Below are 50,947 nucleotides of genomic sequence, written 5' to 3'. Positions count from 1 at the left end.
AACGATTGATTAAATCGAGTAGAAGCCCAGGGCCTCATGGGTTTTCAGGCAAATTAGAAAAACTAATCAAACGATTGATTAAATCGAGCAGAAGCAACCGTCCCATAGCTTTCCGGGCGAATCAGAAAGCCTAATTAAACGATTGATTAAAATCTAATTAATTAGTTATTCCACTTAAAAAATATCGTAAAAAAGGCGTCATCCCAAAAAGTGGATGACGCCTTTTAACCTTTACTTTTGAAGAGCATTTACCACTTCATCAATTGTTTTTTCACTAGCAAGAAGACCGTTAATCGTCCAGTTGCTTGGGTCGTTCATTTCATAAACACGGTCATTTTTTACAGCGTCAAGACCATTCCAGATTGAGCTCTTTGCTAAAAGATCTAATCCAGCTTCCCCTTTTTTACTGACAAGGAAGATGTGATCTGCTTTGATTTCTGGCAATTTTTCAAGAGCAATGGGATCCCACTGCGCAGCCGCCCCACCAAGACCTTCAACGAAGGATGGCTGCTTAATGCCTAAGTCGCTGTAAAGGACGTTAGCACTGAAACGGTTATTTTCCATCAAGTAAAACTTGTCTGCCATAACCCAAAGAATCGCTGCCGATTCATCCCCAATGGCATCATGGACCTTTGCTTTTGCGTCTGCTACCTTAGCATCGTAATCTGCGAGAACCTCTTTGGCCTTATCTTGTTTACTTAAGATCTCACCCATCTGAGATAACTGTTTACGCCAATCAGCACTTATTTCGTCTTTATAGACGTAGGTTGGGGCAATTTTTTTATATTCTTCATATTGTCCTTTTTGAATCGCAGAAGGAGAACTGAAAATGATTAAATCAGGATTGTTGTTAATCACTTGTTCAAGCGGAAGATCCCAGCCAACTTTGGGAACATCCTTTAACTCAGGCTGTAAATAATCCAAAACTGTATCACCGATGGACCATTGCGCAGCTGGCTTAACTCCTAAAGCAACTAAAGAATCCTCTAAATACGGAGCGATGATTCGCTTAGGGTTAGCGGGAATCACCACTTTTCCCTTGGCATCATTTAGTGTAACCTCAGCATTTTTCTTTTCGGTTTTCTTTTTAGTTTGTGAGTTGTCGGTGTTACTGCAAGCACTTACCAAAAATAACATCAGTAATAAAGTAAAAGCTAAATAAAAGCGCTTCTTAAGCATAGTTGAACCTCCTGTGAATATGTTTCTTGATGGTAATGATAATCATTTTCATTTAAAGTGTCAATAAACAAAACCAAATAACTTGCTGATAATTGTGAATAAGTCTTGAAGGATATTTCTGGGAGTTGTTTTTATACTGTAAACATATTGAAAAACAACCGATAAATATCTATACTTAGTGATAATGATTATCATTCTACTTTGAAACGCTATATAAATTCATTATCAATTTAGTAATATACCCAATTTTTCTTTTTTTATCAGAAAGGGTGTTAGTTTTTGAATGGAAATGCAAAGCAGCAAAAAGGCGAATCTTTAACCTTTCATAAAAAAACAGGAAGAACATCTGTAAAGGGAACTTTTGTATTAATCTTAGGATTGATACTAATCCTACTATCAATGGGTTTATCGATTGCTTATGGTGCTGCAGATATAAAAATGGCCACAGTCTGGGAGGCTGTCGCCCATTTTAATCCTAAAGTTACTTCTCATCAAATTATTCAAGAAATACGCATGCCGAGGGCAATTGGTGCGGTTTTAGTGGGAGCCTTCCTCGCGGTTTCAGGTGCGGTCATGCAGGGATTGACGCGTAACCCTCTTGCTTCTCCATCTATCATGGGTGTGACGGATGGGGCTGCGTTTGCCTTAGTGATCACTCTTGCCTTTTTCCCGGCGGCAACTATAATCGGATTAACTTTCTCTTCGTTTGTTGGTGCCGGAATGGGTGTAATCCTTGTTTTTACCATAGGAGCTTTTTCAAAGGGAGGGTTGACTCCGGTAAAACTCGCCCTTGCTGGAGTGGCTGTCGGCTCGATGCTTAGCGCATTCTCTAGCGCGATTGCTCTTCACACACAAGTGGCCAAGGACATGAGCTTCTGGTATGCCGGAGGATTAACAACTGTTTCGTGGGGAGCCATTAAGATTCTGCTCATCACTGGGGGAATCGGGTTGCTGCTCGCCCTCTTTATCTCAAGGTCAATCACCATTCTTAGCTTGGGTGAAGAAGTTTCAAAAGGACTGGGGCAGAATACACTTTTAGTAAAATCACTTGGCTTGATTGTTGTATTAGTTCTAACCGGTGCAGCCGTATCTGTAGCTGGTGCCATTGGCTTTATTGGATTGGTCATTCCGCATATTACACGATTTATTATTGGTTCCGATTATCGGTGGATTATCCCGATTTCTGCTGTACTCGGCGGGCTGTTACTCGTCCTGGCTGATGTCGCGGCAAGAATGGTGAATGCCCCATTTGAGACACCGGTCGGAGCGATTACGGCCATCATAGGTGTTCCCTTTTTCTTATACCTAGCCCGTGGGGAAAGGAGGGGGCTATGATGAATCAAGTGAGAGCTAAACAGAAAAAATTTATTGCCCTAATAAGCCTTTTATTTCTCTTAACGATTATCACATTTATCATAAGTTTAAATCTTGGAGTGGTACGAATTGCCCCGCTAGATGTATTTAAGACCCTAGTAGGGAAGGGAACGACCCGCGATCAACTTGTCCTTATTGATTTTAGGCTGCCGCGAATGATTCTGTCCCTACTGATTGGTGCAGGTTTAGCAGTCTCCGGAGCAATTTTACAAGGTGTTACAAAAAATGATTTAGCTGACCCTGGGATATTAGGAATTAATTCAGGTGCAGGATTCATGGTCATCCTGTTTATTTATTTTTTTCAGGGGTCCATGAATAGCGTGAGCACGCTTGGTATTTTTCTTTTACCTTTATTCGCATTAATTGGTGCGGTACTTGCAGCGATTTTAATTTACTTAATTGCTTGGAAAAAAGGGATTGACCCCGTTCGGTTAATTTTAGTAGGGATTGGCGTGAATTCTGGCTTTGGAGCCGCGATTATTATTTTTCAATTAAAAATGAATCCGCAAGACTTCATGCAGGCGGCAGTCTGGCTTTCGGGTGATATTTGGGGAACCACTTGGAAGTTTGTTGCCATCCTTGCCCCGTTAATCCTGTTGCTTCTCCCTATTGCTTTTTATAAAGCACACATCTTAAATCTTATGAATTTAGGTGACCAAGTTGCAACCGGTCTTGGTATTCGGGTTGAAAAAGAAAGAAGGATCTTGCTGTTAACTGCTGTAGCTCTTGCAGGTTTTAGTGTGGCGGCGGGGGGAGGAATCGCCTTCCTTGGATTAGTTGCTCCGCATATTGCCAAACGATTAATCGGGCCAAAGCATCAGCTGTTTCTGCCAATCACGGCGGTGTTAGGCTCTTTCGTTCTTTTATTGGCAGATACGATTGGCAAAAATTTGCTCGCCCCAACCCAAATACCGGTTGGGATCGTGGTTGCCATATTTAGTGCACCATATTTTATCTTTTTACTAATGAAAGCAAAATAAGGGGGAACGGATTGTGGTTTCACTTTCTACTGAGAATCTTGAGATTGGTTATGGAGACAAGACGATTGTTGAAAATTTGAATTTACAGATCAACAAAGGGGAAATTACCACGATTATTGGTGCCAATGGCTGCGGGAAATCCACTATTTTAAAAACATTAGCGCGTGTCCATGCAGCCAAATCTGGAAGCATTTACTTAGATGGAAAGATGATTCACAAAGTCCCAACAAAGGAAATTGCTAGAAAAATGGCTGTTCTTCCGCAAAGTCCTGAGGCACCAAACGGACTTACGGTTTATGAATTGATTTCCTTTGGACGCTCCCCCCATCAAAGCGGATTTGGCAGACTGACGGATAAAGATCGACAGGTGATTGATTGGTCCTTAGAGGTGACCGGACTTAGTCAATTTGCTGAGTATCCTGTTGATGCTCTTTCTGGTGGACAGCGTCAACGGGCATGGATTGCGATGGCGATTGCACAGGAAACAGATTTATTGCTGCTCGATGAGCCAACAACCTATCTTGATATGGCGCACCAGCTGGAGATTTTACAGCTGCTTGATAAATTGAATAAGGAACAAAGCCGGACGATTGTCATGGTCATTCACGATTTAAACCATGCGGCACGGTTTTCTCATCATATGGTTGCTTTACGGAGCGGTCATATTGTCAAGGAGGGCAGTGCTGAAGAAGTGATGACTCCAGACGTTTTAAAAACAGTTTTTCAAATCGATGCGGAAATAGTCAAAGATCCACGGACAAAAAAGCCGGTATGTCTTTGTTATGATTTATTACAGAAAGAGCAGCGAATAAATCATCGTAAAGTGATGAATTACTAGACGTGCGGATGGGTGGGGAATGAAATGAAACTTTACGATGTAACGATAATCGGCGGAGGTCCAGTTGGCTTATTTACTGCTTTTTATTGTGGGATGAGAGAGATGGAGACAAAAATCATAGAATTTCTCCCGTACTTAGGAGGGAAGGTTTCTTATTTCTATCCTGAAAAAGACATCCGGGATATTGGCGGAATTCCTGCAATTACAGGAGAAAAACTAATTGGGCAATTGGCGGAACAAGCCCAAACCTTTGACCCGACGATTGTTTTAAATCAACAGGTTGTGGGACTGGAACGGTTAAAAGATGGGACGTTTATGTTAACCAGTCATAATGGGGAAAAGCACCATACTCGGACGATTATTTTAGCAACCGGCTTTGGGACCTTAAAAAGTGCCAAGCTAGACGTGGACGGCGCTGAAAAATATGAAGGACGGAATTTAAGGTATGGTGTGGAGAGACTAAGTGACTTTAAGGATAAGCACGTGCTTATTTCCGGTGGCGGCAATTCTGCCGTTGATTGGGCAAACGAACTGCTTCCCATTGCGAAGCATGTGACCGTGGTGCATCGCAGGCACGAGTTTTCTGGAATTGAGAGGAATATCAGCAATTTGCGAAAGTCCACTGCCACGATTATGACCCCTCATGTGTTGGACGCCGTGCATGGGGAAGAAGACCGAATCGAGCGTGTTTCCGTCAAAAACATTGAAACCAACGACACGGATATCATTGAGGTGGACGAAGTCCTGGTTAATCATGGCTTCTGCATTGACCTTGGCCCGATTAAGGAGTGGGGACTAGAATTCGAATTTGGGAACATTAAGGTAGACAGCAAGATGCAAACCAATATCAAGGGAATTTTTGCCGCTGGCGATGTCGCCAACTACCTAAATAAATTGCACCTGATTGCAGGCGGATTCTCAGAAGGCCCAACCGCCGTCAACAGCGCAAAATCCTACATAGAACCAAAAAAAGAACTCAAGCCCATCTACTCCACGACCCATTTTTAGCTAGTACATTGTTAAGAGTTACATTTAGGTGTAACATTTTTTAAGTTACATTTTTGGTGTCAGGTACCATTCGTGGACACTTGTCCCCCATGGGTGGACAACTTGAAACAGGCACTCTCCGAATTTGTGGAGGGTGCCTGTTTTTTCTTAGTTATTTATCTTATCTATGCTGGTTTGGAGGTATTTGTGTCGGGTATAAAAGATGGTTGTCAGGATGATGGATAATCCCCCGAACAGGACGCACATAAGCTGCAGACCGATGAAATCCAGAAGAAACCCTGAAAGAAGCAGGACAATCTGGTAGGTCACCCGGTCCAGCATGTTCCGAAATGAAAAGAAGCGGCCGTGAAATTCCTTTGGTACCTTTGTTTGAAAGATTGTTGCTGCGGTTGGGAAGAAGCAACCGACAGAAAATCCAAACAAGGCAAACGCAATAATTGTTATCACCGGATTGTCTGCTAAGTACAAGAGCACCTGCGACCCGCCAATTAAAAAGGAACAAGCGAACAAAATTAAGTAAGGAGAAATTTTCTCACTAATTAATTTAATCAAAAAAGCACCCAACATAAAGGAGATTCCCTCTGTCGTGTAAATCCAGCCCTTAATAGCTGAGCTATCCTGTAATTCACTAATGTTAATAACTACAAGGTTAAAGCCGCCCAGAAATAGAACCGGGACCAGTGTCATAATCAGTGTCATTAGGACGATTGGCAGACCTTTTATAATGGGAAAAACGTCTTTAAAACTAGTTTTCTCAGCCAGGCTATTTCTGACAAGTTGAAGTTCTTTTGATTCATCGATAGCTAAGAACCAAGTAAGGATGAACAATCCAATATACGCTACTAAGGAACCATAATAAAGCATAGATAAGGGCAAGATTACTATCAAAACTCCTGCAACAGCTGTTCCAATAATTCGTGACAATGTCGATACGTTCATATGAATCCCATTTAATTGAAGTAAATCCTTTTCATTCACAATCAGCGGCAGTGCCGCTTGCAAGGCTGGAAAGTAAAACGTTGCGGAAATCTGCAGCAAGACTAGAAACACGACCATCCACCATATCGAACCAGTCGCAATTGCAATTAGCATAAAGATGACACTGATCGCCCTAACAAAGCCTGCTAACAGCATCACTGTTTTTTTGCTTACTTGGTCGGTAAGCCGGCCAGCATAAGGTCCAACCGCAATCCCGGCAAGCATTCCGGCGGCTAAAAGGAGTGATTTTAAAAAGTCCGAAGGCAGCTTTGCCTGCATGAATTCCAAATTACCGATAATGCCGAGCCACAAACCGAGCCCGGCGATAAATTCCCCTGTTAGTAAGATCCAAACATTCCTATTCCTTAACATAAATCTTGTACCTCAATCCTCTATTCATATCCATTCAAAGATACAATACAATTCTATCTATGGAAAGAAGAAGTGTAAAAAGGGTGTCAGGTACCGCTCGTGGACATTTGTCCACGAGCGGTACCTGACACCCTATATTGACACCCTATAATCCTTTAGATAAGCATCTGCTAATTGATTCGGTAAACCATAAGGCTATAATTGAAAAAATTATATAGTACCAGGGATCCCACCACACTTGGCTGTGCAGTATTCCTGATTTCCTAAGAATGATTGTAACAGCATACATACAAACGGGGGTAATCACATATTTCAACCATTTAGGTAAATAGGGGATTTTTGCTACGATAACATAGAAGAGGGTGGCACATAGGTAAGATACCGCTGCAAAAGCAGTGGTATCCTTGGATGGATTACCCCACCAGCCCAATTGATAATATCTACTTGAAAAAAGCATGATTGGGATCATGTGGAAAGTACCTTGAATTGCGCCGACTACCAAAAACAATACTAAAGAGTGCAGGACTCCTTTTAAGGGTAAAACCATTTTTTTGATTAAAAATTTAGCCGAAAGATAATAAAACGGCAATCCCAGTGATGTATAGCCTATTTTCCACCAATTATGCTTATATATATGAAGTTTGATAAAGACCCACTCAATCACCGCAAAAAGACCAGTAAAGAATGCAATCCAGAGCCACTTCCTGTGAAAAGAAGCAATGTAGGTAGCTGTCACAGGCAGCGCTAAGAAATTAGATGCAATCGCCCCCATATTGCTATCATAGATTCGATCATGCTTGAGAAGTTTCGGATAATATTGATAACTTCCTAAAAAGTTATAAATGATTGCCTCAATCATATACCCCAACCCAACCATGGCTAAGTATAAAAGCAGACTCCTTTTTATCCCTTTTATATAACAGACATATAGCAAAAGAATGACACTTAAAAAGCCCAAACCGAGATAGCATAATGAATTTATATTCATTTATACACACCCCTTCTTAAAAATAGTATCCAAACCTCACTGGAAGTTTATTCATTTCATTTGTGTAACAGGGTGTCAGGTACCGCCCGTGGACATTTGTCCACGGACGGTAGCTGACACCAATCGGAGTTGTTTTTTATTTCCATTTGTTATATACTACATTACAACAGTAATGCACTATGTTAGCTGGGAGGGGGGAAAGTTTGAATTTGAATTTGGATGGGACGAAGCCGATTTATCTGCAGATTTCGGAGTGGCTGGAGCGGGAGATTCTCAATGGGAATTTTGAGAGTGATCAAAAAATATACTCCCAATACCAACTGGCCGAAATCTTTAATATTAATCCAGCCACCGCGGCGAAGGGGCTCAATATATTAGCCGATGAAAATATCCTTTATAAAAAACGCGGACTGGGGATGTTTGTTACCAGCACAGCCAAAGAAAGGATCCTAAGCAAGCGGAAAAACGAAACACTTAAACGATTAGTAGAGGAAATTGTCCTCGAAGCGGATCGGTTAAACGTAAGTAAAGCTGAGCTAATTGAAATGATTAAAGCCACAAGCATTGGGGAGGTAGAGAAATGAGTGTCATCGAGTGCCATGGATTAACCAAAAAATACGAACGAAATAGGGCGTTAAATAACCTGTCATTTAAGATTGAAGAAAATAAAATAACAGGTTTGATTGGCAGAAATGGATCGGGGAAAACTACGCTGTTAAAAATCATTGCCGGCCACCTCAAAGAAACAACTGGAGAGATTAAAGTATTTTCCGAAAAGCCGTTTAATAATCTAACGATTTCTGCCAACCTCATCTTCATTCATGATCAAATGAATCTGCCTACCGCATTAAATCTTCAGGAAATCCTAGCGGCGGCAGCCAAGTTTTATGAAAATTGGGATGCAAAGCTGGCCTATCGTTTGTTTGATTATTTCTCGTTTAATCAATCACAGTATTATCAAGACCTTTCAAAGGGAATGAAAAGTACCTTCAATATTATCCTAGGGTTATCCGCCCGCTGTCCTTTGACACTTTTTGATGAACCGACAACAGGAATGGATGCGGCTGTCAGACATGATTTTTACCGTGCAGTGCTGAAAGACTATATTGCCTATCCGCGCTCATTTATTATTTCAAGCCATCATTTAAATGAGATTGAGGATTTACTAGAAGAAGTCCTGCTAATAAAAGAGGGAAAGGCACATCTTCACCTCCCGGTAGAGGATTTTAAGGAGTGGGCGATTGGAATTCAAGGAAAGTCATCGATCGTGCAGGAATGGACAAAAGATAGAGAGATAATTCACACCAAGAACATTGGTACCGATCAATCCTATGTCGTCGTGAGGAACCAGTTTTCTGATCAAGAAAGGCAGAGGGCTCGTACAGCAGGGCTTAACCTAACTTCGGTTACAGCTAGCGACTTATCTGTTTATCTAACGGGGAAAACCGAAGGGGGAATTGATGATGTCTTTAACCACGGTTAGTCTAACTGCGACTTTGAAAAAACAATATTCCTATAAACTGAGGGCTTACAACCAGGTATTTTGGAACCTAGTCTTTCTCCAATTGTTAGCTGTCCTTTTTTCGTTAAATGGAGTGGGCATGATGGGCTCAAGCAGTGAGAGTATTGAAGTGACTATTCATTATTATTCAGCTGATTTTGTTGTTTTTTTCACGATGATCTGGGGACTGATTATCGCGATCATCATTACCACGAAAGCGTATCGAAATGATGATTTCACTTTTGTCACGAATCGACTAAGTCATAATCTATCTAATCTATTGTTCTTGTTAACAGCTTGCCTCATTGGAGGACTGACAGCCATGCTGTCGGCCAATGTAATAAAGGTAATTACCTATTTCTTTGATGGTCAATTAATCGTTGACAGCACAAGCTTAACCAGTGCTCTTGGTGAATTTATCCTAGGAACTTTTACAACAAGCCTCTACATTTTCCTTTGTTGTGCTTTGGGCTATATAGTCGGGACGTTAGTCCAGATTCATAAGGTATTTGTTGTTTTAGTACCTGTACTATTTTTCGGTGGCTTGTTTCTCCTCGGTGTTAGTGGAAACGAAACAATCGTGACAAACTTTTTTGGTTTTATTTTTAAAGAATCGTCCATCTTGTTATTTATGATCAAAGTAATGGTTACTAGCGGTCTGCTCTTTGCGAGTGCCTTCTTATTGTCAAACCGAATGGAGGTTAAACAATAACCATGACCATTTTGAGTCTATTACCCATTCTTATTATCCTAATCATTGTCATCATTGCTGCCAAAAGCATGAAGAAGACTGCCAACAATCAGGTGAGATCGATGTCCGTCAAATGGGTCCGCAGAATTTTTGGCGCTTATATATCGCTTCTACTTATCTGTACATTAGTAGTGCCGTTTATTAACGGAAATGGTTGGGATGATTTGAAAAAAGCTCCTGTCAAGGATCTAGAAAAAGAAGGTATCGCTTTAGTCAATGCAGCTGCCGCAGGAAAAATCGATTCCATCGATAGGAAATTTATTGAGAAGAAATGGGACTTCGATTTTCGTGAGCAAAAACTAACGGTGGGAAGTAAGAATAACGAGTTCATAAGCACACAGATCTTTGTGGAGAGAAAGAAGACCAATGATCAAAAAATTGAGGCTGTTTCATATAAAACGAGATCAAGTGTAAATGACTTGGATGTTACTCAATTGACAAACCCGATTCGACTAAAATTAGCGGCTAACACCTTAACAATAAATAATCCAAAGAAAGCTGTTCTTGAATTTAACACGTTTAATCATGTCTTCTCAGTCAGCCAATTTACTGGTGAGCCTACATTATTTGCCCATCATTCGAGTTTTTCCAAGGGGCAAAGTATCCTCTACCTGCGAATACCAAAAGACCTTAAGTTGATTAACAAACCTGATGTAAATATTCAATTTGTCGAGTAAAGATGGTAGCCGAAATGGCTATCTTTTTTTTGGAAACTAATCAAACGCTTAATTAAATTGACCAAAGTGTTAAACAAGGTTTTTTTAGCAGGGTCTAATGTGGATAGGGCTTATTTGTGTTAGACGCATGGAATACCAGACTACCAAAATAAATAATTAAATACTGGTATAGTATAATGTAAATATTGAAATTTCTAATCGTACAAGTCACCTTCTGGGGGGAATATGATGACAGCCGGGGAACTATGCCGAACAATAATCGTAGATGATGAAATGTTAATTAGACAAGGGATTAAGCATTATATCAACTGGGAGCAGGAGGGTTTTATGATTGTCGGTGAAGCAGCAAATGGTCAAGAAGCCCTTGATTTAATAGAATCTGCAAAACCGCATATCATTATTACAGATATTGTGATGCCAATCATGGATGGGGAAGAATTAACGAGGATTGTGAAGGAGAAATACCCACATATAGAAGTCATCATCTTAAGCAGTTTTGGTGAATTCGATTATGTGCGCTCTACCTTCCAAAACGGCGTTGTTGATTATATATTAAAACCGAAACTTAATGCCGAAGTGTTACTAAAAGCGTTAAAAACTGCTGCTGGCAGGATTCCTTTATTTCAAACCTTAATTAATAGGACAGACACTGTGGTCCCTATCGAGCAGATGGTGAATAAGTTAATTTCGGGATATGAGGTAACTTATGATGCTGAATCATTAAAAGAGATATTCCCATATAGCCACTATTGTTTATTGGGGATAGATTTAAAATATTCACAATCCCAGAACATCAGGGAAGTGGATGCATATATAAAGACAAAAATGGATGATGCTTGTAAAGGTCATCTTAGTCAGATGGTTTACGAATCCTTCATCATTGAGCCGGGTATCATCGTGTATCTAGTAAATATAATGAAAAGCAGTCTGCCTGAAATCCTTCAATTGGGCAGTCAACTGGCAACGTCTATCCCAGGGATTAGTCTTGCTTTGTCGGAGGAATTTACTGAGTTTTCCCAGCTGGGCAGCCTTTACAAGGAAAGTCTCTTAAAATTGTTTAATTATCGATTTTATTTTCCTGAAAAACAGTTCTTAACGAAACAAACGCTCCCATATGTGCCGCCCAAATGTGAAAACTTTAATTTGGACCGGTTTACGGAGGAACTTAAACGGAAACATTTTGATTTGGCTTTTCAATATTTACAAGATCATGTCAAAGCATTATCCGCCTGCTACACGACTGATATTTATGAATTTAAAGCTTTCTTTGGCAACATTATTTTTAACATTACCATTCTTCTAAGCAATATGAGATATGACGTAACGGGTTTGGAAAATGCTAAGTATTCCTATTTTAGGTCCATTGATGAAGCAACTTCGGCAATCGCGACTGTTGAACTAATGAACCGCTTTATAGAAGAAACGAAAAATTGCATATTTACCGTGCAAAGTAAGCCTGAAGATATAAATATGAAAAAGCTGACTGAATATATTGCTGAACACTTTGCAGAGCCGTTGACCCTTACAGGGGTGGCCAAGCATTTTCATTTCAATCCTTCGTACCTCTCAAGCTATTTTTCCTCCCATAATAAGGAAGGATTTATTGAATATTTAAATAAAATTCGGATCGAAGAAGCATCGAAGCTGCTAATTGAAGGTACAGAGTCTATCTCTGAAATAAGCGGGATGGTTGGTTATTCAGACCACAGTTATTTTTGTAAGGTTTTTAAGAAAATAAAGGGATTGTCTCCAAGCCAATACAAAAGAAAGCAAAAATTAAGATAAGAGATGGTGAATTATGAGATTTATTCCCGAACGATTTAGACATAATGGTTTATTTATCGTTATGTCTCTTATTACGGTGATGATGATTATTACAGTGTCTATCACGATTACATGGACAACAATTCGGATGTCAGAGCAGTTTTTTATTAAAAAATTTAGCATTACGAACTACAAAGTCATGAGTCAGATAAAGGAAAGTTTTGAATCCTTTAACTATTCAGTTGTCATTACATCAAACAACCTCCTTCAAAGCAATACGATTAAAAAAATTTTAACAAAGGAAAAATACAGCAATAAAGAGAAGCTTAGCGCCTATTTTGCAATGGGACAACAGTTAAAGCGAATTGAAACCAATTTAGATGCATACGAGGAAAGCATTGTAGTTATGGGCAGAAACGGATTCAGCTTTGCAACCAATCGTACTTACTGGCCAATAACCGATGAAGAGTTAAGGACGAGCAGACTTACCAGCAATACGTTTAAGGTTCCTAAGAGACTGATATACCAATTGGACAAGCGGACGGATGGAACGAATCGCCAGTTCATCGTTGCATCAAAGGTTCTTATGGAACGAATCAACGGAACGGTTTATGGATCGATGTATTTTGCGTTTGATGAAAGTGAATTTAGAAAGTTTTTCACAAGCTATACAGGGCCTGGTAATAATGTGTTTGTCGTTGACAAGCAGGGAGTCATTGTTTCTAGCAACCAGTCAAAGCTCATTGGGCACAAACCAAAGGGTCTTCTTAGCTATGCTAAAAAAATTGAAAAGAGTTCTAACCCCTATATCATTGATAACTTTATGGGGAAAGACCAGATTATCTCGATGGAATACCTCCCATCCTTTGATATGTATCTATTTAATATCATCGATAAGCAAAAAGCAGTAGGAGACCTAATTGATAAGAAAGATATTGTGCTCATCTCGATGGGGATTGTCCTTGCAGCGCTTATCATTGTCCTGCTCGCGACAAGGAGATTGACCAATTCGTTATCAAGCTTGGTTAAGCAGATAGAAGATGCGTCAAAACATGAATTTCACCAATATGTTTCTGCAACAGGTACCTACGAAACGATGAAAATCGGCAATGCCTTTAATTCTATGCTTGATGAACTGCACCAGTATGTAAAGCAGCTTGTTGAATCCCAAAAACAACAGCGCAATGCGGAATTAGCTGCCCTGCAGCAGCAAATCAACCCGCATTTTTTGTACAATACGCTGACCTCAATTAAATTCATGGTGCAGCAGGGGGGGAAAGAAGAAACGGAAGCAACGATTAATGCGTTGATATCCTTGCTGCAAAATACAATTGGCAATGTTAGTGAGACAAATACAATTGCCCAAGAAGTTGATAATTTAAAGAACTATGTCCTTATTAATCAGAAACGCTATGGTGATCGGATTAAAGTAAACTATTTCATTGCACCAGACTGTTTGGAGTATCACGTACCAAAGCTTGTACTACAGCCTTTTATGGAAAATTCATTCTTTCATGGCTTCACTCACAAGGCAGGCGGGTATATTAATGTTCTAGTCTGGAAAGAAGAGCAAACATTGATTTGTGAAGTGGTTGATAACGGTGATGGGATGAGAGTCTCTTCAGAAAGTAAGCTTCCCAGTACTAAGCGCAAACAGCAGATGTTTTCTGGGATTGGTGTGCGGAATGTTCACGAACGGATCCAGTTTATTTATGGAGAAACGTATGGGGTATCAATTTCTAGTGAGTTGGGGGAGGGAACAAAGGTCAGAATTACACTTCCTATCTCAGTCATATAAATATAGTCTTAGAATCCAAAAATAATCCAAAAAGAGGGAATGGAAGCGTGTTCATCTTATAAAAATATTACAATCCCTAAATAATATCGTCCTAACAGGTGCGTCCTTACAGATGATAACATTAAATTGTGAGTTAGATAACGCTTACAAGAATAGAAAGGGGAATATCTATGAAAAAAGTATTAGCACTCTTTTTGGTTAGTATATTGATGCTAACTGCCTGTTCTTCGGGGTCGAAAGATAAAGGCGCTTCCGACAGTGGTAAAGATACAAATGAAGTTACGGTTTGGGCATGGGACCCGAATTTTAACATTAAAGCAATGAACATTGCTAAAGATGTTTATAAAAAAGAAAATGCAGATGTAAATATTAAAGTAGTTGAAAACGCTCAAGATGATATTATCCAAAAGTTAAACACTAGCTTAAGCTCTGGTTCGACAAAAGGTTTACCAAATATCGTCTTAATTGAAGACTACCGAGCACAAAGTTTCTTAAAGGCGTATCCAGATATGTTCTATGAATTAACGGATTCGTTCAAGGCAGATGATTTCGCTCAGTATAAAATTGCCCCAACAAGCCTGGACGGCAAAAACTACGGCCTTCCATTCGATACGGGTGTTACTGGACTATATGTTAGAACCGATTATTTAGAAAAAGCTGGCTACAAAGTTGCAGATTTACAAAACATGGACTGGAATAAGTACATTGAAGTTGGTAAAAAAGTAAAAGAAGCAACTGGTAAAGCAATGCTTACACAAGACCCAAAGGACCTTGGTCTCATTCGCATGATGATTCAAACTAGCGGCGCATGGTATTTAAAGAATGATGGAGTAACTCCTGATATCGCCGGCAACGCTGCTTTAAAAGAAGCATTCCAAGATTATAAAGCAATTTTAGATGCAGATTTAGTAAAACCTGTTTCTGACTGGGGTCAGTTTGTCGCAGGCTTTAACAGCGGTGATGTTGCTACAGTTCCAACTGGAAACTGGATTACTCCATCAATCAAGGCTGAAGCTTCACAAGCAGGCAAATGGGCAGTTCTTCCAATGCCAAAACAAGCTGGTATCTCAGGTTCTGTGAACGCTTCAAACCTAGGCGGCAGCTCTTGGTACGTATTAAATATTCCAGGAAAAGAAAAGGCAGCTGAATTCTTAGGGAAAACATTCGGTTCAAATGCAGATTTTTATCAAACATTGAACAAAGAAATGGGCGCAATCGGTACTTATAAGCCAGCATCTCAAGGGGAAGCATATACAGCTGCGGATGATTTCTTCGGAGGTCAAAAAGTTGTTGCTGACTTTGCGGCTTGGACAGAAAAAATCCCTCAAGTTAACTATGGTATGCACACCTATGCAATTGAGGACATCTTAGCTGTTGGAATGCAGGATTACCTAAAAGGTAAAGACTTAGATAAAGTATTAGAAGATGCACAAAAGCAAGCAGAAGAACAAATAAAATAATCAACTAAGTTAAAAAGTAATTGATTTATCTAAGAAATTATGCCTTAGGAATTCGCCAGCTTCTCTCTCATTTAATGGAGCTATCTGATGTGTCAGGCGAATTTTCTGAGGCAATTTCTTTTCTTGAATTAAACAATGTAAGGAGTTGACTTAAATGATAACAGCGAAAGAGAATCAATCGCAAACCCTCTCAAAAGCAAATTCTGGACGGAAGGTTCGAACGAAGAATAATATCATTGGATGGTCCTTTGTAATCGTCGCCACCGTCATGATCTTTCTGTTTTACTTCTATCCAATGGTTCAGGCACTTATTTTATCTTTTAAATCTGGGGTGGGTGCGAATCTAACCTTTACCGGCATCGACAACTATACGCGGTTATTTAAGGATCCAACTTTCCTTACAACTGTAAAAAATACCGTCATCTATTTGATCATTCAAGTACCAGTGATGATTTTATTAGCATTGTTTTTGTCTGTTTTATTAAATAATAAAACTTTGAAGTTTAAAGGCTTTTTCCGAACTGCCATCTTCTTACCATGTGTAACCTCTCTAGTAGCTTATTCTGTTATCTTCAAATACTTATTTGGTCAAGATGGCATTATTAATCTTATGTTAATGAAAGTTTCACTGATTTCAGAACCGATCCAATGGCTTACCGACCCGTTTTGGGCAAAAATTGCCATTATTGTCGCTATCACTTGGCGTTGGACTGGCTATAACATGATATTCTATTTATCCGCCCTTCAAAACGTTGATGAATCGATCTATGAAGCAGCGAGAATAGATGGTGCTTCGCCCGTTCAACAATTTTTCAAGATAACCATTCCAATGTTGAAGCCGATTATCCTCTTTACATCGATCACCTCAACGATTGGTACGCTACAGTTGTTTGATGAGGTTATGAATATTACCAAGGGTGGACCGGGGAATGCGACAATGACGATTTCTCAATATATCTACAATTTATCGTTCAAATATACACCAGACTTTGGCTATGCGGCCACCGTATCTTACGCGATTGTTATCATGATCGTTATCTTCTCAATCATTCAGTTTAGAGTAGCAGGTGATAAAAATGAATAACCTTAAAAATACGTTCAACTATGCAGTTCTTATCATCGCATCGATTGTTTCTATTTTTCCGTTTCTTTGGATGATTGTAAGCGCAACAAATAAGTCAGTCGATGTAACAAAAGGCAGGATGCTTCCAGGTAGTCATTTTATGCAAAATCTTGAAAAACTGCTCGACCAAGTTGACCTTGTCCCAGCATTAATGAACTCAGCAAAGATCTCGATTCTTACTACCGTGCTTGCTCTCTTGATAGCTTCGTTGGCAGGCTATGGTTTTGAGATTTACAAAAGCAAGTCAAAGGACTTTGTATTCAACCTCTTGCTCGTTTCGATGATGATTCCGTTTGCAGCCCTAATGGTCCCGTTATTTAGAATGTTTGCGACGATTTCTCAATCGTTTCCGGTAATTGGTATTGATACGATTGCGGCTGTTATCCTGCCAACGGTAACCACCGCCTATCTCATCTTTTTCTTTAGACAAAGTACAAAAATGTTTCCGAAGGAAATTATTGAAGCAGGAAGAATTGATGGTCTAACGGAGTGGGGGGTATTCTTCCGAATCTATGTCCCTACGATGAAAACAACGTATGCAGCCGCCGCGATTATTACCTTTATGGCGAGCTGGAACAGTTATCTATGGCCGCTTGTCGTGTTGCAGTCACCTGAAAATCAGACGATTCCATTGTTAATTTCCAATTTAGGCTCAAGCTACTCACCTGACTTTGGAATGATCATGACCGCAATTGTCATTGCCACGCTGCCAGCAGCGCTTATCTTCTTTATTATGCAGAAGCATTTCGTTGCCGGTATGATGGGATCTGTTAAGTAATAGTTTGAAAAAATAGAGTACAGAAAGAGTGAAGAGTAATGACAACAAGTCCAAGCATAAATTGGCTGACGGATGTAAGTGTATTTGCTGTGAATCGACTGCCAGCACATTCAGACCACTTCTATTACGAAACGATTGAAGAGGCAAAATGTGCTGGTCAAATGGCGCTGCGCCATAACTTAAATGGAAATTGGAAATTTACCTATAGTGTCAATCCGGATAACCGTCCGAAGCAATTTTTTCAAACTGATTTTAACTGTTCGGGCTGGGGGGACATCAACGTGCCTGGGCATATCCAGTTGCAGGGCTATGGGAAACCACAGTATGTAAATACGATGTACCCATGGGATGGACATAATGAGATCCGTCCACCTGAAATCCCGACAAACTATAATCCAGTGGGCAGCTATGTGAAGATGTTCACTCTCCCTGAAAATATGGAAAATAGACCAGTCTATATCTCCTTTCAAGGGGTGGAATCAGCCTTTTATGTATGGCTTAATGGGGAATTTGTCGGCTATAGCGAAGACTCCTTTACGCCAGCTGAATTTGATCTTACGCCATTTTTAACCGAAGGTGAAAATAAGTTAGCCGTCGAGGTCTACCAGCGCAGCACCGGTAGTTGGCTCGAGGATCAAGATTTCTGGCGCTTTTCTGGTATTTTCCGCGAGGTGTATCTCTACACGGTACCGGAAATTCATGTGTATGATGTGGCTGTACGTCCAGAGTTGGATTCTACTTTTACAAAAGGTACACTGCAGGCCGACCTGAAGCTCTTACCTGCAGACGCTTCTCCTTCTAAAATAGTTGCTGAATTGTTCAATGCCGATGGTCAAAGCGTGGCAACGCAAAATGGAGAGTTTGTTGACGGAAAGTGGCAGGTGGCTCTAGCGGTTGATGGGCCCAAGCTATGGAGTGCTGAAAATCCTTATTTATATAAGCTTTATATTCACGTATACGACGAGTTAGGGAAATTGGTCGAAGTGATTCCGCAAAAGCTTGGTTTTCGTCGATTTGAAATGGTCGATAAAATCATGAAACTAAACGGTGAGCGGATTGTATTCAAGGGTGTGAATCGCCATGAATTTAATGCGCGGACTGGCCGAGCCATTACGAAGGAAGACATGCTTTGGGACATTAAGACCTTAAAGCAAAATAATATTAACGCTGTCCGTACCTCACATTATCCAAATCAAAGCTATTGGTATGAGCTTTGTGATGAGTACGGAGTATATGTCATCGATGAGATGAACTTAGAAACACATGGTTCTTGGCAAAAGATGGGCGCCTGTGAACCGTCTTGGAATATCCCCGGAAACAAACCGGAGTGGGAAGAAATTGTCATGGACCGCGCCATTTCCATGGTGGAGCGCGATAAAAATCATCCTTCCATCCTAATTTGGTCGTGTGGTAATGAATCATATGCAGGGGAAGTCATCCTAAATGTGTCTAAATACTTTAAAAAGGCAGACCCTAGCCGTCTTGTTCATTATGAGGGTGTGTACTGGAACCGCGATTACAATGAGACCAGTGATATGGAAAGCCGGATGTACGCAAAACCAGCCGATATCGAGCAATATCTATCAGATAATCCAGACAAGCCGTACATTAGCTGTGAATATATGCATGCAATGGGGAATTCCCTCGGCGGTATGTACAAATATACAGATTTAGAGCAAAAGTACCCCATGTATCAGGGTGGATTTATTTGGGACTATATTGATCAATCCCTTTATAAAAAGGATCGTTATGGAAACGAGTTCCTTGCCTACGGAGGCGATTTTGGAGACCGTCCAACGGATTATGGCTTCTGTACCAACGGGATTGTCTACGCCAACCGTGAGCTTTCACCAAAAATGCAGGAAGTGAAATTCTTATACCAAAACTTCAAACTCATCCCTGACCGTACGGGTGTTACGGTGAAGAATGAAAGCCTGTTTTCAAGTACAGCGGACTATGTATTAGAATATTCCCTATCCTTTGAAGGGCAGGAGTTGTACAAAAATACTCTCCAGGCAGTGGTTGAACCGCAAAGTGAAGGACGTTTTGAATTTGACTTGCCTGCGAATATTGCGGGTAAATCCGGTGAGTATTCCATTCAAACATCATTAAAGTTGAAGGAAGATACGCTCTGGGCCGCTGAAGGTTATGAAATTGCATTTGGTCAATATATCTACCAGGATGGTTCGAGGGAAATCGCTGCTGCATCGGGAGAACTGCGGGTTGCACATGGGGATGTCAATATTGGCGTTCACGGCAGAGATTTCACGGTCATGTTTTCAAAGCAGGTAGGAAGTTTGGTTTCTCTGAATTATGCAGGAAATGAGATGATTGCCCTTCCTCCAGCCCCACAATTTTGGAGGGCAACTACTGACAATGACCGTGGTTATGCGCAAAACTACGATTCGGGTCTGTGGTTAGCGGCCAGCTTAGCTAGAAAATGTGTGGATATCCAATTAGAAGAATCGAAAAATCAAGTGGATTTAGCTTTTACGTATAAATTTACCATTCATCAGGATGTGTCGGTTACGACGGTGTACTCTGTTTATCCTAATGGAAGTGTCCGAGTGAATTCTAAATATAAAGGCGCGCACAATCTGCCGCAGATGCCAATCTTTGCTGTGTCCTTCAAGGTTCCAGCAGATTATGACCAGCTGGAGTGGTATGCGAAGGGGCCAGAAGAGAATTACAGTGACCGTAATATGGGAGCAAGACTGGGAATCTTTAAAAATCAAGTGAAGGATAATCTATCTGGGTATGTGATGCCGCAAGAGTCAGGAAACCGTACGGGAGTCCGGCGTGTCAATCTAACGAACAAGATTGGCCAAGGAATTAACATTTCTTCTGTAAATGAACCGTTAGAGTGCAATTTTTCACCTTATACAGCATTTGAGCTTGAAAATGCTCAGCATATTTACGAGTTGCCAAATGTCCATTATACCGTTGTCACTGTGGCAGGAAGGCAAATGGGCGTCGGCGGAGACGACAGCTGGGGAGCACCGGTGCATAATGAACATCTTATCCATGCGGACAAAGAGATGGAATTTGAGTTTATCATTAATCGAATTGAATCATAACAAGTAAACAGATAGAGGAGAGAGCCTGAATAGCCAGGCTCTTTCCTTATAACCAAATAGATAAAATGTAATGCGGAGGAGAAGGTTATGCTTATACACATAAATCAAGAACGCAGGCAGTTTCATTTAACTAATGGCCAGGTCAGTTATATTTTTCATGTGATGAAAAATGGGCACTTAGGCCATCTTTACTACGGGAAGGCATTGCGCCATCGCGAGGATTTTTCCCATTTGCAAACCTATGACGTTCCAACAGGGGCAACGACGCATATTTATGCGGATGACCCAGCCTTTGGTTTGGAGACCTTGCGTCAGGAGTATCCTGCCTATGGAAATTCGGACTTCCGGGAGCCGGCATTCAGTGTAAATAAATTAACGGAAAATCATATTCCTGATTTCAGCTATCAATCCTACCAGCTGCTAGAGGGAAAGCCGCGGCTTGAAGGGCTTCCAGCAACTTATACTGAAGATAACGCTGAGGCCAGTACCCTTCAAATCATTTTAAAAGATGAGTTTTTGCATGCTGAATTATCGTTAACTTACACAATTTTTCGTGACAAACCTGTGATAACCAGAAGTGCCTCGTTGAAAAATATCGGGACAGAGGAATTGATGATCGACCGATTCATGGGAGCGTCACTTGACCTGCCGGATAAGGATTTTATGATGGTCCATTTAGCGGGAACATGGTCACGAGAGCGGCATGTGAAGGAAAGAATGCTTGAAATGGGTATTCAATCCATCTCTAGTCTGCGCGGAGCAAGTTCACACCACCATAATCCATTCTTGGCATTAAAGCGGCCTGAGGCGACGGAACATACGGGTGAGGTCTATGGCTTCAATTTTATTTACAGCAGTAATTTCCTTATGCAAGTAGAAGTGGATCATTATGATACGGCAAGGCTGATGGTTGGGATTCATCCGTTTCGTTTCAAGTGGAATGTCAAGCCTCAAAGCTCCTTTCAAAGCCCAGAAGTGGTGATGGTCTTTTCCGATCAAGGCTTAAATGGAATGAGTCAGGCCTTCCATCGTTTGTACCGTGACCATTTGATTCAAACTCAATGGAAAAAGGCTGTGCGACCGATTTTAATTAATAACTGGGAAGCAACTTATTTTGATTTCAACGAGGAAAAAATGGTGAATATTGCTAAGTCGGCAAGTGAACTCGGAATCGAGCTGCTTGTCCTCGATGATGGCTGGTTTGGAAAACGGAACGATGATACGTCCTCACTTGGTGATTGGCATGTCGATTTAAATAAACTTCCCAATGGGCTAGAAAGCTTAGCAAACAAAATAATGGAAACGGGGATGAAATTTGGCCTTTGGTTTGAACCGGAGATGATTAGCCCGAATAGTGAGCTGTTTAGGGAGCATCCAGAATGGGCGGTGGGTGTACCCGGTCAACACTATACCTTGGGACGCAATCAACTAGTTCTGGATTTTTCAAGACAGGATATTGTTGATTATCTATATGACAAAATGTCCGCAATTATTAAAGAGACGAACCTTGCGTATATTAAGTGGGATATGAATCGAAATATGACTGAGGCATTCTCTCAAAAGCTTGAGGTTCAACAGCAAGGAGAGTTTTTCCATCGCTATATCCTAGGAGTGTATCAACTTTATGAACGGTTGACGAGTGAGTTTCCGCGGGTATTGTTTGAATCATGTGCAGGCGGAGGCGGACGCTTTGACCCTGGGATGATGTACTATGCACCACAAGCATGGACCAGTGATGATACGGATGCGATTGAACGACTTAAAATCCAGTATGGTACATCCTTTGCCTATCCGCTTTATAGTATGGGGTCACACGTCTCGGCGATTCCGAATCACCAGACATTACGGAAGGCTCCATTAGAAACGAGGGCAAACACGGCTTATTTTGGAACATTTGGTTATGAATTGGATCCATTAAAATTAACCGAGGAAGAGCGTAAGGAAATTAAAGACCAGGTTGCATTTTATAAAGAACATCGAAACTTGATCCGCGATGGGCAATTTTATCGCCTGTTGAGTCCTTTTGCCAATAATGAAACAGCTTGGATGGTCGTAAGTGAAGACCGATCCGAAGCATTGGTGGGCTGGTATAAGGTGCTAGCTACTCCAAATCCTAAAAAACATCAAACACTTCGACTCAGTGGATTGGATGAATCCAAAGCCTATCAAGTGGCTGGCACTGAGCAAACCTACTATGGCGATGAGCTTATGATTGTTGGATTGATGCTGCCAACAGAGTTTAATGGTGTCAACGGTGGTAATTTTGAACGTGGCGGTGACTTCCAGTCTCAGGTATTCTATCTGAAAGGTACTGAGAACATTGTGAATTAACAAAATGCTAAATGGCTTCGGACATACTGAGGCCATTTTTTTATCTTCTAATTTAAAACAGTAAAAAAAATCTATTTGACAAAAAGCGCTTACAAGATTATTATTTTTATAGATAGTTAATTAAATTAATTAACTAACTGGCAAAGAATAATCTGAAAGCGTTAACTCATCCTAGAAGTAGACCAAATTAATAATACCTTAAGGGGGATAAAAATGGTTAAGAAAAAGAAATGGCTTGGGATTGCTTTAACAGCTGCACTTGCACTTGGATCTTTAGCAGGATGTGCAGGCAGTAAAGACACAGATAAATCAGATGGTGGAAATGGCGAAAAGATTACGTATTGGGCCCCGTTCTCTGGTGCGGATGGTCCACGTATGAAGACGATTGTTGAAAACTATAATAACTCACAGTCTAAGTATCAAGTAGATTTTCAAATTGTCCCACAGTCTGACTATTATAAAACCGTTGACCTTGCCTTTTCCGGTCAGAAAAATGCTCCAGATGTATTAATCATGCATACGGATCAGCTGAAAAACTATGCAGATAAGAATTTATTAAAAGATTTAACGGATACAGTTGAAAAAGCTGGTGTTAAAGCGGAAGATTACGCTGAAACCGCTTGGAAGGCTGGAGATATTGGCGGTAAGCACTATACGATTCCTTTAGATATTCATCCATTAGTAATGTACTATAATAAAGATTTATTTAAAGCAGCCGGACTAGACCCAGAAAAGGCACCAACAAATCGTGAAGAATTCGTCGCAGCTGCCAAAAAGCTAACGGATTCTAGTAAGAATCAATATGGTTTTGTTATCCCAACACTTTGGCCAAACCAATTCATCTTCCCAACTCTATTATTCCAAAATGGCGGAGAATTAATGAAGGATGGTAAGCCAAACTACAATAGCCCTGAAGCAGTTGAAGCACTAACGTTCTATCGTGATTTGATTCAAAAAGAAAAGGTTTCACCTGAAAATGTTCAACAGGATGGAGAAGTAACATTATTCCTGCAAGGTAAAAACGCGATGCACCTAAATGGTCCGTGGATGATGGAGCAGTGGGATAAGGCTGGAATTAACTATGGTGTTGCTCCAGTACCGCAATTAGGCACGAAACAGCAAGCAGTTTATGCGAATGGACATAATTTCGTCGTTCCAGCTACTGTAAAAGATACAAAAAAACTAGATGGTATTACTGATTTCTTGAAGTATGTTGCCGGAAATACAATGGAGTGGGCTAAATCAGGACAAGCACCAGCTTCAAAAGCAATTTATGAACAGAGTGAAGAGTTTAAAAAGATGAAGCAACAGCCAATCGTAGCTTCAGAATTTCAATATGCAAAGTTTGCTCCTGTCGTTGCCAACTGGGGACAATTATCAGACCCACTATGGGCAGAAGTCAATCTTGCGCTTCTAGGCAAGAAGGACCCGCAAAAAGCATTAGACGATGCGACTAAGAAAGCAGAACAAGTGTTGAATAAGTAATCATTCATAGGAGGCGGACGGTAGGAGTTATAACTGTTCGTCTCTTGTTTTTCTACTAGCAGGATTCCGAAAGGAGGAAGGTAAATGAGAAATACAAGTTGGAAATCACAATTGACTTCAAGTCTGTTTGTTCTTCCTTACTTATTGTTATTTGTTGTTTTTCTTTTAATTCCAATTGTTTATGGGGCATGGATAAGCTTGCACAACTGGGATTTATTAAACCCTGTCCATGAATTTGTAGGATTGAAGAATTATACAAAAATCTTTAACACTGATTCTTATCTTAATGAATTATTTTTCGAGGGTCTGAAAAACACCTTCCAATTCGTTGTTTATAGTGTGCCTTTATTGGTTGTTGTAGGCTTGGGTTTAGCGTTATTAGTCGGTGCACTACCTGGTAAATTGAAGGGGTTCTTTCGCACAGTTTACTTTATCCCGTATTCTGTTTCGGTTTCGGTTGTAGCAATTATTTGGTTATGGATTCTTGATACAAACAGCGGGTTGATTAATCAATATTTACAAAAGCTGAATCTGCCATTGATTCCATGGTTAACAGATATGCCATGGGCTTGGATTTCGCTCGCGATTGCAACGCTATGGTGGACGATTGGTTTCAATATGGTTATTTTTATCAATGCATTGAATGACGTTTCTGAAGAACTCTATGAAGCGGGTTCTCTTGATGGCGCCAACCGGTGGCAGCGATTTATCCACATCACGTTACCTAGTATTAAACCGACAATGTTATTTGTCGTCATTACATCAACAATTGCCTCTTTTAATATATACGGCCAGCCTTATTTAATGACACGGGGCGGTCCAGGGACTTCAACAAAGGTTCTGTTAATGAATATTGTCGATGAAGCCTTTAAGCAGCGGCAATTAGGAAATGCAGCCGCGATGTCCTTATTAATGGCTTTAATTATGATCATTATCTCAATCTTGCAATTCCGAATTACCAATCGAAAGGAGTAGATCAGCGTGCAGAAAAAACCCTTTAAAATTCTCATTATAATCCTTGCGATTATTGTTGGTTTAATTTTTATCGTACCAATTTTATGGATGCTGGCTACCTCCTTTAAAACAGATCAGGAAGCATTCACTGCCGGGCTAAAGTGGATTCCGAAGGTATTTACCCTTGAAAATTACCAGTACAGCTTAGCAGGAAATACAGATACACCTGTCTTACACTGGATGGGCAACTCCCTTTTTGTTGGGATTATTGGAACGCTTATTGTTCTTGTTGTAGACACACTTGCTGCCTATGGTTTGGCACGTTTGGATGTTCCGTTTAAAAAAATCCTGATTAGCATCTTTATTGGATCGATGACGATTCCTTGGGTTATTACGTTTTTACCGCTATATATGGAGTTTAATAAATTCGGTTTATTAGATACGTATGCTGTATTGATTCTCCCGTATTCTGCCAATGCCTTTGGTGTCTTTCTTCTATATCAATACTTTCGCAGCTTTCCAAAAGAACTTGAGGAAGCAGCATTCCTTGATGGTGCCAATAAATGGCAGGTTTTTGTAAAAATCGTTCTGCCATCTGCACGCCCCGTCATTTGGACATTAGCAATCTTTACATTTATGGGAATCTATAATGACTTCTTATGGCCGCTTGTTACTACGAATTCTCCAGAAATGAGAACTATTACAACGGGTATTGCCATCATGCAACAAGGAAGTTTTGTTTCATCACCAGGCAGGTTAATGGCACTAACATCAATTGCAACGATACCAGCCGTATTATTGTTTATCATTGGTCAACGCTCCTTCATTAAAGGCGTAAATCAATCGGGAATAAAATAGAATTATTTTATCAGGAAGGATGGAGAACATCATGGCAGTAGCCCGTAATGAATATCCAAGACCGCAATTGGTCAGAAAAGAATGGGTAAATTTAAATGGCGAATGGGATTTCGCATTTGATGATAATAATGTTGGACTACAAGAAAAATGGTTTCAAGACCCAAATTCATTTGATCGCAAAATCAATGTACCCTTTGCCTATCAAACAAAGTTAAGTGGAATACATGATCCCTCGTTTCATGATCATGTATGGTATTCACGCGAATTTACGGTACCCCAAGATTGGTCTAATCAGCGGGTGGTCCTTCATTTTGGGGCAGTGGATTACCGTGCCTGGGTCTATATCAATGGCCAGTATGTTAGCTACCACGAGGGGGGGAACGTGTCCTTTTCGATTGATATTACCGACCACTTAACATGGGGTAACGAGAAGGTTGTTGTAAGAGTAGAAGATCCCTCCACAGATGAGACGATTCCAAGAGGAAAACAATTCTGGAATGAACAATCAGACTCTATCTGGTACACAAGAACAACGGGAATTTGGCAAACTGTATGGCTTGAGCCGGTTAGTCCTACCCAACTTTCTAAACTAAGATTAACACCAGATATTGACCGTGGAGACATTATTGTAGAATTCGAAATTGCTGGAAGCTTTATTAATACAACAGCAGAAATCGAGATTTGTTTCCAAGGGGAAAAGGTAGCAAAGGATACAGTGGAGATATTTGAACCATATAATAAGCGTTCAATAAATTTATATAATCGGCAAATCTTCCGAACTTCTTTTCACCATATAGGCTGGAATTGGTCACCGGAAACCCCCAATTTATTTGATATCAAGTTCACGTTAAAAGATGAAACAAATCAGGTGGTTTTAGACGAGGTAGAATCCTACTTCGGTATGAGGAAGGTCCATATTGAAAATGGAATGGTTTATTTAAATAATAAGCCTTATTATCAAAAACTAGTTCTTGATCAAGGTTATTGGCCTGATGGGTTATTAACTGCTCCGACAGATGAAGATTTGAAGAAGGATATTGAATTAGCTTTAGAGATGGGTTTTAATGGCTGCAGAAAGCATCAAAAAGTTGAGGACCCTCGTTTCCTTTATTGGGCGGATAAATTGGGGTTCTTGGTCTGGGGAGAATGTGCAGCCTTTCCATCCTATAGTGAGGATGCAGCTTCTCGTTTAACAAAAGAATGGATTGAAATTATTGAGCGGGATTATAATCATCCATCGATCGTTGCTTGGGTTCCAGTCAACGAAAGCTGGGGAGTCCCTTTCATTAAAGCGAATAAACAGCAGCAGCACCATTCTTTAGCGATGTATCATTTGATACATTCTCTTGACACAAGCCGGTTAGTGATATCAAATGATGGCTGGGAACTGACAGAAACAGATATCTGTGCGATTCACAATTATAATCATGGATCTAGCGGTGAAAAGGCAAAATATGAAGATTTTAAAGAATCCCTGATCACAAAAGAAAACCTCTTAAGCTCAAAACCTGCCGGCCGTGGTATTTATGCAGATGGATTTGAACATAAAGGGGAACCCATCTTGTTAACCGAATTTGGTGGAATTGGCTTCAAAGTCGGTGAAGATAACGGCTGGGGCTATACCTCTGTGAAGGATGAGCACGAGTTTATTGCAGATTATCGTCGAGTAATGGAAGCAATCTATGCCTCTAAAGGCTTACACGGTTATTGCTATACTCAATTAACAGATGTCGAGCAAGAAATTAACGGCTTATTATCCTATAACAGGGAACCAAAATGTGAGTTGTCAAAAATAAAGGAAATCAATGATATGTGGCATTCAAATATTGTAAAAAGCTAAGCACTAATTAAATCCTTTCTTCCAAGAGCGTATCAACTAATAATTCTTTAGTGAACAGCATTCTTTTGAGAAAGGATATTTTTATTAGCAATATTCTTTTAATAAAGGAGCCAATTCTAATGAAGGTATTTCAGGAGAAATTCGCCGAACAGAACGGACAGGCAGTAACTGCTTTTACGATTGTAAATGACCATGGGATGGAAGTAACCGCCATCGATTATGGATGCACGATTACAAAGATTCTTGCTCCTGATCGGAACGGAAAATTAGAAAATGTGGTGCTGGGCTTTGATACACTTGAAGAATATCAACAGTACTCACCCTATTTTGGGGCTGTAGTGGGTCGTCATGCCGGCCGAATCGCTAACGCAGAGTTTACTTTAGATGGAACCAAATATCAACTAGCAAAGAACGATAGCGGCAATCACCTTCATGGGGGAATAAAAGGCTTCGATAAAGTGATTTGGGAAACAGAGATTATTGAAGAAAAAGATTCGATTACCTTGGTATTCACTTATTTAAGTAAGGATGGGGAAGAAGGGTACCCTGGAAACTTGAAGATGAAAATACATTATACATTAACTAATCATAATGAACTTCAATTCTCCTATGAGGGTGTTTCTGACCAAAAAACCGTAGTTAATGTCACTAATCATTCTTATTTTAATTTAAGTGGCAATCTTAAAAATGATATTCTTAATCATCAGTTAGTTCTCAACAGTAATCGATTCCTAGAGTTAAATGAGGAGTTGATACCGACAGGGGTGTATCTCGCTGTTGAAAATAGCTCTTTTGACTTTCGGTTGGGACGGAAAATTATCGAGGGAACGGCAACAAATGACCCACAGAATAAACTCGCTGGCAATGGATATGACCATCCTTTTCTATTAGCAGAAAATCAGAATAAAGAAATCCAACTGTATGATGAGGAAAGCGGAAGAGGGTTAATCATCGAGACGAATCAGCCGTCAGTGGTCTTGTATACCGGTAATCAGCTCACAGATGATTTTTCGATTCAGGGGATTCCTGCAAGAAAGTACCTTGGTTTATGTTTAGAAACACAGGGGCTTCCAGATTCTTTAAATCATCCACATTTCCCATCCGCTATTTTAGAAAAGGATGAGGTCTACTATTCAGTAACTAAATATACTTTTACCAATTAAATAAAATAGAGTTGAATCATTTGCTGATTCAACTCTGTTTTTATAGGCTTAACCTTCCGTTTTAAATAGTTTTTTTAATACTAATGTCACAGCTCCTAATACCATACCGGTTTTCCCTAATTCGGAACAAACCACTTTAATTTCTTCATGAGAGCTTTTAAAGGTATATTTCTCAATCCTCTGTTTAAGCTGGGACAAAACAATATCTCCTAATTCAAAGATGCTCCCTTCAACAATCAATTTCGAGGGCTTAAGAATATTAATCATATTTGCTGCCGCTAATCCAAGGGATTGACCAGCTTCTTCTAATAGTGATTTAGCAAAGGGGTCCCCCTCCTTTGCGGCTTTAAAAATCATCTTTAAGGAGAGTTCGTTGCCGCTTTCCTTCAGCCATTCGTTGAGGATTGTTTTGTTTTGATGTTTAAGTTCTTTTGCTTTTTTTAGGATGGCAGTTTCTGATGCATATGCCTCTAAACAGCCATTATTACCGCACAGACATAATGGACCTTTCACATCTAATATGGTATGTCCAATCTCTCCGGCAGTATAGAAAGTGCTTTTATAAATCTCGTCATTAATAAAGATTCCAGATCCAATTCCACGGCCCACACTAAGACAGATAAAATCTGAGACACCTTGTCCTTGCCCGAACCAACTTTCTGCAATAGCTAATGCTCGAACATCATTTTCGACGATAACAGGTATATTAAACTCATTTTCTAAACTTTCTTTTAAAGGGATGTTATCGAGCTGCAGGTGTGGAGACAATATTGCCAAGCCTTTTTCAGTATCCACAAGCCCATGCATGGCAATGCCAATTCCAAGGATTAAATCTCTTTCTATTTGTTTCACCTGTAGGACGCTATGGATCATCTCTGTCATCAAGTTCAAAAATTCGGATTTAGTAGGTAGTTTGGTAATATCCTTGCTGGAATCGGTTACAATTTTTCCGTCCATAGTGGTTAAAATAACTCGTAAAACCTCTGCTGCAGCATAGACACCAACTATATAATAGGCAGAGTAATTAATCCGGAGCAGAATGGGCTTTCTACCGCCTGATGATGCGCTCGTGGATTGTTCCTCGGCAATAAGATTTTTATCGATTAATTCACTAACCAAAGAACTGATGGTTGGTGGAGTTAACTTGGTTAATTTAGCAATTTCCGCTCTTGAAATCGGTTCTTTTAATCGAATCATATTTAAAACAGTTGATTGATTAAGTGACTTCATTTTTTCGAAACTGCCCGTTTTAGGGTCGAAATTCAAAGGATATCCCGCCTTTTGATTTTGCTTAGTAATAGGGATTAATTATCTAATGCTTTTTTAAATTACTATTAATCTTATCACAAATATTGCCGGGTTTGAATGTTTAGCAATGAACTGTAAATTAAGAAGTGGAAATATATATACCAATTAATTGGGTGTTTTTTAGTAAAATTTTAAGTAAAAATATTGTGTTATTTTACTAATAAGAGTAAAATTTAAAGTAGTTAAACTCTAAAATACACAACTTATGGAGGAACTTACAATGAACGTGACTACACTTAATAAGATATTTTTAGATATGTTTGGAGTTTTACCAAGGCAAGCTTTTTTTGCTCCTGGAAGGATTAATTTAATTGGCGAGCATACGGATTACAATGGCGGCCATGTTTTCCCATGTGCAATTACTTATGGTACCTATGCTGTTGCAAGGAAACGGGACGACAAAGTCTTTCGCCTGTACTCAACCAACTTCCCTGACAAAGGAATCATTGAATTTAACTTAAACGAGCTAGACTATCGAAAAGAAGATAATTGGGCCAACTATCCAAAAGGGATGATTCGTTACATTCTTGAGGCGGGATATGAAATTCCCTCTGGATTCGATTGCGCTATTCAAGGGAATATTCCGAATGGGGCAGGACTTTCTTCGTCTGCTTCGATTGAGCTATTAACAGGCGTGCTTATGAATGGCCTATTTCACTTAAATATTCCTCGACTTGATCTGATTAAAATTGGCAAGCGTGTAGAAAATGAATTCATTGGAGTAAACAGCGGAATCATGGACCAATTTGCGATTGGTATGGGGAAAGCAGATGCAGGAATTTTACTTGATTGCCAAACATTAAAATATGAGTATGCACCCATTAAGCTTGAAGATTACAAAATCCTGATTATGAATACCAACAAGCGTAGGGAATTAGCTGATTCGAAATATAATGAAAGAAGAGGCGAATGCGAAGAGGCGCTCATGCAGCTCCAAAAAAAGCTTCCAATTGTAGCTCTAGGCCAATTATCTGAAGCGGAGTTTGATGAAAATCAACACCTGATCATGAATGAAACAGTTCGCAAACGGGCTAAGCATGCTGTTTATGAAAACGTGAGAACCATCAAGGCGCTTGAAGAACTGAAGTTAGGGAATCTAGAGACATTTGGTCAACTGATGAATCAGTCGCATGTATCCTTGCGGGATGATTATGAAGTAACTGGGATTGAGCTTGACAGTTTAGTAGAATCAGCATGGAAACAGAATGGAGTTCTTGGAGCGCGAATGACAGGTGCCGGGTTCGGCGGCTGTGCGATAGCCATCGTTGCAAATGACGAGGTGGACAACTTTATAGCTAATGTTGGTGCTGATTATGAAGAGAAAATCGGTTATAAAGCTGAATTCTATGTAGCAAGCATTGGTGATGGGGCAAAAGAAATTCAAATGGAGGAATCGATCTAAATGAGTGTTCTTGTCTTAGGTGGTGCGGGCTATGTCGGCTCACACGCTGTTTATCAGTTAATTGATCAGGGGTTTTCAGTGGTTGTGATTGATAATTTGCAAACAGGCCATGCGGATGCGGTTCATCCTAGCGCTCATTTTTACCAAGGGGATATCCGTAGCAGGGAGTTTATGCGCTCTGTTTTTGAAAAAGAAAAGATCGAAGCCATTTTACACTTTGCAGCTAATTCCCTTGTCGGAGAATCCATGGTGGAGCCATTAAAATACTTTGATAACAATGTATATGGAACACAAATTGTCCTTGAAATGATGAAGGAGTTTGCCGTGAAGCATATTGTTTTCTCCTCTACGGCAGCCGTTTATGGAGAACAAAAAGTGGTGCCAATTACGGAAGAGGCAGCAACGATTCCAACGAATACCTATGGTGAAACGAAATTAGCGATGGAGAAAATGATGGCTTGGTGTGAAAAGGCTTTTGATCTCAATTTTGTATCACTCCGCTATTTTAATGTGGCGTCTGCAAGAAGTGATGGTCAAATTGGTGAAGACCATAATCCTGAAACACACCTAATCCCAGTTATCCTCGAAGCGGCATTAGGCAAAAGACCGGCCGTAACGATCTTCGGTGAAGATTATGATACAGCCGATGGTACTTGTATACGAGATTATATTCATGTGGAGGATTTAATTGATGCCCACATACTAGCGCTTCGCTATCTGCAAAATGGCGGGCAGAGTAATATTTTCAATCTCGGCTCGAGTCAAGGGTTCTCAGTAAAAGAAATGGTTGAGACTGCTAAAGAAGTGACGGGAATTGATATCCCAGTGAAAATTGGTGAACGTCGTTCTGGAGACCCAAGTACCTTAATTGCTTCTTCCGAAAAAGCCAAAAAGGTATTAGGGTGGAATCCTACTAGAACCTCTATTCACCAAATTATTAGCAATGCATGGAATTGGCATCAGCATCACCCTAATGGATATCAAAAATAGAGGGGATCACAATGATTTATCAACTCATACAACAATTAATCGACCAAGCTCTTTCCACTCACTTGATTGAGCGGGAAGATGAAATCTATGCGCGCAATCAAGTGCTTTCCTTACTCCATCTGTCTGAATTTAAGCAGGTGGAGGAGGTTGGCCAAAGTCACGATGAAATTCCAGATTTACTTGATTTAATTGTCGACTATGCTTGCAGTCAGGGGATCATTGAAGAATTATTTGATGAGAAAGAGATTTTTTCAAGTAAAATCATGGACTGCTTTGTTGCAAGGCCCTCGACGGTTAATCAGCTTTTTTATGAAAAATATAAGCAAGCTCCAAAAGAAGCGACTAAATATTTTTATGAATTAAGTAAAAATAGCAACTACATTCAGATGAAGCGGATTCGTAATAATATTGAGTACAAGACAGCCACAGCATATGGTGAGCTTGATATTACCATTAATCTATCGAAACCTGAAAAGGATCCGAGAAGTATCGCGCTTGAGCGCTCGGTGCAAAAAACGGATTATCCGAAATGTTTGCTTTGTGTTGAAAATGAAGGGTATGCAGGAAGGATTGGTCATCCTGCACGCTCCAATCACCGGATGATTCGGGTTAATCTATTAGATCAGCCATGGTATCTACAGTATTCACCTTATGTGTACTACAATGAGCATTGTATTGTGCTATCAGAAAAACATACGGATATGGTCGTAAGTTCCAAGTCGTTTTTAAGACTGCTAAGTTTTGTTGAGAAATTTCCCCATTATTTTGTGGGCTCGAATGCGGACCTGCCAATTGTGGGCGGTTCAATTTTAACCCATGATCATTATCAGGGCGGGAATTACGAATTTGCGATGGCAAAAGCAGAAGATGATTGGACGTTTAAGCTGGAAGGGTTCCCGGATGTAGATTGTTCGGTCGTAAAGTGGCCAATGTCCGTCATCCGGCTCCGCTCGAATCAAATGAGCGCACTTGTGGAAGCGGGGGCCCATATATTTGAGCAATGGAAAAATTACAGTGATGAGTCGCTTGGGATTTTGGCAAGAACGGGAGAAACACCACATAATACAGTTACGCCAATTGCACGTAAAAATGGTGATGGATTTGAACTGGACTTGGTTCTCCGCAACAACCGGACAAGTGAGGAACACCCGCTTGGAATTTTCCATCCGCATGCTGATGTTCATCATATTAAGAAGGAAAATATCGGCCTGATTGAAGTCATGGGGCTGGCTGTTTTACCTGCACGGTTAAAGGATGAACTTATAGAAGTGGAGAATTATATCCTTGGCAAAGCAGCGGATGTGGCTGATTATCATTTAGACTGGGCAAAATCATTAAAAACACGCTACCAAACGGTTGCGACTGAAGCCAATGTGGTAGATTTGGTTAGAGAAGAAGTAGGAAAGAAGTTTTCAAGAGTCTTGGAAGATGCCGGTGTGTTTAAACGGGATGAAGCTGGGGTAGAAGGATTCCAGCGTTTTATTAATAATTTATAATGAATTAAATGGGCTATAGATCTTTTAGGCTGCGAAGAAATGACCTGCAATTAGCTACTTTCTGGGAATTATGGAGTGATAAGGATGAAAATATTAGAAAGAATTTTCGGCAATTACGAGGGAGAGTCCGTTATAGAATACACCTTAGTTAATGATTATGGCATGGAAATCTCTTGTCTGAATTATGGGTGTGTCATTACGAAAATTATCGTTCCTGACCGCCTGGGGAAATTTGAAAATGTTGTCCTTGGATTTGAAAATTTCGAAGATTACACAGAATTGTCACCATATTTTGGAGCCGTTTGTGGACGTGTCGCTGGAAGAATCAAAGGTGCCAGCTTTGAGTTGGATGGTAGGGAATACCGGCTTGCGGACAATAATTATCCGAATCATCTTCACGGTGGCAAGAAGGGCTTCAACTCTGTGATGTGGACCACCGAAATCATTGAGGAAGATAATGCTGTCGGGTTGAAGTTTTTCTACCATAGCTCAGACGGAGAAGAAGGCTATCCTGGGAATCTTGACACCACAGTTACCTACTTTCTAAACAATAAAAATGAACTCGATATTTCTTATGAAAGTAAAACAGATCAGAAAACGTTAGTTAACCTAACGAATCACTCGTATTTTAACTTAAGTGGTAATTTGAAAAGAGATGTTTCTGAACATATTCTTAAATTAGAAAGTGACCATTTTTTAGAGTTAAATGAGGAACTTATCCCTACAGGTAAGCTAATGGATTCTCGGAATACCCCTTTTGATTTTAACCATGGCAAGAGACTGCTTTCTGGAATCAATTCGTCCTTTCCACAAAATGTGCTCGTTGGTAAGGGTTACGACCACCCGCTTGTTTTTTCACAAGAGGGAGAAAACACAGTAATCCTAAGTGATGAAGAGAGCGGTCGTTCGCTCCTTATTACGACAGATCAGCCTTGCGTTGTCCTTTATACAGGAAATTTTATCGAAGGTCCTTATTCGATTGCAGGTGTCAGGGCAGAGAATTATTTAGGTGTTGCCCTTGAAACGCAAGGATTTCCTGATGCAATCCACCAGCCAGAGTTTCCTTCTGTCATTTTGAATCCAGAAGAAGTCTACCAATCCAGAACCGTGTACCGTTTTTTTGCTAATACAGTAGGAGATTGATATTTAATGGCTACAATCAAAGATATTGCACAAATCGCAGGTGTATCGATTGCAACTGTATCACGTGTGTTAAATTATGATACCACTCTTTCTGTCAGCGATGACACCAAGAAAAGAATTTTCGAAGTAGCGGAGGAACTATCATATAAAAAGAAACCTGCACGCAAGCAGGAGGCAGGTAAGATTGCCCTTTTGCAATGGTACACCGAAAAAGAAGAACTGGAAGATTTATATTACATGTCGATTCGTCTCGGCGTTGAAAACCAATGCCGGCAGCATGGAATTCAGGTAGATAAGTATTTTCAAGACAACTATGAGAATTTAAAGGAAGACGATATTCAAGGGCTAATTGCGATAGGGAAATTTAGCAGAAAACAAGTGAGCGAGCTGCTTAAGATCACCAAAAATATTGTCTTTGTGGACACCTCACCAGATGAAGAGCGGTTTGATTCTATTGTCATAGATTTTGAACGGGCCACTAAAAAAGTCCTTGATTATTTCATTCAAAAGGGACATGAGAAAATTGGCTATATCGGCGGCAGAGAAGTATTTAAAGATAATACTTCCATCATAGAAGATCCGAGGGAATTGACGTTTAAGCGCTATTTAACAGAGAATGGACTGCCCCATGAAGCATTTATGTATGTGGGTTCCTTCTCAGCTGAGGATGGTCATACGTTGATGAAAAAGGCCATTCATCAACATGGGGACCTGCTGCCGACGGCCTTTTTTGCGGGTAACGACTCACTCGCTGTTGGAGCATTGAGAGCGCTTTTGGAGGAAGGAATTTCTGTTCCAGAACGGGTGAACATCATTGGCATCAATGATATCAGCATCTCCAAATATGTCTTTCCAGCCTTAAGCACTGTTAAAGTATACACCGAAACCATGGGTGAAACCGCCGTGGATACCCTGCTGGAAAGAATCGCAGGCCGCAAAACAGCTAAGAAAATATTCATCGCCACCGAACTAATTATTAGAAAAAGCAGCTTCTAAAAGAAACCACCAAAAGAAACCACCAAAAATTTGGTGGGTTTCTTTTTTTGTCCATGTCAGGTGGACAAAATGAGATAGTGTCTTTTTATGGTACCTGACACTGTTACCATTAACCATTGTCGAATTATGGGATGTTACGTATAATGTTTTTATCTAGATAGGTGTTGGGAATGGGGCGGTTTGATGAGCAGGTTATCGGTGATGACATATGTTTTTGGGGCTGTTTTTTTCGTTGTGAGTTGCTCATTTGCGGTCTTTTACGGATATAAGGTTCTTACGCATGATTTACCGATAGAGAAAAAACAGCATGAAAAGTATGATTATCATTTTGTTTTGGTTCCTGAAGAGCTCGATAATGAATATTGGAGACTTGTCGAGCAAGGGGCTCAGGCCGCCGCGACAGATTATCGGGTAATGTTGGAATATGCAGGTCCTAAGCAAGCAAATATAGATGACCATTTAAAGACGATTGAAATGTCGGCAGCCTCCAAAGTCGATGGAATCCTGACACAAGGATTGAGTGATGAACAATTTACACCTCTAATTAATCGAGTGGTAACGAGCGGGATTCCAGTTATAACGGTCGATACCGATGCAGCCAATAGTAAACGGCTTGCTTATATTGGCACGGATAATTATTATTCTGGATTCCTCGCCGGCAAGGCATTGATTCAAGATACAAAAGGGAAAGCCAATGTCGCGATTATTACAGGTAATTTTTATGCTAACCATCAGCAGCAGAGGGTAAAGGGTTTTCAGGATGCCGTCAAGGGAGAAGAAGACATCCATATTATCGATATCGTCGAATCTGAAATTAGCAGAGTCCGAGCCGCAGAAAAAGCCTATCAAATTATCAAGAAACATCCTGAGGTCAATGCCTTTTTTGGGACCAGTGCTTTAGATGGAATTGGGATTGCCCAAGTGGTCGATAAATACGTTAAACCGGGCAAAATCTATATTGTTGGATTCGATAACTTACCGGAAACACTGGAGTATATGCGGAGGGGAACGATCAATGCAACAGTGGTTCAGGAACCCTATGAAATGGGGTATCGGGCCGTAAAGATGATGATTGATCTTATTAAAGGAAAACCTGTCAATCCAATTATCCATACGGACACTCGAATAATCAGGGTTACGGATTTACCGGTAAGTTACCTAAACAGAATGGAGGAGAGCAATTGAGAATCTTTAAAATTAGATCGAAATTACTCCTTTATTTTATTGTCCTGGTTGTCTTGCTAACATCAGTTGGGTTCTTTTTTTATAAAAGCAGTGAAAAGCTGATGATTGAATATGACGATAGCTTTGAACGATTTTTGCTCCTCAACGATATCTCCAAGCGGACGAATTTGATATCTGAAAATTTGCGTGGTTATCTCTTAGATAAGGAAACTTCCTATCTAAAAGATTATAAAAAAGAAAAGTTCAAGCTCATTCAAGACCAAAAGCGGCTTAGCGAAGAAATAGATAATCAAGATATGACCTACGCAAATTATAAAAATATGATTGATAGCTTTTTAGATGAATGTGATGCCACCATAGGCGCTTTTGAAAAGGACGATATTAACAGTTACTCGAATCATTTTAATGGAGTTTTGAAGATTGCTTCCTTTCTCCAAGAAAGAACGCTAGCCCTGTTAAATAATAAATTAACAGACTATCAAAATTTCTATGCGCAAATGGAAAAACAAAATCATTACTATAAACTATTGTCTATATCGCTCTTTGCAGCGGCTTTTTTTCTGAGTACTCTGCTTGCCTTATGGATTTCCGGTGGGATTACCAAGCCGATTAGTTTATTGTCAGAGGCCGCAAAGCAAATTTCGAAAGGAAACTTAGCAGGGGCAGATATTAAAATTACTACGAAAGATGAACTAAAACCGTTAACGGAAACCTTCAATCAAATGCGAACGAATTTAAGGCAGCTTGTCACTGAAATTAAACAAAAGTCTGAATTAGATAAGCTTTTAAAAGAATTAGAGTTACGAAGCCTGCAAAACCAAATCAATCCTCATTTTTTATTCAATACATTGAATACGGTTTCAAAAATGGCCTACTTAGAGGAAGCGGAGCAAACCTCGAGATTAATAGAGGCAGTGGCTGCAATCCTCCGCTACAACTTGAGTGATTTTGATAAGGCATCAACATTAAGGGAAGAGGTTAGAATTGTCCAAGAGTATTTTTATATCCAACAAACACGATTTGGGGAACGAATTACCTTTGAAACAGACATTGACGATGATTGTTTAGATATTCAAATCCCAAGTTTAATTCTGCAGCCCTTAATCGAAAACGCCTTCATGCATGGGGTTGAATCTTATGAGGAAAATGGAGTAATAAGTCTGCATATACACAGGCAAAATGGCCGGATCTATGTCGAGGTCATTGATAACGGGGCAGGGATGGATGAGCACACCAAAAGGAGATTGCGTAAATACGTAGAATGTATCGAGCCTGAGGAAGGTTTTGAAGCGGAAAAAACAAAAAGTCACTCGAATGGGATTGGCGTGAAAAATGTAATTAGACGACTCCAGCTCTTTTATCAAAGAAATGATATTTGTGAAATTGAATCAGAGCCAATGTGCGGAACAAATTTTAGATTAACAATTCCTGAGACAGTTAAAGGGGGGAATGGGCTTGTTGAAAATTCTTATCGTGGATGATGAAGTCCTTGAGCGGACAGCATTAACAAAAATCATTAGCGGTTCTTCCAAGGACGTAATGGTAATCGGTGAAGCTCCCAATGGACGGAAAGCGATTGAAATGGCCGCGGAGCATCGCCCAGATCTAATTTTTATGGATATCAAGATGCCCGGAATTGATGGGGTTCAAGCTGTCAAAGAGATAAAAAAATTTGACCCAGGAATCCGCTTTATCATGGTGTCTGCCTTTAATACCTTCGAATATGCAAAAGAAGTGATGCAGCAGGGAGTTAAGGAATATATCTTAAAACCTAGCAGAAAACAAGATATACTTGCGGCATTAGAACGTGTTTCTGGTGAAATTCTTGAGGAGCAAAAACAGAGAGAGGAACAGCAAAGTCTTAGAGAAAGCCTTGACCGGGCTGTCTCGATTGCGCAAAAAGAATGGGTATCATCGGTATTAGTGAATCAGGTTCAGGATATTACCTTTGATGAGTGGGGACAATTACTCGGAGTGGAAATTACCTCTGGGTATATCATGCTTTTCGCGGTTCGCCCAAAAACGGGACGCGATCTGTCAGCAGTTGATAAACAAAACTGGTATTTATGGTTAAAAGATACCCTTCCCTCTGTCGTGAATAAGCAGGAAATAATGGTTGGCCCGTTAGCAGATGCACAGGTCCCTGTTCTATTCCTTTGTCAAAAAGCTGCAGAAAAAGCCCATTTTAAAAGGAATGCGCAGGCGGTTATTGATCATTTGAATCGTCTGTTTGAAAAACAATATGTGGATGCGGAGCTGAAAATCGGGGTTGGCCTTCCATATACCCACGCACATGAACTAAATAAGTCCTACCTTGAAGCACTCACGGCTTTACAGCAGCTCATAAAAACACCGAATCGAAAGTATTTATTTGCTGCAAGACAAGGATCCGCTGAAGCGCCTTCTTCATCTGGTGTCATAGAGATAGAGAAGAAATTATTAGAAGCCGTCAGGCAGGGTGATGTCAATCAAGTTTTATTCATCTTTGAATCGTTTGCAATCATGCTGGAGAACGATTCAAATATAAAAGGTTCCCTTGTGAAAAAGTCATTTGATGAATTGTTTATTCTTGTATCCCGCATGCTCCATGAATTGGGAATTAGCTATGAACAAACACCGTCAGTAGCAGCATCGGAAAATATCATGGAAATTTTTGAAAAAGGAAAAGCACACTTAATGGCGGTCGTCCATCATGTTCAGGTATGGAGAAATAATCATGCGAAAGGAATGCTCCATAAGGCGAAGGAGTATATTGAAGATCATTACGCTGATTCGATCACCTTGGAATTAGTTGCCGAATATGTGGAGCTTAGCCCATTTTATTTTAGCAAATTATTTAAAGATCGTTTTGGGATGACCTTTATTGACTATCTAACGGAAATACGGATCAAGCGTGCAAAGGCAGAAATGGTTGACCCAGGAAAGAGTTTGAAAGAAATATGCTACTCGATTGGGTATAAGGACCCAAACTATTTCAGCCGTGTCTTTAAAAAACATACAGGATTATCCCCAACTGAATTCCGCAAAGTAACGGTAGATTAGTAATATGATCGTGCTATTCATAAGGCCCATTCGCATAATCGCGAGTGAGTCTTATTTTTTTATCTGAATGGAACCGTTTGCAAAATAATCTAGATAATCACAAATTTGTGCTAGACTTTTGAACTATTGAAAACGATACCAGGATGCTAGTATAAGTGTAAGGGCTTACACCAAGGGTAAGTAAAGCGGTTTTGCTGCCTTGCCAGAGTCTTTACTAAATAGTAAAAGGAGAATGACAACATGTTTAATAAGAAAAAAGGGTTAATTCTATCTTTGACAGTTGCATCTAGTATTCTATTAGCAACAGGCTGCAGTAGTTCAACAAGCGGTTCAGATTCTGGAAAAGGCAAAGACGCTAGCCTTCCAGCAGTTGGTGCAACTATTTACAAATTTGATGACAACTTTATGTCATATGTACGTCGTGCAATGGAAACTTCAGCTAAGGACAAAGTAAAGCTGATGTTAAATGACTCTCAAAACGACCAAGCAAAACAGATTGAACAGGTGGATACACTAATTGCAAAAGGAGCTAAGTCTCTTGCGATTAACCTAGTAGATCCAAAAGCAGCACAAACAATTATTGACAAAGCGAAACCAAAAAATATTCCTGTTATCTTCTTTAACAAAGAGCCGGATGCATCCGTATTAGCAGGCTACGATAAAGCTTACTATGTTGGAACGACCTCTTCAGAATCAGGAGTTCTTCAAGGTGAACTAATTGCTAAAGCTTGGGAAGCTAACAAAGATAAATATGATAAAAACAAAGATGGCAAGTTGCAATACGTATTACTTAAAGGCGAGCCAGGACACCCAGATGCAGAAGCTCGTACAAAGTATGCAATTGATACTGTAAAAGAAAAAGGAATTCAAGTTGAAGAATTGGCAATGGATACTGCTATGTGGGATGCAACCAAAGCAACTGAAAAAATGGATGCTTGGATTGCAAAGTTCAACGATAAAATTGAATTTGTTATTGCTAACAATGACGGTATGGCACTAGGTGCGATTTCTTCTCTTGAAAAAGCAGGCTACTTCTCTGGTGATAAATTTGTTCCAGTTGTAGGTGTTGATGCGATTCCAGAAGCACTTGAAATGATTGAAAATGGCAAAATGGTTGGTTCGATCCTAAATGATGCGAAAAACCAAGGTAGTGCAACAATTGAACTTGCAACAAATGCAGCAAACGGTAAAGATGTTTTAGACGGAACAGAGTGGAAGCTTGACGATAAAAAAGCAGTTCGTGTTCCTTACATCGAAGTAACAAAAGATAATATCCAAGTGGGTAGAGATGCTTATAAGTAAGTTCTAGTTGAGTTGTAGCGCCTTGTCCAGGGGCTTATGACCCCGAGCCCCTAAGGCGCTCTTCGAACAAAGGAAAAGCGGGTGCTTTTCCTTCGTTCGGGGTAAGACTCCAATCAACATGGAGATGGACACCGATCTCGAAAAACAAACTTTAAATATGAGACGCATTAACAGTTCCAATCATATTTTTACAAGGCTTTATCAAGGAGGTTCGCTTATGTCAGAATCTAGCACTACCAATCTATTAGAAATGCTTAATATAACCAAAAGATTCCCTGGGGTACTTGCCTTAGACAATGTTTCCCTAAAAGTAAAGCCGGGTTCGGTACATGCCCTAATGGGTGAAAACGGTGCAGGAAAATCAACGTTAATGAAATGCTTATTCGGCATTTATTCCATGGACGAAGGCAAAATTATCTTTAACGGAAATGAGATATCCTTTGCTAACTCCAAGCAGGCATTAGAAAACGGCGTTTCCATGGTGCACCAGGAATTGAACCAAGTACGCCAGCAAAATGTAATGGATAATATATGGCTGGGCCGTTATCCGAAAAAGGGTATTTTCGTAGATGAAAAGAAAATGTACGAGGATACCGCAGCTATTTTCAAAGGTTTAGATATTAATATCGACCCTCGCAGTAAGGTAAGTTCGTTATCCGTTTCCGAAATGCAAATGGTCGAAATCGCCAAAGCGGTTTCCTATCATTCGAAAATTATTGTAATGGATGAGCCAACATCATCTTTAACTGAAACCGAAGTAAATCATTTATTTAGGATTATTAAGAGACTTCAAAGTGAAAATGTCGCAATCATTTATATTTCTCACAAGATGGAGGAAATCTTAAAGATTTCTGACGAAGTAACGATCATGCGTGACGGCCAGTACATTGCCACCAGAAGCGCAAAAAATTTAACAACAGATGAAATTATTAAGCTAATGGTAGGCCGCGATTTATCACAGCGGTTTCCAGTTAAGGAAAACAAGCCTGGAGATGTCATACTGAAAGTTACTGATTTAACATCAGAAACACAGCCATCTTTTTCGGATGTTAGCTTTGAATTGAAAAAGGGTGAAATTCTCGGAATTGCCGGCTTAGTTGGTTCCAAACGAACGGAAGTAGTCGAGGCACTCTTTGGAATCAGGGCATTAAAGTCAGGAAAGATCGAACTGAATGGCAAGGTAATCGATAACCATTCTCCACAGCATGCCATCAAAAACGGGTTTGCACTTGTAACCGAGGAAAGACGATCCACAGGAATCTTCTCAGATTTAAGCATCAGTTTTAACTCGATTATCTCAAATATGAAACAGTATAAAACAAAAAGCGGCTTCTTATCCAATAAGAAAGTGGCCGACGATACCCAATGGGTGATTGATTCGATGAAGGTAAAAACTCCATCGCAAAAAACAGCAATCGGCAGTTTATCCGGTGGTAATCAGCAAAAGGTTATTATTGGGCGCTGGCTATTAACAAAGCCTGATATATTATTGCTTGATGAACCAACTCGGGGTATAGATGTAGGGGCAAAATTCGAGATTTACCAATTAATTAACCAATTAGCAGCAGAAGGAAAAGGAATTATCATGATTTCTTCTGAAATGCCAGAGCTTTTGGGTACGACAGACCGAATTTTAGTTATGAGTAATGGAAGAGCAGCTGGGATTGTTGATACCAAGACGGCATCCCAAGAAGAAATTATGCGATTAGCCGCATTGTATTAGGAGGCGACAAAGATGAGTACAGAAGCATTAAAAAAATCGGACTCTAAGGATATCAAAAAGTCGAAATTCTCAAAGTGGATTGTTGATAATGTTATTTATTTAGTATTAATTCTACTAGTCATTGGGATTGTGGCAGCGTCACCGGATTTCTTATCGATGACGAACTTAATTAATATTTTAAGTCAGGCATCTTCACGTGTTATTATTGCTCTCGGGGTAGCGGGTATCCTGATTCTGGCGGGTACTGACCTTTCAGCAGGTCGGATGGTTGGCTTGGCAGCGGTTGTTTCAGCCTCAATGCTTCAAGCAAGTGATTATGCTTATAAAATGTACCCACACTTACAAGAATTACCGCTATTTGTACCAATTATTATTGCCATGTTAGCAACTGGTTTCATCTCTGCAATCAGTGGTGTGATTGTTGCAAAATTCCATGTGCCGCCATTCATTGCGACACTCGGTATGATGATTGTTGTATACGGTACATCTTCTATCTACTTTGACCGTCCTCCATACGGAGCACAGCCAATTGGTGGTTTAAGTGAGAAGTTTACGACTTTTGCACAACGCGGAATTAAGCTTGGTCAATATGAGTTCCCATACTTAATCTTCTATGCGATTATTGTCTCACTTATTATTTGGGTGATTTGGAATAAAACGCAGCTTGGCAAAAATATGTATGCAATCGGCGGAAATCCTGAAGCAGCAAAGGTTTCAGGGGTAAACGTAGCCAAGAATATCATTATCATTTATATGATTGCTGGTCTTTTATACGGATTCACTGGTGTTCTTGAAGCAGGCCGTGTCGGCAGTGCTACAAACAATACTGGTAACATGTATGAGATGGATGCTATCGCAGCCTGCGTAGTCGGCGGAGTGTCATTGACAGGTGGAATTGGAACCGTACCAGGAATCGTCACAGGGGTACTAATATTCCAAGTTATCAACTACGGATTAGCCTTCCTAGGCGTAAGCCCATACATTCAATTCATCGTAAAAGGCTTAATCATCATCGTCGCAGTAGCCTTCGACATGCGCAAACACGCAAAGAAAAAATAAGTAAAACGTGGTGTCAGGTACCACTCGTGGACAAATGTCCACGAGCGGTACCTGACACCTTTTTACATACAAACTATCAAAGAAGTTGTCTATAAGATTTTATGTTTTGTCTAATGACAGGCCTGGGCAATGGTGTATAATCAATATTAACTGAATATTTACATAAATTTAGCAATAAGCTTACTATGGTTTGCCATAGCTTCCTCATCATCTTCATGTTGAAAGTCTGCACATTTGCGTTTTTATCCTCCACAAGATTTATTTACAAGGGTTCAAGCAGTTATTCTCATTCTTATAAAGGGGTGTGTTTACTCATGCAACGTCAAAAGTTATTGGTTAATGGTGAAAGACTGAAGAAAACCTTAGAACAATTTGCAAACTATGGGCGGACAGAAAACAATGGGGTCACAAGATTGTCTTTATCTAAGGAAGATATCCGTGTAAGGGATTATTTCCGTGCGTGCTGTGAGGAATTAGGGCTGACAGTCACGGTTGATGATATGGGCTGTATGTATGCGACCCTAGCTGGGACCGAGAATAAACCTCCAATTCTAATCGGCTCTCACCTAGATTCAGTGAAAAAAGGTGGCCGCTTTGATGGGGTCTTAGGGGTTGTTGCTGGTTTAGAAGTGGTCCGGACGTTGGTCGAGAATCAAATTAAGCCCCAAATTCCCATTACAATTGTGAACTTCACGAATGAAGAAGGTGCTCGGTTTGAACCCTCGATGATGGCATCAGGGGTGCTCTCTGGTAAATTTGATAAGGAAGTCATGTTAAAAAAGGTAGATTCAGAGGGAATTACCTTTGGCGAAGCCTTAAAGGCCAGCGGCTATGAAGGGGAAAGGGAAAATCGAGTGAGAGAGGCTGCGGCTCTTTTAGAGTTGCATATTGAACAAGGCCCGATTCTTGAAAAAGAGGACCTCACTATCGGTGTCGTTGAATGTGTGGTCGGGATGGCCTGTTATGAGATTGAAGTGACTGGAGAATCGGATCACGCGGGGACAACTCCGATGAATATGAGAAAGGATGCCTTGTTTGCTACGAATAATTTAATAAACGAAATTCGCAGACGCTTGGGAAATTTAGATGAGAATTTGGTCTTCACGATTGGCAGAGTCAACGTTTACCCTAGCATCCACACGGTTATTCCGAACAAGGTCGTCTTTACACTTGAAGCACGCCATAAAGACATGGAAATTGTCCGTACCGTTAAAAGTTTCATTGAATCGCTTCCGGATTTAACTACATTAAACGAAGGCTGTGACGTAAAGACAACAAAGTTATGGGAAAGGGACACGGTTTGGTTTGCTCCGGAAATCTGTCAAACATTAGAACAATCTGCACAGTCACTTGGCTATTCTAATAGAAGAATGGTCTCAGGTGCTGGCCATGATGCGCAGTTCATTGCTAGCTTCGTTCCCACGGCCATGCTGTTTGTCCCAAGTATTAACGGTAAAAGCCACTGCGAAGAAGAACTAACCACCTGGGAAGACTGTGAGAAGGGAATTAATGTTTTATTAGATACCGTTTTAACCATGCTATCAAAATAGTTAATGAGACATATATGGATGAGTAATGAAGGGGCCTTTTCGCGATGAGGAAAGGGTCCCTTTTTATTATTTTTGGACTCTATAACGTTACTAAATCCAAATGTTATATTAAAAGTTATTTATTGTAAAATAAATCATAAAAGTGTAAAATTACACTATATTATATAGGAGGAATAATCATTATACGGGAAAAAGGAGTGGGGATATGGGTCAAAAAGTTAAGTTTTTATTGTTATATTTTGGAGTAGTACCACTAGCTTTAAGCTTTTTTGCATTTGCAATCATGACAGAGGTGGATAATATCCTATATGCCGTACTTCCAGGTTTAATTATTGGCGGTTGTTTGGCAGGTTTTCTAGTTAGCAGGAAGTTGGAAAAGCAGGAAACATTAAAGGACTATCTGATCGTCAGCCTTGTACCACTTGCCTATACAGCGGTACTGTGGGCTGTATTTATGCTGATAAGCGGAGGGTTTTATGGAGCGGAAGCTTGGTTATATTATAGTATTTCTCAATTATCCTTTGCGCCAATCTACTTTATCGCACTGCTAATGGGGGAAGGAAGATTATTTCTTTGGGCACCGTTAGCTTACGAATTGTCATTTATTTTAGGGGCAGCGTTTATAGTCTTACTCCTGAGGAAGCGCCCGGCCATCAATAAAAAGCAATTGTTGTCGGTGGTAATGGTGTTTGTTCTAGCAATGGGGATCGGCGCAGCCGTACATTGGCACCGAAGTCAAACGGTTTTGCCATCCTATGGGTTTGAATATGGCGGAGGATACTCGAGTACGGACCTATCTCCTTATGAGGTGAACAATCCGGATAACATTCTGCCAAAGCTGAAAACCCCATCAACCTTTACTATCAAAAATCCAAGTGATATGCCTATTTTAGACGGGGCAGAGGCAGCGTTTCCTGTTTATTCTGCGTTTGCCAATGCAGCTTATGAAAATGTCGAAAAAGTTTATCAGGAATATGGTGAGGTTGTCACCTTTACCAATACCATTTATGCCTATGAACGACTTTTAACAGGAGATGTCGATATATACTTCGGGGCAGAACCGTCAAAAGAGCAGCAACAACTGGCGAAAGAGTACGGAAAAGAGCTGGTGATGACACCAATTGGCAAGGAAGCGTTTGTCTTTTTTGTCAATCCAGATAATCAGATTGATAGCTTAGCAGTTTCGGAAATAAAAGACATTTACTCTGGTAAAATAAAAAATTGGTCAAAGCTTGGCGGCAAGGATGAAAGAATTATTGCCTTTCAACGGCCAAAAAACTCAGGGAGCCAAACCCTTTTAGAAAAAATTATGGGAGATACGCCCATCATGAAGCCTCTAAAAGAAGATGTGCCAGAAGGAATGGGCGGGATAATCGAACAGGTGGCGGACTACCGAAACTATGACAATTCCATTGGTTTCTCGTTCCGCTTTTTTGCTACAGGAATGAAGGCAAACAAAGACATTAAGCTGCTCGCAATCAACGGGATCGAACCAACTCCCGAAAACATCGCGAGCGGCAAATATCCTTTCACCGCCTCGCTCTACGCAATCACAGTGAAGGATAACAAAAAGATGGGGACAATCCAACCATTTCTAGAATGGATGCAGGGGCCACAAGGACAAGAACTAGTTGAAGAAGTTGGCTATATTAAAGCTGGAAAGTAATTTAGAAGCAAAATTGGGTGACAGGTACCATCCGTGTACAACTTTCCACCGTGCACGGACACCACTTCCTAAAGTTTTGGGATTATTTAAACTTGTTGAGCGTAAATATAGAAACATAGTTTGCTAATATGGGGGTATCTGAATGAATAAGTCTTTAGTAGGAAAAACCGCGTTTATTACCGGTTCTGCGAGCGGGATTGGACTAGAAATCGCGAGGACATTTGCACAAGAAGGAGCAAAAGTAGTCATCTCGGATGTTAATGCGTTAAAAAGTGAAGAGGTGGCAGCTGAATTAAGGGAGCAAGGACTCGAAGCACTTTCAGCACCTTGTGATGTTACTGACGAAGAAGCATTTAAAAGGAGTTTGGAGTCTGCTTATCAAACCTTCGGAAGTATGGATATTTTAGTCAATAATGCTGGAATGCAGTATGTATCGCCAATTGAGGAGTTTCCTACTGAAAAATTCGAATTACTTGTAAAAATCATGTTAACGGCACCATTTATCGGCATTAAAAATGTTTTTCCAATCATGAAGAAACAAGGTTTTGGAAGAGTCATCAATTTGGCCTCGATTAATGGTGTCATCGGCTTTGCCGGTAAGGCTGCCTACAATAGTGCAAAGCATGGTGTTATTGGTCTCACAAAGGTTGCCGCATTGGAGGGCGCGGCTGACGGTATCACTGTAAATGCTTTATGTCCTGGCTACGTTGATACCCCGCTCGTACGAAATCAATTGGGGGATTTAGCTAGAACAAGGAATATCACGGTAGACCGTGTAATTGAAGAAGTAATTTTCCCGCTGGTTCCGCAAAGGCGGCTATTATCGGTGACAGAAATTGCTGATTATGCAGTCTTCTTAGCCAGTGATAAAGGTAGAGGCATTACAGGTCAGGCAGTCATATTAGATGGGGGTTATACGGCTCAATAAAATGCCTAGAGAATCCTATTCAATAGTTGTGAATAGGATTTTTTATATCATGTGAAAATTTCCTACTCTCAACTGGTTGCAATTTCCTTTTTTTAATGAAAATTATAACTATGGTAATAGTCAAGACTCTAGTTTATGATAAGAGGGAATATTCGAAATCGTTCAGAGTGGGTGGATGTAAATTGATCCTGTTAGACTATATTGTTAATCTTGCAATTTTCTCACTTTTGGTTAGTGCACCTTTAGTTATCTTTTCTTACACTAGGCATAAACCATTTAAGCAGGTTCGCCTATGGGGGGCCGTATACGCAGGAATGGTTTCCATTCTCCTCGTCATTTTGTCATTCCAACAACAAGGATATTCTTACGATATTCGATATGCTCCTATTATTTTAATATTTGCCTATCTTGGACCAATTGCTGGGATTATTACAGGCTTATTTTCAGTAACCGCCAGGCTGATGACAAGTGGTAATTGGTATCCAGTTGTCATCGGCTGGGTCTCATTGATGACGGGTTTTTCAGTGATCCATTTTTACATAAAACGGCTTTCAGCTGTCAAAAAAAGCTTTGTCCTCTTTTCTTCTTATATTGTCATTTATGGAATGATTATCTATACATTTAAGATCTTTATTGATAATCCAATTTTCCATCTTCAATACTTGTTATTTGTGATGTTAGGGGTAATCATTGGCGCCTTACTAATTGAGTCATATATGAAGCTGCATCGATTAAATAACAGATTAATAGATATGTACCAAATGGTAGAAGCAAGTGAGGCAAAGTACCGCCTTATTGCTGAGAATACCTCCGACCTTATTTTAGTATTGGATAAGGAGCAGTCAATTAGTTACTTTTCTCCTTCACACGAAATCGTTTTAGGATATACAAGCTATGAACTTAAAAAAGTTGAATTATGTCAGTTTGTCCATCCAGAAGACGTTGGCGTGTTTCGACACACGATTGAGACGATGTTTGAAAATAAGGAATCGCAATCAATGGAATTCCGAGTAAAACATTCAGATGGGCATTGGATTGACTTTGAGTCGCGTTGTATGCCTGTTAGAGGAGAAAATGATTCGATCGAAAATATTGTTATCATTAGCCGGGATATCTCTGAACGTAAGCAGGCAGAAGAAATTCTTCTCCGGTCGGAAAAATTGTCGATTGTGGGCGAATTAGCGGCAGGTGTAGCCCATGAAATTAGGAATCCACTGACAACCATCAAAGGCTTTATGCAGCTTTATAAACGAGGCGATAGTTCGATTGATGACTTGCTCCTTAGTGAATTGGCCCGTATTGAGAACATTACTAGTCAGCTCCTAACCTTGGGAAAACCGCAAGCAGTACACTTAGAACGTTCGAATCTCCTTGAATTAATTAAAGGGACGCTTGAACTTCTCGCCCCAGAGGCATTGATGAGTAATATTCAATTTAAATTGAATTTTGAAGAGGACTCCTACTTTATTACCTGTGAGAAGAACCAATTAAAGCAGGTATTCCTGAACATTCTAAAGAATGCAATGGAGGCGATGAAGGAAGGGGGAGAAATTCAGATCTCTCTCCGAAGAGGAGACAAGGATGAATGTATCATTTTGGTACAAGATCAAGGCTGCGGAATCCCGGAAGAACTACTTCCTCGTCTAGGCGAGCCGTTTTATACATTAAAAGAAAAAGGGACGGGCCTTGGATTAATGATAAGTAATAAAATAATCAAACAACACCACGGCACCATTACGTTTAACAGTAATGGCCAAGAAGGAACCAAAGTCGAAATAAAATTACCATCGGCTAGTTAGATATTTGGGTGTCAATTTGTGTGTGAATTTGGGTGTCAGGTACCACCCGTGGACAGTTGTCCACGGGTGGTACCTGACACC

39 protein-coding genes are annotated in these 50,947 nt (G+C 40.2%); 35 read left to right on the top strand and 4 right to left on the bottom strand.

Annotated elements, in window-relative coordinates:
* Window positions 1-231 precede the first annotated feature (231 nt).
* A complete protein-coding gene (locus V7121_RS08610) occupies window positions 232-1,179 on the bottom strand; it encodes an iron-hydroxamate ABC transporter substrate-binding protein (protein WP_335494681.1) in 948 nt (315 codons plus the stop codon).
* A gap of 369 nt (window positions 1,180-1,548) precedes the next feature.
* Between V7121_RS08610 and V7121_RS08605 the strand changes: the two genes are divergently transcribed.
* The 4 genes from V7121_RS08605 to V7121_RS08590 are packed head-to-tail and all read left to right on the top strand — an operon-like array spanning window position 1,549 to window position 5,379.
* Window positions 1,549-2,514, top strand: a complete 966-nt coding sequence (locus tag V7121_RS08605) for a FecCD family ABC transporter permease (protein ID WP_335494814.1) — start codon at window positions 1,549-1,551, stop codon at window positions 2,512-2,514.
* Between the two features lie 8 nt (window positions 2,515-2,522).
* Entirely contained in the window at window positions 2,523-3,533 is a 1,011-nt protein-coding gene (locus V7121_RS08600; protein WP_335494817.1) for a FecCD family ABC transporter permease, read from the top strand.
* Window positions 3,534-3,546: 13 nt separating this feature from the next.
* On the top strand, window positions 3,547-4,371 hold the full coding sequence (locus V7121_RS08595) for an ABC transporter ATP-binding protein (RefSeq protein ID WP_335494684.1): 825 nt from the start codon (window positions 3,547-3,549) through the stop codon (window positions 4,369-4,371).
* A 12-nt stretch (window positions 4,372-4,383) separates the two neighbouring features.
* Complete coding sequence (locus V7121_RS08590; protein WP_420490709.1) at window positions 4,384-5,379, top strand: NAD(P)/FAD-dependent oxidoreductase; 996 nt, start codon at window positions 4,384-4,386, stop codon at window positions 5,377-5,379.
* 147 nt (window positions 5,380-5,526) lie between these two features.
* Here the strand turns inward: V7121_RS08590 and V7121_RS08585 are convergent, their stop codons facing one another.
* Window positions 5,527-6,729, bottom strand: coding sequence for an MFS transporter (locus tag V7121_RS08585; RefSeq protein ID WP_335494690.1), 1,203 nt, complete (start codon window positions 6,727-6,729; stop codon window positions 5,527-5,529).
* 145 nt (window positions 6,730-6,874) lie between these two features.
* Window positions 6,875-7,717 (bottom strand): hypothetical protein, encoded by an 843-nt coding sequence (locus V7121_RS08580; protein ID WP_335494692.1) that lies wholly within the window; start codon window positions 7,715-7,717, stop codon window positions 6,875-6,877.
* Between the two features lie 203 nt (window positions 7,718-7,920).
* Here V7121_RS08580 and V7121_RS08575 point away from each other — a divergent pair, with 203 nt between their 5' ends.
* From V7121_RS08575 to V7121_RS08500, 16 genes are all read left to right on the top strand, one after another.
* Complete coding sequence (locus V7121_RS08575) at window positions 7,921-8,301, top strand: GntR family transcriptional regulator (RefSeq protein WP_335494695.1); 381 nt, start codon at window positions 7,921-7,923, stop codon at window positions 8,299-8,301.
* The gene (locus V7121_RS08570) at window positions 8,298-9,200 is read left to right on the top strand and encodes an ABC transporter ATP-binding protein (protein ID WP_335546368.1); all 903 of its coding nucleotides are present in this window, start codon (window positions 8,298-8,300) and stop codon (window positions 9,198-9,200) included. The genes V7121_RS08575 and V7121_RS08570 overlap by 4 nt, the downstream gene beginning before the upstream one ends.
* The gene (locus V7121_RS08565; RefSeq protein ID WP_335546366.1) at window positions 9,178-9,930 is read left to right on the top strand and encodes a hypothetical protein; all 753 of its coding nucleotides are present in this window, start codon (window positions 9,178-9,180) and stop codon (window positions 9,928-9,930) included. Before V7121_RS08570 ends, V7121_RS08565 begins: the two co-directional genes overlap by 23 nt.
* Window positions 9,931-9,932: 2 nt before the next feature.
* On the top strand, window positions 9,933-10,646 hold the full coding sequence (locus V7121_RS08560) for a hypothetical protein (protein ID WP_335494703.1): 714 nt from the start codon (window positions 9,933-9,935) through the stop codon (window positions 10,644-10,646).
* Window positions 10,647-10,871: 225 nt separating this feature from the next.
* Window positions 10,872-12,431: a response regulator transcription factor gene (locus V7121_RS08555; RefSeq protein ID WP_335546364.1), complete on the top strand. Its 1,560-nt coding sequence runs from the start codon at window positions 10,872-10,874 to the stop codon at window positions 12,429-12,431.
* 13 nt (window positions 12,432-12,444) lie between these two features.
* A complete protein-coding gene (locus tag V7121_RS08550) occupies window positions 12,445-14,208 on the top strand; it encodes a sensor histidine kinase (RefSeq protein WP_335494707.1) in 1,764 nt (587 codons plus the stop codon).
* Window positions 14,209-14,378: 170 nt separating this feature from the next.
* Window positions 14,379-15,668, top strand: coding sequence for an ABC transporter substrate-binding protein (locus V7121_RS08545; protein ID WP_335494709.1), 1,290 nt, complete (start codon window positions 14,379-14,381; stop codon window positions 15,666-15,668).
* A 154-nt stretch (window positions 15,669-15,822) separates the two neighbouring features.
* Window positions 15,823-16,752: a carbohydrate ABC transporter permease gene (locus tag V7121_RS08540; protein ID WP_335494712.1), complete on the top strand. Its 930-nt coding sequence runs from the start codon at window positions 15,823-15,825 to the stop codon at window positions 16,750-16,752.
* Window positions 16,745-17,569, top strand: coding sequence for a carbohydrate ABC transporter permease (locus tag V7121_RS08535; protein WP_335494715.1), 825 nt, complete (start codon window positions 16,745-16,747; stop codon window positions 17,567-17,569). Before V7121_RS08540 ends, V7121_RS08535 begins: the two co-directional genes overlap by 8 nt.
* Window positions 17,570-17,607: 38 nt before the next feature.
* The gene (locus tag V7121_RS08530; protein ID WP_335494717.1) at window positions 17,608-20,646 is read left to right on the top strand and encodes a glycoside hydrolase family 2 TIM barrel-domain containing protein; all 3,039 of its coding nucleotides are present in this window, start codon (window positions 17,608-17,610) and stop codon (window positions 20,644-20,646) included.
* Between the two features lie 87 nt (window positions 20,647-20,733).
* On the top strand, window positions 20,734-22,977 hold the full coding sequence (locus V7121_RS08525) for an alpha-galactosidase (RefSeq protein ID WP_335494719.1): 2,244 nt from the start codon (window positions 20,734-20,736) through the stop codon (window positions 22,975-22,977).
* A 213-nt stretch (window positions 22,978-23,190) separates the two neighbouring features.
* Entirely contained in the window at window positions 23,191-24,462 is a 1,272-nt protein-coding gene (locus V7121_RS08520) for an ABC transporter substrate-binding protein (protein WP_335494722.1), read from the top strand.
* 84 nt (window positions 24,463-24,546) lie between these two features.
* Window positions 24,547-25,437 (top strand): carbohydrate ABC transporter permease, encoded by an 891-nt coding sequence (locus tag V7121_RS08515; RefSeq protein WP_335494724.1) that lies wholly within the window; start codon window positions 24,547-24,549, stop codon window positions 25,435-25,437.
* Window positions 25,438-25,443: 6 nt separating this feature from the next.
* On the top strand, window positions 25,444-26,274 hold the full coding sequence (locus V7121_RS08510) for a carbohydrate ABC transporter permease (protein WP_335494725.1): 831 nt from the start codon (window positions 25,444-25,446) through the stop codon (window positions 26,272-26,274).
* Between the two features lie 31 nt (window positions 26,275-26,305).
* Complete coding sequence (locus V7121_RS08505; protein WP_335494727.1) at window positions 26,306-28,114, top strand: glycoside hydrolase family 2 protein; 1,809 nt, start codon at window positions 26,306-26,308, stop codon at window positions 28,112-28,114.
* A gap of 119 nt (window positions 28,115-28,233) precedes the next feature.
* Window positions 28,234-29,277 (top strand): aldose epimerase family protein, encoded by a 1,044-nt coding sequence (locus V7121_RS08500; RefSeq protein WP_335494730.1) that lies wholly within the window; start codon window positions 28,234-28,236, stop codon window positions 29,275-29,277.
* A gap of 48 nt (window positions 29,278-29,325) precedes the next feature.
* Here the strand turns inward: V7121_RS08500 and V7121_RS08495 are convergent, their stop codons facing one another.
* Window positions 29,326-30,543, bottom strand: a complete 1,218-nt coding sequence (locus V7121_RS08495) for an ROK family transcriptional regulator (RefSeq protein ID WP_335546362.1) — start codon at window positions 30,541-30,543, stop codon at window positions 29,326-29,328.
* 262 nt (window positions 30,544-30,805) lie between these two features.
* On the opposite strand from V7121_RS08495, the gene V7121_RS08490 reads away from it, so the two are divergent.
* From V7121_RS08490 to V7121_RS08420, 15 genes are all read left to right on the top strand, one after another.
* Window positions 30,806-31,987: a galactokinase gene (locus V7121_RS08490; protein WP_335494736.1), complete on the top strand. Its 1,182-nt coding sequence runs from the start codon at window positions 30,806-30,808 to the stop codon at window positions 31,985-31,987.
* Window positions 31,988-32,977, top strand: a complete 990-nt coding sequence (gene galE, locus V7121_RS08485) for a UDP-glucose 4-epimerase GalE (RefSeq protein WP_335494737.1) — start codon at window positions 31,988-31,990, stop codon at window positions 32,975-32,977.
* Between the two features lie 11 nt (window positions 32,978-32,988).
* The gene (galT, locus tag V7121_RS08480) at window positions 32,989-34,473 is read left to right on the top strand and encodes a UDP-glucose--hexose-1-phosphate uridylyltransferase (protein ID WP_335494739.1); all 1,485 of its coding nucleotides are present in this window, start codon (window positions 32,989-32,991) and stop codon (window positions 34,471-34,473) included.
* 84 nt (window positions 34,474-34,557) lie between these two features.
* Window positions 34,558-35,616, top strand: a complete 1,059-nt coding sequence (locus tag V7121_RS08475; protein WP_335494741.1) for an aldose epimerase family protein — start codon at window positions 34,558-34,560, stop codon at window positions 35,614-35,616.
* Between the two features lie 6 nt (window positions 35,617-35,622).
* Window positions 35,623-36,612 carry a LacI family DNA-binding transcriptional regulator gene (locus V7121_RS08470; RefSeq protein WP_335494744.1) on the top strand — a complete coding sequence of 330 codons (990 nt, stop codon included), beginning with the start codon at window positions 35,623-35,625 and terminating at the stop codon, window positions 36,610-36,612.
* A 183-nt stretch (window positions 36,613-36,795) separates the two neighbouring features.
* Window positions 36,796-37,797 carry a sugar-binding protein gene (locus tag V7121_RS08465; protein ID WP_335494746.1) on the top strand — a complete coding sequence of 334 codons (1,002 nt, stop codon included), beginning with the start codon at window positions 36,796-36,798 and terminating at the stop codon, window positions 37,795-37,797.
* Window positions 37,794-39,278: a sensor histidine kinase gene (locus tag V7121_RS08460; RefSeq protein WP_335494748.1), complete on the top strand. Its 1,485-nt coding sequence runs from the start codon at window positions 37,794-37,796 to the stop codon at window positions 39,276-39,278. Before V7121_RS08465 ends, V7121_RS08460 begins: the two co-directional genes overlap by 4 nt.
* Window positions 39,253-40,839: a response regulator transcription factor gene (locus V7121_RS08455; protein ID WP_335494751.1), complete on the top strand. Its 1,587-nt coding sequence runs from the start codon at window positions 39,253-39,255 to the stop codon at window positions 40,837-40,839. Before V7121_RS08460 ends, V7121_RS08455 begins: the two co-directional genes overlap by 26 nt.
* Before the next feature lie 240 nt (window positions 40,840-41,079).
* Window positions 41,080-42,141, top strand: coding sequence for a galactose/glucose ABC transporter substrate-binding protein MglB (gene mglB, locus V7121_RS08450; RefSeq protein ID WP_335494752.1), 1,062 nt, complete (start codon window positions 41,080-41,082; stop codon window positions 42,139-42,141).
* Between the two features lie 217 nt (window positions 42,142-42,358).
* Window positions 42,359-43,864, top strand: coding sequence for a galactose/methyl galactoside ABC transporter ATP-binding protein MglA (gene mglA / locus V7121_RS08445; protein ID WP_335494753.1), 1,506 nt, complete (start codon window positions 42,359-42,361; stop codon window positions 43,862-43,864).
* Between the two features lie 12 nt (window positions 43,865-43,876).
* Complete coding sequence (gene mglC / locus V7121_RS08440) at window positions 43,877-44,923, top strand: galactose/methyl galactoside ABC transporter permease MglC (RefSeq protein ID WP_335494754.1); 1,047 nt, start codon at window positions 43,877-43,879, stop codon at window positions 44,921-44,923.
* A 314-nt stretch (window positions 44,924-45,237) separates the two neighbouring features.
* Window positions 45,238-46,473 carry a Zn-dependent hydrolase gene (locus tag V7121_RS08435; RefSeq protein ID WP_335494756.1) on the top strand — a complete coding sequence of 412 codons (1,236 nt, stop codon included), beginning with the start codon at window positions 45,238-45,240 and terminating at the stop codon, window positions 46,471-46,473.
* 205 nt (window positions 46,474-46,678) lie between these two features.
* Window positions 46,679-48,139, top strand: a complete 1,461-nt coding sequence (locus V7121_RS08430) for a substrate-binding domain-containing protein (protein ID WP_335546360.1) — start codon at window positions 46,679-46,681, stop codon at window positions 48,137-48,139.
* Between the two features lie 142 nt (window positions 48,140-48,281).
* Window positions 48,282-49,067: a 3-hydroxybutyrate dehydrogenase gene (locus V7121_RS08425; protein WP_335494759.1), complete on the top strand. Its 786-nt coding sequence runs from the start codon at window positions 48,282-48,284 to the stop codon at window positions 49,065-49,067.
* Window positions 49,068-49,249: 182 nt separating this feature from the next.
* The gene (locus tag V7121_RS08420) at window positions 49,250-50,866 is read left to right on the top strand and encodes an ATP-binding protein (protein WP_335494762.1); all 1,617 of its coding nucleotides are present in this window, start codon (window positions 49,250-49,252) and stop codon (window positions 50,864-50,866) included.
* The last annotated feature ends 81 nt before the right edge of the window (window positions 50,867-50,947 follow it).

The organism is Neobacillus drentensis, assembly GCF_036962125.1.
In the GTDB taxonomy this organism is placed as follows: domain Bacteria; phylum Bacillota; class Bacilli; order Bacillales; family Cytobacillaceae; genus Neobacillus; species Neobacillus drentensis_B.
Note: the sequence above shows the minus strand (reverse complement) of the source record. Positions and strands in the feature narration are given on the sequence as shown.

Excerpts from the sequence above, each read along its gene's own strand:
- V7121_RS08550 (WP_335494707.1), top strand. The coding sequence starts at position 12,445 with ATGAGATTTATTCCCGAACGATTTAGACATAATGGTTTATTTATCGTT.
- V7121_RS08475 (WP_335494741.1), top strand. The coding sequence starts at position 34,558 with ATGAAAATATTAGAAAGAATTTTCGGCAATTACGAGGGAGAGTCCGTT.
- V7121_RS08520 (WP_335494722.1), top strand. The coding sequence starts at position 23,191 with ATGGTTAAGAAAAAGAAATGGCTTGGGATTGCTTTAACAGCTGCACTT.
- mglA (WP_335494753.1), top strand. The coding sequence starts at position 42,359 with ATGTCAGAATCTAGCACTACCAATCTATTAGAAATGCTTAATATAACC.
- V7121_RS08560 (WP_335494703.1), top strand. The coding sequence starts at position 9,933 with ATGACCATTTTGAGTCTATTACCCATTCTTATTATCCTAATCATTGTC.
- V7121_RS08555 (WP_335546364.1), top strand. The coding sequence starts at position 10,872 with ATGATGACAGCCGGGGAACTATGCCGAACAATAATCGTAGATGATGAA.
- V7121_RS08470 (WP_335494744.1), top strand. The coding sequence starts at position 35,623 with ATGGCTACAATCAAAGATATTGCACAAATCGCAGGTGTATCGATTGCA.
- V7121_RS08465 (WP_335494746.1), top strand. The coding sequence starts at position 36,796 with ATGAGCAGGTTATCGGTGATGACATATGTTTTTGGGGCTGTTTTTTTC.
- V7121_RS08585 (WP_335494690.1), bottom strand. The coding sequence starts at position 6,729 with ATGTTAAGGAATAGGAATGTTTGGATCTTACTAACAGGGGAATTTATC.
- mglC (WP_335494754.1), top strand. The coding sequence starts at position 43,877 with ATGAGTACAGAAGCATTAAAAAAATCGGACTCTAAGGATATCAAAAAG.
- V7121_RS08515 (WP_335494724.1), top strand. The coding sequence starts at position 24,547 with ATGAGAAATACAAGTTGGAAATCACAATTGACTTCAAGTCTGTTTGTT.
- V7121_RS08500 (WP_335494730.1), top strand. The coding sequence starts at position 28,234 with ATGAAGGTATTTCAGGAGAAATTCGCCGAACAGAACGGACAGGCAGTA.
- V7121_RS08610 (WP_335494681.1), bottom strand. The coding sequence starts at position 1,179 with ATGCTTAAGAAGCGCTTTTATTTAGCTTTTACTTTATTACTGATGTTA.
- galE (WP_335494737.1), top strand. The coding sequence starts at position 31,988 with ATGAGTGTTCTTGTCTTAGGTGGTGCGGGCTATGTCGGCTCACACGCT.
- V7121_RS08580 (WP_335494692.1), bottom strand. The coding sequence starts at position 7,717 with ATGAATATAAATTCATTATGCTATCTCGGTTTGGGCTTTTTAAGTGTC.
- V7121_RS08545 (WP_335494709.1), top strand. The coding sequence starts at position 14,379 with ATGAAAAAAGTATTAGCACTCTTTTTGGTTAGTATATTGATGCTAACT.
- galT (WP_335494739.1), top strand. The coding sequence starts at position 32,989 with ATGATTTATCAACTCATACAACAATTAATCGACCAAGCTCTTTCCACT.
- V7121_RS08535 (WP_335494715.1), top strand. The coding sequence starts at position 16,745 with ATGAATAACCTTAAAAATACGTTCAACTATGCAGTTCTTATCATCGCA.
- V7121_RS08565 (WP_335546366.1), top strand. The coding sequence starts at position 9,178 with ATGATGTCTTTAACCACGGTTAGTCTAACTGCGACTTTGAAAAAACAA.
- V7121_RS08540 (WP_335494712.1), top strand. The coding sequence starts at position 15,823 with ATGATAACAGCGAAAGAGAATCAATCGCAAACCCTCTCAAAAGCAAAT.
- V7121_RS08435 (WP_335494756.1), top strand. The coding sequence starts at position 45,238 with ATGCAACGTCAAAAGTTATTGGTTAATGGTGAAAGACTGAAGAAAACC.
- V7121_RS08490 (WP_335494736.1), top strand. The coding sequence starts at position 30,806 with ATGAACGTGACTACACTTAATAAGATATTTTTAGATATGTTTGGAGTT.
- mglB (WP_335494752.1), top strand. The coding sequence starts at position 41,080 with ATGTTTAATAAGAAAAAAGGGTTAATTCTATCTTTGACAGTTGCATCT.
- V7121_RS08430 (WP_335546360.1), top strand. The coding sequence starts at position 46,679 with ATGGGTCAAAAAGTTAAGTTTTTATTGTTATATTTTGGAGTAGTACCA.
- V7121_RS08570 (WP_335546368.1), top strand. The coding sequence starts at position 8,298 with ATGAGTGTCATCGAGTGCCATGGATTAACCAAAAAATACGAACGAAAT.
- V7121_RS08530 (WP_335494717.1), top strand. The coding sequence starts at position 17,608 with ATGACAACAAGTCCAAGCATAAATTGGCTGACGGATGTAAGTGTATTT.
- V7121_RS08425 (WP_335494759.1), top strand. The coding sequence starts at position 48,282 with ATGAATAAGTCTTTAGTAGGAAAAACCGCGTTTATTACCGGTTCTGCG.
- V7121_RS08505 (WP_335494727.1), top strand. The coding sequence starts at position 26,306 with ATGGCAGTAGCCCGTAATGAATATCCAAGACCGCAATTGGTCAGAAAA.
- V7121_RS08525 (WP_335494719.1), top strand. The coding sequence starts at position 20,734 with ATGCTTATACACATAAATCAAGAACGCAGGCAGTTTCATTTAACTAAT.